This window comes from Mycobacterium sp. NGS49 (genome assembly GCF_059812565.1).
Window position 1 is genome coordinate 1 of the sequence record NZ_JCALCX010000002.1, and the last position, 57,671, is coordinate 57,671.

General features: G+C 66.7%; 47 protein-coding genes and 2 tRNA genes (1 of these 49 running past the window's edge). 10 read left to right on the top strand and 39 right to left on the bottom strand.

Translation table 11 applies throughout. The features are described from left to right. Positions 1–90: 90 nt before the first annotated feature. Positions 91–2,133, bottom strand: coding sequence for an NAD(+) synthase (locus AC5Y7D_RS02045; RefSeq protein ID WP_499920989.1), 2,043 nt, complete (start codon positions 2,131–2,133; stop codon positions 91–93). 83 nt (positions 2,134–2,216) lie between these two features. Here AC5Y7D_RS02045 and AC5Y7D_RS02050 point away from each other — a divergent pair, with 83 nt between their 5' ends. Together AC5Y7D_RS02050 and AC5Y7D_RS02055 are read left to right on the top strand one after the other, a co-directional pair. Continuing rightward, the gene (locus AC5Y7D_RS02050; protein WP_499920991.1) at positions 2,217–3,062 is read left to right on the top strand and encodes an NAD-dependent protein deacetylase; all 846 of its coding nucleotides are present in this window, start codon (positions 2,217–2,219) and stop codon (positions 3,060–3,062) included. A gap of 153 nt (positions 3,063–3,215) precedes the next feature. Next, a complete protein-coding gene (locus AC5Y7D_RS02055) occupies positions 3,216–5,012 on the top strand; it encodes a PE family protein (RefSeq protein WP_499920993.1) in 1,797 nt (598 codons plus the stop codon). Between the two features lie 4 nt (positions 5,013–5,016). Here the strand turns inward: AC5Y7D_RS02055 and AC5Y7D_RS02060 are convergent, their stop codons facing one another. Next, positions 5,017–5,181 carry a hypothetical protein gene (locus AC5Y7D_RS02060; RefSeq protein WP_499920995.1) on the bottom strand — a complete coding sequence of 55 codons (165 nt, stop codon included), beginning with the start codon at positions 5,179–5,181 and terminating at the stop codon, positions 5,017–5,019. 160 nt (positions 5,182–5,341) lie between these two features. Beyond that, entirely contained in the window at positions 5,342–6,601 is a 1,260-nt protein-coding gene (locus AC5Y7D_RS02065) for a cytochrome P450 (RefSeq protein ID WP_499920997.1), read from the bottom strand. 94 nt (positions 6,602–6,695) lie between these two features. Here AC5Y7D_RS02065 and AC5Y7D_RS02070 point away from each other — a divergent pair, with 94 nt between their 5' ends. Next, positions 6,696–7,340: a TetR/AcrR family transcriptional regulator gene (locus AC5Y7D_RS02070; RefSeq protein ID WP_499920999.1), complete on the top strand. Its 645-nt coding sequence runs from the start codon at positions 6,696–6,698 to the stop codon at positions 7,338–7,340. Here AC5Y7D_RS02070 and proB read toward each other — a convergent pair. From proB to AC5Y7D_RS02130, 12 genes are all read right to left on the bottom strand, one after another. Beyond that, positions 7,337–8,443, bottom strand: a complete 1,107-nt coding sequence (proB, locus tag AC5Y7D_RS02075) for a glutamate 5-kinase (protein ID WP_499921684.1) — start codon at positions 8,441–8,443, stop codon at positions 7,337–7,339. The genes AC5Y7D_RS02070 and proB overlap by 4 nt on opposite strands. Beyond that, a complete protein-coding gene (gene obgE, locus AC5Y7D_RS02080) occupies positions 8,443–9,882 on the bottom strand; it encodes a GTPase ObgE (protein WP_499921001.1) in 1,440 nt (479 codons plus the stop codon). The genes proB and obgE overlap by 1 nt, the downstream gene beginning before the upstream one ends. Positions 9,883–9,939: 57 nt before the next feature. Beyond that, a complete protein-coding gene (gene rpmA / locus AC5Y7D_RS02085; RefSeq protein ID WP_499921003.1) occupies positions 9,940–10,206 on the bottom strand; it encodes a 50S ribosomal protein L27 in 267 nt (88 codons plus the stop codon). Between the two features lie 15 nt (positions 10,207–10,221). Next, positions 10,222–10,533 carry a 50S ribosomal protein L21 gene (rplU, locus tag AC5Y7D_RS02090; protein ID WP_499921005.1) on the bottom strand — a complete coding sequence of 104 codons (312 nt, stop codon included), beginning with the start codon at positions 10,531–10,533 and terminating at the stop codon, positions 10,222–10,224. A gap of 194 nt (positions 10,534–10,727) precedes the next feature. Continuing rightward, on the bottom strand, positions 10,728–13,643 hold the full coding sequence (rne, locus tag AC5Y7D_RS02095) for a ribonuclease E (RefSeq protein WP_499921007.1): 2,916 nt from the start codon (positions 13,641–13,643) through the stop codon (positions 10,728–10,730). Between the two features lie 299 nt (positions 13,644–13,942). After that, entirely contained in the window at positions 13,943–14,353 is a 411-nt protein-coding gene (ndk, locus tag AC5Y7D_RS02100; RefSeq protein ID WP_499921009.1) for a nucleoside-diphosphate kinase, read from the bottom strand. A gap of 139 nt (positions 14,354–14,492) precedes the next feature. Next, positions 14,493–14,870, bottom strand: a complete 378-nt coding sequence (locus AC5Y7D_RS02105) for a DUF4233 domain-containing protein (RefSeq protein WP_499921011.1) — start codon at positions 14,868–14,870, stop codon at positions 14,493–14,495. Beyond that, positions 14,867–16,300 (bottom strand): bifunctional tetrahydrofolate synthase/dihydrofolate synthase, encoded by a 1,434-nt coding sequence (folC, locus tag AC5Y7D_RS02110; protein ID WP_499921013.1) that lies wholly within the window; start codon positions 16,298–16,300, stop codon positions 14,867–14,869. The genes AC5Y7D_RS02105 and folC overlap by 4 nt, the downstream gene beginning before the upstream one ends. Beyond that, positions 16,297–18,948 (bottom strand): valine--tRNA ligase, encoded by a 2,652-nt coding sequence (locus AC5Y7D_RS02115; RefSeq protein ID WP_499921015.1) that lies wholly within the window; start codon positions 18,946–18,948, stop codon positions 16,297–16,299. Before AC5Y7D_RS02115 ends, folC begins: the two co-directional genes overlap by 4 nt. 77 nt (positions 18,949–19,025) lie before the next feature. Continuing rightward, positions 19,026–19,667 carry a LysM peptidoglycan-binding domain-containing protein gene (locus tag AC5Y7D_RS02120; RefSeq protein WP_499921017.1) on the bottom strand — a complete coding sequence of 214 codons (642 nt, stop codon included), beginning with the start codon at positions 19,665–19,667 and terminating at the stop codon, positions 19,026–19,028. Positions 19,668–19,766: 99 nt separating this feature from the next. Continuing rightward, positions 19,767–20,351: a DUF937 domain-containing protein gene (locus tag AC5Y7D_RS02125; protein WP_499921019.1), complete on the bottom strand. Its 585-nt coding sequence runs from the start codon at positions 20,349–20,351 to the stop codon at positions 19,767–19,769. A gap of 101 nt (positions 20,352–20,452) precedes the next feature. Next, on the bottom strand, positions 20,453–21,709 hold the full coding sequence (locus AC5Y7D_RS02130) for a saccharopine dehydrogenase family protein (protein WP_499921021.1): 1,257 nt from the start codon (positions 21,707–21,709) through the stop codon (positions 20,453–20,455). 87 nt (positions 21,710–21,796) lie between these two features. Between AC5Y7D_RS02130 and AC5Y7D_RS02135 the strand changes: the two genes are divergently transcribed. Next, complete coding sequence (locus AC5Y7D_RS02135; RefSeq protein ID WP_499921023.1) at positions 21,797–22,963, top strand: FAD-dependent monooxygenase; 1,167 nt, start codon at positions 21,797–21,799, stop codon at positions 22,961–22,963. 67 nt (positions 22,964–23,030) lie between these two features. On the opposite strand, the gene AC5Y7D_RS02140 is transcribed toward AC5Y7D_RS02135, so the two are convergent. The 9 genes from AC5Y7D_RS02140 to AC5Y7D_RS02180 all read right to left on the bottom strand — a co-directional run bounded on the left by AC5Y7D_RS02140 (position 23,031) and on the right by AC5Y7D_RS02180 (position 32,953). Further along, positions 23,031–23,576 (bottom strand): transglycosylase family protein, encoded by a 546-nt coding sequence (locus tag AC5Y7D_RS02140; protein WP_499921025.1) that lies wholly within the window; start codon positions 23,574–23,576, stop codon positions 23,031–23,033. Positions 23,577–24,320: 744 nt separating this feature from the next. Further along, complete coding sequence (gene mobA, locus AC5Y7D_RS02145; RefSeq protein ID WP_499921027.1) at positions 24,321–24,926, bottom strand: molybdenum cofactor guanylyltransferase; 606 nt, start codon at positions 24,924–24,926, stop codon at positions 24,321–24,323. A 1-nt stretch (position 24,927) separates the two neighbouring features. Next, a complete protein-coding gene (locus AC5Y7D_RS02150; protein WP_499921029.1) occupies positions 24,928–26,025 on the bottom strand; it encodes a 2-oxoacid:ferredoxin oxidoreductase subunit beta in 1,098 nt (365 codons plus the stop codon). A gap of 40 nt (positions 26,026–26,065) precedes the next feature. After that, positions 26,066–28,012, bottom strand: a complete 1,947-nt coding sequence (locus tag AC5Y7D_RS02155) for a 2-oxoacid:acceptor oxidoreductase subunit alpha (RefSeq protein ID WP_499921031.1) — start codon at positions 28,010–28,012, stop codon at positions 26,066–26,068. 330 nt (positions 28,013–28,342) lie between these two features. Then, positions 28,343–29,623, bottom strand: coding sequence for an ATP-dependent Clp protease ATP-binding subunit ClpX (gene clpX / locus AC5Y7D_RS02160; RefSeq protein WP_120793456.1), 1,281 nt, complete (start codon positions 29,621–29,623; stop codon positions 28,343–28,345). Positions 29,624–30,013: 390 nt separating this feature from the next. After that, the gene (clpP2, locus tag AC5Y7D_RS02165; RefSeq protein ID WP_499921034.1) at positions 30,014–30,658 is read right to left on the bottom strand and encodes an ATP-dependent CLP protease proteolytic subunit ClpP2; all 645 of its coding nucleotides are present in this window, start codon (positions 30,656–30,658) and stop codon (positions 30,014–30,016) included. Next, positions 30,655–31,263: an ATP-dependent Clp protease proteolytic subunit gene (locus tag AC5Y7D_RS02170; protein WP_499921037.1), complete on the bottom strand. Its 609-nt coding sequence runs from the start codon at positions 31,261–31,263 to the stop codon at positions 30,655–30,657. Before AC5Y7D_RS02170 ends, clpP2 begins: the two co-directional genes overlap by 4 nt. 96 nt (positions 31,264–31,359) lie before the next feature. After that, positions 31,360–32,823 carry a trigger factor gene (gene tig, locus AC5Y7D_RS02175; RefSeq protein WP_499921040.1) on the bottom strand — a complete coding sequence of 488 codons (1,464 nt, stop codon included), beginning with the start codon at positions 32,821–32,823 and terminating at the stop codon, positions 31,360–31,362. Positions 32,824–32,876: 53 nt separating this feature from the next. Next, positions 32,877–32,953 (bottom strand) — tRNA-Pro (locus AC5Y7D_RS02180). A gap of 142 nt (positions 32,954–33,095) precedes the next feature. Between AC5Y7D_RS02180 and AC5Y7D_RS02185 the strand changes: the two genes are divergently transcribed. Then, a tRNA-Gly gene (locus AC5Y7D_RS02185) sits at positions 33,096–33,166 on the top strand. A gap of 33 nt (positions 33,167–33,199) precedes the next feature. Continuing rightward, positions 33,200–34,393 carry a serine hydrolase domain-containing protein gene (locus AC5Y7D_RS02190; protein ID WP_499921042.1) on the top strand — a complete coding sequence of 398 codons (1,194 nt, stop codon included), beginning with the start codon at positions 33,200–33,202 and terminating at the stop codon, positions 34,391–34,393. A gap of 85 nt (positions 34,394–34,478) precedes the next feature. On the opposite strand, the gene AC5Y7D_RS02195 is transcribed toward AC5Y7D_RS02190, so the two are convergent. The 3 genes from AC5Y7D_RS02195 to AC5Y7D_RS02205 all read right to left on the bottom strand — a co-directional run bounded on the left by AC5Y7D_RS02195 (position 34,479) and on the right by AC5Y7D_RS02205 (position 36,457). Then, positions 34,479–35,282, bottom strand: a complete 804-nt coding sequence (locus AC5Y7D_RS02195; protein ID WP_499921044.1) for an Fpg/Nei family DNA glycosylase — start codon at positions 35,280–35,282, stop codon at positions 34,479–34,481. Between the two features lie 6 nt (positions 35,283–35,288). Then, on the bottom strand, positions 35,289–35,768 hold the full coding sequence (locus tag AC5Y7D_RS02200) for a ribose-5-phosphate isomerase (protein WP_499921046.1): 480 nt from the start codon (positions 35,766–35,768) through the stop codon (positions 35,289–35,291). 65 nt (positions 35,769–35,833) lie between these two features. Beyond that, the gene (locus AC5Y7D_RS02205; protein WP_499921048.1) at positions 35,834–36,457 is read right to left on the bottom strand and encodes an Rv2466c family mycothiol-dependent reductase; all 624 of its coding nucleotides are present in this window, start codon (positions 36,455–36,457) and stop codon (positions 35,834–35,836) included. 120 nt (positions 36,458–36,577) lie between these two features. Between AC5Y7D_RS02205 and pepN the strand changes: the two genes are divergently transcribed. Beyond that, positions 36,578–39,154 (top strand): aminopeptidase N, encoded by a 2,577-nt coding sequence (pepN, locus tag AC5Y7D_RS02210; RefSeq protein ID WP_499921050.1) that lies wholly within the window; start codon positions 36,578–36,580, stop codon positions 39,152–39,154. Here pepN and AC5Y7D_RS02215 read toward each other — a convergent pair. From AC5Y7D_RS02215 to AC5Y7D_RS02230, 4 genes are all read right to left on the bottom strand, one after another. Continuing rightward, positions 39,145–39,873 (bottom strand): hypothetical protein, encoded by a 729-nt coding sequence (locus AC5Y7D_RS02215; protein ID WP_499921686.1) that lies wholly within the window; start codon positions 39,871–39,873, stop codon positions 39,145–39,147. The two genes, pepN and AC5Y7D_RS02215, sit on opposite strands and share 10 nt — an antisense overlap. Positions 39,874–40,048: 175 nt before the next feature. Then, the gene (locus tag AC5Y7D_RS02220; protein WP_499921053.1) at positions 40,049–40,516 is read right to left on the bottom strand and encodes a DUF5130 domain-containing protein; all 468 of its coding nucleotides are present in this window, start codon (positions 40,514–40,516) and stop codon (positions 40,049–40,051) included. Next, the gene (ctaJ, locus tag AC5Y7D_RS02225) at positions 40,503–40,727 is read right to left on the bottom strand and encodes an aa3-type cytochrome oxidase subunit CtaJ (protein ID WP_499921688.1); all 225 of its coding nucleotides are present in this window, start codon (positions 40,725–40,727) and stop codon (positions 40,503–40,505) included. The genes AC5Y7D_RS02220 and ctaJ overlap by 14 nt, the downstream gene beginning before the upstream one ends. 63 nt (positions 40,728–40,790) lie before the next feature. Then, positions 40,791–41,435, bottom strand: coding sequence for an HNH endonuclease (locus AC5Y7D_RS02230; RefSeq protein WP_499921057.1), 645 nt, complete (start codon positions 41,433–41,435; stop codon positions 40,791–40,793). Positions 41,436–41,566: 131 nt separating this feature from the next. On the opposite strand from AC5Y7D_RS02230, the gene AC5Y7D_RS02235 reads away from it, so the two are divergent. From AC5Y7D_RS02235 to AC5Y7D_RS02245, 3 genes are read left to right on the top strand one after another with little or no spacing between them, the layout of a single operon-like run. After that, the gene (locus AC5Y7D_RS02235) at positions 41,567–41,962 is read left to right on the top strand and encodes a globin (protein ID WP_499921059.1); all 396 of its coding nucleotides are present in this window, start codon (positions 41,567–41,569) and stop codon (positions 41,960–41,962) included. Beyond that, positions 41,962–43,530 carry a glycoside hydrolase family 13 protein gene (locus tag AC5Y7D_RS02240; protein ID WP_499921062.1) on the top strand — a complete coding sequence of 523 codons (1,569 nt, stop codon included), beginning with the start codon at positions 41,962–41,964 and terminating at the stop codon, positions 43,528–43,530. Before AC5Y7D_RS02235 ends, AC5Y7D_RS02240 begins: the two co-directional genes overlap by 1 nt. A gap of 44 nt (positions 43,531–43,574) precedes the next feature. After that, positions 43,575–44,612 (top strand): NAD(P)/FAD-dependent oxidoreductase, encoded by a 1,038-nt coding sequence (locus AC5Y7D_RS02245; RefSeq protein ID WP_499921067.1) that lies wholly within the window; start codon positions 43,575–43,577, stop codon positions 44,610–44,612. 35 nt (positions 44,613–44,647) lie between these two features. On the opposite strand, the gene AC5Y7D_RS02250 is transcribed toward AC5Y7D_RS02245, so the two are convergent. From AC5Y7D_RS02250 to AC5Y7D_RS02285, 8 genes are all read right to left on the bottom strand, one after another. Beyond that, positions 44,648–45,310, bottom strand: a complete 663-nt coding sequence (locus AC5Y7D_RS02250; protein WP_499921071.1) for a DUF8010 domain-containing protein — start codon at positions 45,308–45,310, stop codon at positions 44,648–44,650. Continuing rightward, positions 45,298–45,711 carry an acyl-CoA thioesterase gene (locus AC5Y7D_RS02255; RefSeq protein ID WP_499921073.1) on the bottom strand — a complete coding sequence of 138 codons (414 nt, stop codon included), beginning with the start codon at positions 45,709–45,711 and terminating at the stop codon, positions 45,298–45,300. The genes AC5Y7D_RS02250 and AC5Y7D_RS02255 overlap by 13 nt, the downstream gene beginning before the upstream one ends. Continuing rightward, positions 45,708–50,540, bottom strand: a complete 4,833-nt coding sequence (locus tag AC5Y7D_RS02260; protein WP_499921076.1) for an NAD-glutamate dehydrogenase — start codon at positions 50,538–50,540, stop codon at positions 45,708–45,710. The genes AC5Y7D_RS02255 and AC5Y7D_RS02260 overlap by 4 nt, the downstream gene beginning before the upstream one ends. A gap of 149 nt (positions 50,541–50,689) precedes the next feature. Then, positions 50,690–52,366 carry an energy-dependent translational throttle protein EttA gene (ettA, locus tag AC5Y7D_RS02265; RefSeq protein WP_499921078.1) on the bottom strand — a complete coding sequence of 559 codons (1,677 nt, stop codon included), beginning with the start codon at positions 52,364–52,366 and terminating at the stop codon, positions 50,690–50,692. 63 nt (positions 52,367–52,429) lie between these two features. Then, on the bottom strand, positions 52,430–52,918 hold the full coding sequence (locus AC5Y7D_RS02270) for a single-stranded DNA-binding protein (protein WP_499921082.1): 489 nt from the start codon (positions 52,916–52,918) through the stop codon (positions 52,430–52,432). A gap of 176 nt (positions 52,919–53,094) precedes the next feature. Continuing rightward, a complete protein-coding gene (locus tag AC5Y7D_RS02275; protein ID WP_499921087.1) occupies positions 53,095–55,443 on the bottom strand; it encodes a glycerol-3-phosphate 1-O-acyltransferase in 2,349 nt (782 codons plus the stop codon). 8 nt (positions 55,444–55,451) lie between these two features. Then, complete coding sequence (locus AC5Y7D_RS02280; RefSeq protein ID WP_499921690.1) at positions 55,452–57,173, bottom strand: HAD-IB family hydrolase; 1,722 nt, start codon at positions 57,171–57,173, stop codon at positions 55,452–55,454. Between the two features lie 77 nt (positions 57,174–57,250). Then, positions 57,251–57,671 carry the end of a WS/DGAT/MGAT family O-acyltransferase gene (locus AC5Y7D_RS02285; protein ID WP_499921090.1) on the bottom strand. Its footprint extends 1,043 nt past the window's final position, so the window shows 421 of its 1,464 coding nt (coding positions 1,044–1,464); its start codon lies off the right edge, out of view — the gene reads right to left on this strand; its stop codon occupies positions 57,251–57,253.

A 57,671-nucleotide genomic window follows, 5' to 3' on the forward strand; every position in this document is an offset into this window, starting at 1 on the left:
CCGCATCAACACCTTCCACCACCCGGAGAAACTGTTCGCACCCGACCCCAACGAAGATAAAGACGACCCCGATTGACTCCCGAATGCCACTCAGCCTTCGGGCACCTCACGCTCGATCTCATCGAGCCAGATTCGCGCGGACATATCCGACGGTGCACGCCAATCGCCGCGCGGCGAGAGCGAACCACCGTGAGAAACCTTGGGGCCGTTCGGCAGAGCCGAACGCTTGAACTGGCTGAATGAGTAGAAACGCTGCACGAAGACGCTTAGCCAATGCCGGATCTCGCCGAGCGAATAGGACGGCCGGTTGCCTTCGGGAAAGCCCGGCGGCCACTCGCCGCGGTCCGGGTCACTCCACGCATGCAGGGCAAGGAAGGCGATCTTGGACGGCCGGAACCCATGACGCAACACCTGAAACAGTGAAAAGTCTTGCAGCGCATACGGGCCGACCTTGGCCTCGCTGCTCTGCAGCTCCTCTTCCTCACCGGCGGGGACCAGCTCCGGGGTGATCTCGGTGTCCACCACCGACTGCAGCACATCGGTGACATTGCTCTCGAACTGGCCGGACGAGATGACCCACCTGATCAAGTGCTGAATGAGCGTTTTGGGCACACCGCCGTTGACGTTGTAGTGCGACATCTGGTCGCCGACACCGTACGTGGACCATCCCAGCGCAAGTTCGGACAAATCCCCCGTACCGAGCACGATGCCGCCGCGCTGGTTCGCCAGCCGGAAGAGGTAGTCGGTACGCAGGCCGGCCTGCACATTCTCGAAGGTGACGTCGTAGACCTTCTCGCCGCGGGCGAATGGATGCCCGATCTCCTCGAACATCCGCTTGGCGGTCTCGCGGATGTCGATCTCTTCGAAGGTGATGCCCAGTGCCTCACCCAACTTGATGGCGTTGTTCTTGGTGTGGTCGCCGGTGGCGAAACCCGGCAGGGTGAAACCGAGGATGTCGCTACGCGGCCGGCCCTCCCGGTCCATGGCCTTGGCCGCGACGATCAACGCGTGCGTCGAGTCCAGCCCACCAGACACGCCGATGATCACCTTCGGATAGTCCAGCGCCCGCAGCCGCTGCTCGAGGCCGGCGACCTGGATGTTGTAGGCCTCGTAGCAATCCTGTTCCAGCCGTTCGCGATTGGCCGGCACGAACGGGAACCGTTCGATATTGCGCAGCAGGCCGATATCACCCCCAGGGGGGTCGACGCGAAATTCGATGCGGCGGAAGGAGTCCGTTGCTGCCCGGTGGTGGCGGCGGTTGTCGTCGAACGTGCCCATCCGCAACCGCTCGGAACGCAGCAACCCGGTGTCGACGTCGGCTACCGAACGGCGCTCACCTTCGGGGAAGCGCTCCGAGCAGGCCAGTTGAGTGCCGTTCTCCCAGATCATCGTCTGGCCGTCCCAGGCCAGGTCGGTCGTCGACTCCCCCGGCCCCGCAGCGGCGTAAACGTAAGCGGCCAGACACCGTGCGGACGCCGAACGGGCCAGCAGGCAGCGGTCCTCGGCCCGACCGATGGTGATCGGGCTGCCGGAGAGGTTCGCCAGGACGGTCGCGCCCGCCAGGGCAGCCTCCGCGCTGGGCGGCACCGGCACGAACATGTCCTCGCAGATCTCGACGTGCAGCACGAAATCCGGCAGATCCGATGCGGTGAACAACAGGTCGGGGCCGAACGCAACGTCGCTGTCGCCGATCCGGATGGTGCCACGCTCGCCGTCTCCCGGCGCGATCTGGCGGTACTCGTAGAACTCCCGGTAAGTCGGCAGGTACGACTTGGGCACCACGCCGAGCACTGACCCGCGATGGATGACCACCGCGGTGTTGTAGATCCGGTGCAGATGCCGCAGCGGGGCGCCGACCACCAGCACCGGTAACAGGTCGGCGGACGCGGTCACCACCTCGTGCAGTGCCTCTTCCACCGCGTCGAGCAAGGCATCCTGCAGCAGGATGTCGTCGATCGAATATCCGCACAGGGTCAGTTCCGGAAAAACCGCCAGGGCCGCGCCGTCGTCGTGACACTGGCGTGCCAACCCCAGAACCGACGCCGCATTAGCGGCCGGGTCGCCGATCGAGGTGTGGTGCGTGCACGCGGCCACGCGCACGAACCCGTGCTGGTATGCGGAGTAGAAGCTCATCGTCCTCCATTCTCGCGTTACTTTCGCATTCCCGACCTCGAGGTCGCGTGACGGGGTGCGTACTAGTGCTTAGGCTCGGTGGAGTGGAATCCCCCGAGCTCATCGCGTTGCTATCCGGTCGCCGGGTAGCGGTGTTGACGGGCGCGGGTCTTTCCACGGACTCGGGCATACCCGATTACCGCGGACCTGACTCCCCGCCCAGCAACCCGATGACGATTCGCCAGTTCACCTCCGACGCGGAATTCCGGCAGCGTTACTGGGCGCGCAACCACCTCGGCTGGCGGCACATGGACAACACCCGGCCCAACGCGGGGCACCGGGCGCTGGCCACGCTGGAACGAGCCGGAGTGGTGAGTGGGGTGATCACCCAGAACGTCGACCTGCTGCACACCAAAGCCGGCAGCGCCAATGTCGTCAACCTGCACGGCACCTACGCCCAGGTGACCTGCCTGAATTGCGGCTACCGCATGAGTCGCGCCGCGCTGGCCGAACAACTCGAGGCGCTCAACCCGGGATTCATCGAGCGCTCCGAAGCCGTAGGCGGTCTTGCGGTGGCCCCGGACGCGGACGCCGTCGTCGACGATACCGCCTCGTTCCGCTACGTCGACTGCCCAAACTGCGCCGGCATGCTCAAGCCCGACATCGTCTACTTCGGCGAGACCGTTGCCAAAGATGTTGTGGATCAGGCATATGCACTGGTCGATCAGGCCGAGGCGCTGCTGGTGGCCGGCTCGTCGCTGACGGTTTTCTCCGGCTATCGCTTCGTGCGCCACGCCGCCTCCCACGGTCTGCCGGTAGCGATCGTCAACCGGGGCCGCACCCGCGGTGACGACCTGGCCACGGTGAAAGTCGACGGCGGTTGTTCGGAGATGCTGACGCTGCTGTCCGCCGAGTTGATCGGGCCTGTTCCGGCGTCGGCCACCGAGTGAGCCGCATCGCTTGGCACCCGTCGATCCAGAACGCGTCATGCAAAATTTGAAATCCAAATCACTTGCGCCACAGATCCTGTGCACACCCCCCATCCGCGCCCGGTCGAGGTTAAGATCAACCCCTCGCGGGGGGCTATCAACGCAAGGAGCGCGATGTCGTACATGGCGGCAGTTCCACAGCTATTGGCCTCAGCGGCAGCCAATTTGGAAGGTATCGGGACGGCCCTGGCGGTAGCCAATTCCGCCGCGGCGCCGACCACACGCGTGTTGGCGGCCGGCGCCGACGAGGTGTCCGCGGCGATATCGGCGCTGTTTTCCCAGCATGGGCGTTCCTATCAGGCGCTCGCCGGCCAGATGTCGGCATTTCACGCCGAATTTACTACCCTGCTGAGTCAGGCAGGCGCAACATATGCCAGTGCTGAAGCCGCCAACGCTTCGCCGTTGCAGGCTGTGGAACAGGGTGTGCTGCGGGTGGTGAATGCGCCCACCGAAGCGCTGTTGGGGCGCCCGCTGATCGGTAACGGCGCCAATGGCGGGCCAGGGCAGTCCGGCGGCGCCGGTGGGTTGCTGTTCGGCAATGGCGGCAACGGCGGAAACGGCGTCGCAGGCCAGGCGGGCGGGAACGGTGGCAGCGCCGGGTTGCTCGGCAGCGGCGGCAGCGGCGGCACGGGCGGCGCCGGAGCGGTTGGTGGAAACGGCGGCAACGGCGGCTTGCTGTTCGGCGATGGCGGCGCCGGCGGGATGGGCGGGACCGGCGCGACCGGCGGTAGCGGCGGCAATGCGTTGCTGTTCGGCAACGGTGGCGCCGGTGGCCAAGGTGGGACTGGGGTGGCCGGCGCCAACGGCGTCAACCCCCCGATCAACGGCCAGGCTGCCACCGGGACGCAGGGCGTCAGCGTGACGAGCGCCGGGGAAGCCATTGCCACCAGCGGGCAAGGCGGCGCGGACGGTGCCTTTGCCGCCGTTGGCGGCACCGGCGGCGCGGGCGGCAAGGCCTCCGCCGCGGGCACCGGGAACGCGACCGCCGGCAACGGCGGCAACGGCGGTGTCGGCGGCATCGGCGGGGCAGGCGGTGATGGTGGCGAAGCCGCCGCCGAGTTCGGTTCTGCCACCGCGGGTTCCGGCGGCGACGGGACAGTGGGGATCGCGTTCGGTGGATCCGGTGGCGCCGGCGGCCAGGGCGGATCGGCGATCACCAAAGCTGCTGCTCTGGTGTTGACCACCGGGGGTAACGGCGGTTCTGGCGGTGACGGCGGCTCTGGTGCGTCTGGTGGCGTAGGCGGCGTCGGAGGCGCCGGCGGCAACGGCGGTCGTGGCGGTTTCCTGATCGGCAACGGTGGTAGCGGTGGATCCGGCGGCACCGGCGGAATGGGAGGCACCGGCGCGGTCGGCGGCGCCGGTGCCGTTGCGGGCAGTGGCGGCGACGCCGCCGGTCCCGTTTTCGAGGCACGGGGTGGTGCCGGCGGCAGCGGTGGTGAAGGTGGCACCGGCGGTACGGGGGGCACCGGGGGCGCCGGAGGCGCGGGTGGAACGGGCGGCGCCGCCGGATTGATCGGCAACGGTGGTCACGGCGGTAACGCCGGTATGGGCGGGTCCGGAGGTACCGGCGGTGTCGGCGGCGCCGGCGGCGACGCGGGTGGCGGGGGTGACGGTAATGCCACCGGTACCGGCAACGGCGGCGACGGCGGCGACGGCGGCGACGGTGGCACGGGAGGTACCGGCGGCAACGGCGGACTCAGTGGTACCAGCGGCGTCGGTGGTTCGGGCGGGTTCCTGCTGGGTCAGGGCGGCGCCAGTGGCGGTCCCGCACAGGGCGGCGCCGGCGGAAGCGGCGGGGGCGGCGGAACCTTCGGCCTGGCGGGCGCCGGCGGGCTTGGCTCAACGACCGGGGGCAACCCGGGCTCCGACGGCACCGCCGGTGGCACCGGCGCCTCCGGCCAGAACGGCTGAAAGCTCAACGCGCCCTTCTGACCTCGGCGACGAACTGCCGTCCGCGGTTGTCCACCACCTGCCACGAGTACGGGCCGATGATGCGCGGGTGGCCCAGCATGTACACGGCCTGCCGGGCGTCCTGCTCTCGCTCGATGCCGTCGACCCGCATGCCGTGAGATGTTGTCAAAGCCCACATGATTGTCTCCGGTTCTGGCTACTTCGCTGATACGAAGAGCTTTTCGGAGGCGCCTGTGCGGATCCTCTGTCGATCCTCAACGATTTCTAAACACGACCGGCGCACAGTGCGCCACGAGCGTTCGCGACTGTAGTCCTTTTGACCCGGGCCGTCAGAAAGTGCAGGGCATGCTGCGGATCGCATGGATGAAATTGCCCGGCACGTACACCGGTTCACCCGCCTGAATGTCGGGCAGCTGGGCGAGCAGTTCGCCGAAAAGGGCGCGCAGCTGGGCCCGGGCGACGTGAGCGCCGAGGCAGAAGTGTACGCCCCCGCCGCCGAAGCCGAGGTGCGGATTCGGGCTGCGGCTCAGGTCGAAACGACCGGGTTCGTCGAACGCCTCGTGGTCCCGGTTGCCGGACGCGTAGAACATCACCACCTTGTCGCCTGCCTGAATGTGCTGGCCGCCAAGTTCGAAATCCGTTGCGGCGGTTCGACGGAAGGTCATCACCGGGGTCGCCCACCGAATGAACTCCTCGACCGAGGTTCCGATGCGATCATCGAAGGCCGCTTGCAACCAAACTCTTTCGTTGGGAAAGTCGGTGAGCGCCTTCAGCGCGTGACTGGCGGTCTGGCGGGTAGTGTCGTTGCCGGCCACGGCCAACAGCACGAAGAACGCCGCCACGTCCGCATCGGCGAGCCGGTCGCCGTCCACCTCGGCATTCACCAGGGCGCTGAACAGGTCCTCGCCCGGGTTCTCCCGGCGCTGGGCGGCCAGTTCGCCGGCAACCTGGTGCAGGTACACCTGGTTCTCGAACACCACCTGCAGCGGTTCGCGTCCGTCCAGGTACTCCGGATCCGCCCAGGAAACCAGCGCGTCGGCAGCGTGCGCCACCCGCTGCCGCTCGGATTCCGGAATCCCCACCATGTCCGACAGGGTCCGGATGGGCAGCTCCTTGGCGCAGTATTCGACGAAATCGGCACCGCTGCCGGCTTGCTGCAACTCCTGCACGACGGCCTTCGCATTGGCCTGGATGGATTGCTCGATGCGCCGGACCTGCCTGGGCGTGAACGCCGCGCTGACCAGTTTGCGCAGCTTGGTGTGCCGGGGTGGGTCCATCGCCAGGAACGACTGGGAAGCTTCGAGCAGTTCTTCGGGGATGCTGGCGAACATCACCCCCTTGCCGGACCGGAAGACGTCGTTGTTGCGACTCACCGTGACGATGTCGGAGCGGCGGGTGACCGCCCAGTACCCGGGGTCGTCGGGGTCGTCCATCAGGGTGTCTTTCACCGGAGAATGCCAGCTCACCGGTCGCTCGGCACGCAGCACCGCGAATGAGCGTTCCCGGTCCTGCGCGGTGGTCGACCAGAACTCCGGCGAGGACAGGTCGATCGCGTCGTAGGTACGGCCGCTCTCGCGCGTCGCTGTCATCTGATTCCTCCTCGGCACCCCGGCTGACCCACCTGACTCTATGGCTAGACATATTGTCTAGTCAAGATGTACTTACGTCGGTTATGCTCGGCGAATGCCGTCGGTCACCCGGAAACCGCAGGGCCGCCAAGGTCGCCAGCAGCGGCGGGAGCACATGGAGAGCCGCCTGCTCGATGCCACCGAGCGGTTGATGGGCGAGGGTGCCAGCTTCACCGAACTCAGCGTCGATCGTCTGGCCGGCGAGGCCGGGATCTCCCGGGCCAGCTTCTACATCTACTTTGAGGACAAAGGGCACCTGCTGCGCCGACTGGCCGCCGCGGTGTTCGACGATCTCGCCGCGGCCGGCGAACGTTGGTGGGGCGTGGCCGAACGGCGCGACCCCGACGACCTCAGGGCGGCCATCGCCGGCATCGTCGCCAGCTACCGCCGCCACCAACCGGTGCTGATCGCGCTGAGCGAGATGGCCGGCTACGACGCGGCGACGGCCCAGACCTATCGCGACCTGCTGACCGCGATCTCGCAGCGGGTCCACCGCGTCATCGACGGCGGCCAGGCCGACGGCTCCATCCGGGCCGCAATACCCGCGGCGGCCACCGCCAGTGCGCTGACCCTGATGGTGGAACGGGCCTGCCAGCTGAACCTGCCGATGCAACCGCCGGATTACGACGCTGCGCTCACCGACACACTGGTCGAAATAATCTGGGCCGCACTGTATCTCAAGTCGGCACAGGAATCCTAGACGGCCACCAGATCGTCGGCATGCACCGCAGGACGGCGTAGCTCCCCGGGCAGCTCCGAGGTGGAGCGACCCATGATCGCGGTCAGCTCGCTCGCGTCATAGGCGACGACGCCCCGGGCGACCACCGTTGCGTCCGGTCCGCACAGTTCCACCACGTCGCCGCCGAAGAACGTCCCGGACACCGCCGTGATGCCCGCTGGCAGCAGCGAGCGGCGCTGCTTGATGACGGCGCGAACCGCACCTGCGTCCAGCGCCAGGGAGCCGGTGGCCTCGGCGGCATAGCGGACCCAGAACCGGCGCGCCGACATGCGTTCGGCCCGGGGGGCGAATACCGTGCCCACCGAAGCGTCGGTGAGCGCGGTGGCGGCATCGGACGCCGGCGCCAGCAAGACCGGCACCCCGGCGTCGGCGGCCAGCAGCGCCGACGACATCTTCGAGGCCATGCCGCCGGTGCCCAGGTGACTGCTCTGACCGGCGACCACGCCGTCCAGATCCGCCGGCCCCGTGACCTCGGGAATGAATCTGGCGTCCTTGGATTTTCGCGGGTCGCAGTCGTAGAGGCCGTCGATGTCGGACAGCAGCACCAAGGCGTCCGCACCGACGAGGTGCGCCACCAATGCCGACAGCCGGTCATTGTCGCCGAACCGGATCTCGTTGGTGGCCACCGTGTCGTTCTCGTTCACGATCGCCACCGCACGCAGCGCCCGCAACCGGTGCAACGTGCGTTGGGCATTGTTGTGCTGCACCCGCATCGCGATGTCGTGCGCGGTCAGCAGCACCTGGCCCACCGTGCGGCCGTACCGGGCGAAAGCCGCACTCCACGAATTCACCAAGGCAACCTGCCCGACGCTGGCGGCGGCTTGTTTGGTGGCCAGATCCTTTGGCTTACGCGCTAATCCGAGGGGCTCCAGTCCCGCAGCGATGGCACCCGAAGAGACGATGACGACGTCCGATCCCGCCTTCATCCGCGCCTCGATAGCATCGGCCAAAGCGGCCAGCCGGCCGGCGTCGAACATGCCCGATTCGGTGGTGAGGGCGGTGGTGCCGACCTTGACGACGATGCTGCGCGCGGTCCGGATGCGCTCGCGGTACTGACTGGTCATCATTGGCCATCGCGTTCGCGGCGTTGTCGCCGGGAGGCCTTCCGCTCGGCGGCACCCACCCGGTCATTGCGCTCCAGCCGCGCGTCGGTGCCCCGGCCCGTCAACGGAACCTGGCCACCCGCGGGCGTTTGCGGCTCCCAGTCGAACGTCATGTCACCGATGGTGACCGCGCAACCCGCGTGAGCGCCCTGTCGCAGCAGTTCGTCCTCCACGCCAAGGCGGGCCAACCGGTCGGCGAGATAGCCGACCGCCTCGTCGTTGTCGAAGTTGGTCTGCCCCACCCATCGCTCGGGTCGCGTACCGGTGACCACGAAGCCGCCCTCCCCGTCGGGCTCCACGGTGAATCCGCTCTCGTCCACCGGCACCGGGCGAATCACCGGGCGGCGCGGCACCACCGGCGGGCGCGCGGCGTTGTACTCCGACACCATCCGCAAGAGGCCGAAGATCAACGGCTGCAACCCCTCCCGCGTCACCGTCGACACCAGGAACACCGGCCAGCCGCGCTCGGCGACCTCGTCGCGGACAAACTCGGCGAGCTCCCGCGCCTCCGGCACGTCGATCTTGTTGAGCACCACCGCCCGTGGCCGCTCGGCCAGGTCGCCCAGCACCGCATCACCCTGCAACGTGGGCGTGTAGGCCGCGAGTTCGGCTTCCAGCGCGTCGATGTCGGAGATCGGGTCGCGTCCGGGTTCGGCGGTGGCGCAGTCGACCACGTGGACCAGCACCGCGCAGCGCTCGATGTGCCGCAAGAAGTCCAGTCCCAGGCCCCGTCCTTCGGATGCCCCTGGGATCAGACCGGGCACGTCGGCGACGGTGAAGGCGTGCTCGCCGGCCGAGACCACACCCAGGTTGGGAACCAGCGTGGTGAACGGATAATCGGCGATTTTCGGTTTGGCCGCCGAGATGACCGACACCAGCGACGACTTTCCGGCCGACGGAAACCCGACCAGGCCGGCGTCGGCGACGGTCTTGAGTTCGAGCGTGAGGTCGCGCTCCTGTCCCGGCTCCCCGAGCAGCGCGAAGCCGGGAGCCTTGCGGGCACGCGAGGCCAGTGCGGCGTTGCCCAGCCCGCCACGGCCCCCGGCGGCGGCCTCGAAGCGGGTGCCGGCGCCGACCAGGTCGGCTAGGAGGCGACCATTCGCGTCGAGGACCACGGTACCGTCGGGCACCTTGACTTCCAGGTCTGCACCGGCAGCGCCATCGCGGTTGTTGCCCATCCCCTGCTTGCCGGACGGTGCGGTGACGTGCGGCCGGAAATGGAAGTCGAGCAGGGTGTGCACCTGCGGGTCGACGACGAAGATGATGCTGCCGCCGCGCCCGCCGTTACCGCCGTCGGGACCGCCCAGCGGCTTGAATTTCTCGCGGTGCACCGAGGCGCAGCCATTGCCGCCGGCGCCCGCTCGTGTGTGAATGACCACCCGATCGACGAATCGAGGCATCGGGCTTCCCCTTAATCGGTCAACGGGTGCGCGGCATCAGCCGCCCGCCCGTTACCGTCAGTCGGCGGTCTGCCCGGCTGCGACGATGTTGACGGTCTTGCGGCCGCCTTTGACACCGAACCGGACTGCACCGGCCGCCTTGGCGAACAGTGTGTCGTCGCCACCGCGACCGACGTTGACGCCCGGGTGGAATTTGGTGCCACGCTGACGGACCAGGATCTCGCCGGCCTGGACGACCTGACCGCCGAAGCGCTTGACGCCGAGCCGCTGCGCCGCGGAATCGCGACCGTTACGCGAGCTGGAAGCGCCCTTCTTGTGTGCCATGGTTGTCGCCTCCCGCTACTTGATTCCGGTGACCTTCAGGACCGTCAGCTGCTGACGGTGTCCCTGCCGCTTGTGGTAGCCGGTCTTGTTCTTGAACTTGTGGATCCGGATCTTCGGGCCCTTGGTGTGCTCGAGCACCTCGCCGGTGACGGCGACCTTGGCCAGCGCCTGAGCGTCGGTGGTGACCTTGGCCCCGTCGACTACGAGCGCGACCGGCAGCGACACGTTCGCGCCGGGCTCGGACTCCAGCTTCTCGACCTTGACCACGTCGCCGACGGCAACCTTGTACTGCTTACCGCCGGTCTTGACGATTGCGTAGGTCGCCATCGATGCTCCTGCCTCTTCATCCGTCGTCTGTCTGCGTGCACTCGCGCGCGTGGTAACCCCGGCGCGGGTGGTGGTCTGGGGTGCGGGCTCGTTACTGACCCGCTGTCGTCGGTCACATCAGCGAAAGAGCCCTGACGACAACTGTCCAAGGGTACGTGGCCAGCACCTAAAGGGTCAAACCGGCCCCTGGTGTCTCAGTCAGCATGGCTCGGCGGCCCGGCAGGCCGGCCGGCCGCGCGGCGGCGCCGTGGCGGGGCCGAAACCTCGGCGATCACCATGGCCGGGACCTCGATGACGGCATCCGCTTCATCGTCGCCGTCGTCCTCATCGTCGCCGTCGTCCTCGTCCTCGTCGTCGCTGTCGTCGAGTTCGTCGGTGTCGTCATCGTCTTCGTCGTCGAGGTCCTCGTCATCGTCGAGTTCATCCACGTCCTCGTCGTCGTCCTCGTCGTCGTCGTCGTCGTCGACAAGATCTTCGTCGTCGAGTTCGTCGGTGTCCTCGTCCTCGTCGGTTTCGTCTTCCTCTTCGTCGACGTCCTCGGTGTCTTCGGCGTCGAACTCGCCGGCGGCGTCATCGCTCTCCGGCGCAACCAGGGCTTCGGCCTCGTCGCCGTTTTCGGCGATCAATTCCTCATCGGTTTCGTCGTCGTCGCGCGACGAGGCGGCCATCGCCTTGAACATCGGGTGCTCGCCCGGGGCATGCGTGGGGACCTTCGCCACGACTGCTTTGTCGTTGGACTCCTCGGTTCGGGGCTTCTTCGAGCGCCGGTTGCGCCGTCCACCGGAGTCGGACTTGCGCCCGGCGGCCGGCGCCGAGTCCACGGGGTCGGCATGCATCAGGATTCCGCGACCCAGGCAGTGCGGACACGATGACGAGAACGCCTCGATCAGGCCGGTCCCCAGTCGCTTGCGCGTCAACTGCACCAGGCCCAGCGAGGTGACCTCGGACACCTGGTGGCGGGTGCGGTCGCGGGCCAGCGCCTCGGTGAGGCGGCGCAGCACCAGGTCACGGTTGGATTCGAGCACCATGTCGATGAAGTCGATGACCACGATGCCGCCGATGTCACGCAACCGTAGTTGACGCACGATCTCCTCGGCCGCCTCGAGATTGTTCTTGGTGACGGTCTGCTCCAGGTTGCCGCCCGAGCCGGTGAACTTGCCGGTGTTGACGTCGACCACCGTCATCGCTTCGGTCCGGTCGATGACCAGCGTCCCGCCCGACGGCAGCCATACCTTGCGGTCCATGGCCTTGGCCAGTTGCTCGTCGATGCGGTGCACCGCGAACACATCGGGGCCGGGCTGACCCTCCTGGCCGGGGGGCTCGTACTTGGTGAGCTTCGAAACCAGATCGGGCGCAACGGAATTCACGTACTCGTTGATCGTGGTCCAGGCGTCGTCACCGGACACGATCAGCCCGGAGAAGTCCTCGTTGAACAGGTCCCGGATCACCTTGACCAGCACGTCGGGCTCTTCGTACAGCGCCACCGCGGCGCCGGCGGCCTTCCGCTTCGTCTCGGCGGCTTTGGCGTCGATCTGGTTCCAGCGTTCCTGCAGTCGGGTGACATCGCCACGGATGTCTTCCTCTTTGACGCCTTCGGATGCGGTCCGGATGATGACGCCCGCGTCCGAGGGCACCACCTCGCGAAGGATCTCTTTGAGCCGCTGGCGTTCGGTGTCGGGCAGTTTGCGGCTGATGCCGGTCGACGACGCACCGGGCACGTAAACCAGGTACCGGCCGGCCAGCGACACCTGCGTGGTCAGCCGGGCACCCTTGTGGCCGACTGGATCCTTGCTCACCTGCACGACGACGTAGTCGCCGGGTTTGAGCGCCTGCTCGATCTTGCGGTCGGCGCCGCCCAGGCCGGCGGCCTCCCAATTCACCTCACCGGCGTAGAGAACGCCGTTGCGGCCACGGCCGATATCGACGAACGCGGCCTCCATGGACGGCAGCACGTTCTGCACGATGCCGAGGTAGACGTTGCCGACCAGCGACGCCGACGCCGCCGAGGTCACGAAGTGTTCGACCACGATGCCGTCTTCCAGCACCGCGATCTGGGTGTAGCGGGCGCCGGGGTGCGGGGGCTCGGTGCGCACCCGGTCGCGCACCACCATCACCCGCTCGACGGCCTCCCGCCGCGCCAGGAATTCGGCCTCGGTGAGGACCGGTGGGCGGCGTCGGCCGGCGTCACGCCCGTCCCGGCGGCGCTGGCGTTTGGCTTCCAGCCGCGTAGAGCCGTCGATTCCCTTGATCTCGCCGGGACCGGAGTCGTCGTCGGATTTCCCGCCACTGCGCGGCGCGCGTTCGTGCACGACCGTGTTGGGCGGATCGTCGGGTGCCGGGCTGTCGTCGTTATCCTCTGCCGCGCCGGACTTGCGTCGTCTGCGGCGGCGGCGCCGGCGGGTGGCACCTTCACCGGAACCGTTGTCCTCGTCGCCATTGTCGCTGTCGTCGAGGTCGTCGGAATCCTGGCCGTCGTCCGAATCCTCGGCACCGCCCTGGTCGCCTGGGGTGTCGCCGGCCTGGTTCTCGCCCTCGGCCCCGTTCTGTTCACCGCGGCCGCGACCACGACCACGACGCCCTCGGCGACGCCGCTTGTTGGCCGGCCGGTCCGACTGGTCATCGTCGTCGTCTGCGCCGGCGCCCTGACCATCAGGGCCATCGCCGTAGTCGGAATCGTCGGCGGCACGATCACCATCAAGCTCGTCGTCGGCTTCGACCCGCTCGGGCAGCTGGGGCGCGACGAACAGCGGCATGTAATGGGGGCGCTCAACCCGCGTCTCCTGGGTCTCGCGGATCTCCGCCGTCTCCAGCATCAGCCGGGACTCGGGCTCAGCCGGCGCTTCCTCTTCGACCGCCACCGGGTTGTCCGAGGCGATGTCCGACGTCTCCGGCTCACCGGCCAGCAGGTCGCGTACCCGGACCGCGTCGACGTGATCGACGCTGGAGTGTGCGCTGCGAATGCGGCCGTCGAGTGCGGCCAGCGCGTCCAGCACCCGCCTGCTGGTGGTTCCGAGCGTCCGGGCCAGCGAATGGACTCTCAGGCGCTCGGGCAGGTCCTCACGCTCGTTCGGCTCGTTTGCTGCGTCTGAAGATGGGGCACCGTCTACCACGTATTCTCCTCAAGCCCCCGGGCGCGTCGTCCTATCGACGCGGCCACGCGAGGGCTTCGCTATGGGTCCGGGTCACTTACTCCCGGACTTGTGATGGTCTCGCCCCGAGCAGCCCATGGTGAACCCACTCGGTGCCGTACTGAATGACGGCTCGACATGCTGCGCCGCACCGCGTACTGGCGATGGTCGCGCTTGTCCAAGTCTTCATTCGGGTGTCCGACGTCAGTTCGGCGACGTTCACCCGCAGCCAGTATCCCACATCACTTCCGCGGGTCACGCTCCCCTTCGGCGCGGCCCGGTCAGATGCCGGGAAACCAGAGTTCGATCTCGCGCTGGGCCGATTCGGGGGAATCGGATCCGTGCACCAGGTTGAACTGCGTCTCGAGGCCGAAATCGCCGCGAATGGTGCCGGGCGTGGCCTTCTCCACCGGGTCGGTACCGCCGGCGAGTTGCCGGAACGCGGCAATCGCGCGCGGTCCCACCACGACGGCCGCCACCACCGGTCCGGAGGTGATGAACTCCAGCAGCGAACCGAAGAAGGGCTTGCCGTCGTGTTCGGCGTAATGGCGCCGAGCCAGCTCCTCACCGACAGTCCTGAGCTCCAGCGCCGCGATGGTGAGGCCTTTGCGCTCGATGCGGCCGAGAATCTCGCCAATCAATTGGCGCTCCACACCGTCGGGCTTGATCAATACCAGGGTCCGTTCGGTCACGGTGCACAAGAGTAGAGGGCCGGGGAGCTATACCCAAGCCGGGATCACTCAGGTGAGCCTGCGATGGGGGCATCGATACTGCAGCCACGGCTGCGCCCGGCGCGTTTCACCAGCCCTGGCCGCAGGCTCGGCGAGCACCTCAGGACGACGGCGGTTGCCAGCGTTCCTGGCGCCGGCGAACCTCGGCGCGCAGATAGGCGATCAGCCCCCACACCGCGGCGAAAATCAGACCCATGAAACCCACGGCCGGATACACCAGGAAGCCGGCGATGAGCAGCAGTTGCGCGCCGAGGTTGACCCAGATGGCCCACGGCCGGCGCTGCAACCCGGTCAGCATGACCAACAGCACGGCGAACCCGATCAGATATCCGAGCGATAAGGCGCTGAAGCCGCCCCCGACGACCCCCACCACCGGTATCGCCAGCAGCACCACGATCACCTCGAGGATCAGCGTGCCGGCCATCACCCCGGCGAAGCTCTTCCACGGGTCGGGCGGCGGCTGTGCGTCGTCCGTCATTGCGGATCACGCCCGAACAAAGTCCGCGCGGCACCGGCGGTGACGACCGAGCCGGTGATGACAATGCCTGTACCGGAGAACATTTCACCTTCCTGATCGGCCGCGTCGACCAGGGCGGTCGCGGCGTCGATGGCGTCACGCAGGTTATCGGCGGGGATCACCCGGTCGGGCCCGAACCGCTCCTGCGCCGCCATGGCCAACGTTTCGACGTCCAGCGCGCGGGGCGACCCGTTGTGGGTGACGACCACGTGATCGAACACCGGTTCCAGTGCGGCGAGGATGCCGTCGACATCCTTGTCGGCCAACACCGCGACCACCCCCACCAGCCGCCGGAAGTCGAACTCGTCGGCCAGGGTGCGGGCCAGCGCGGCCGCACCTGCGGGATTGTGCGCGGCGTCGATGAACACCGTGGGTGCGCTGCGCATCCGCTCCAACCGCCCGGGACTGGTCACGGCGGCGAAACCGGCCCGGACCGCGTCCGCATCCAACTGACGCTGCGCCCCGGCACCGAAGAAAGCCTCCACCGCCGCCAGTGCCAGCGCCGCGTTGTGCGCCTGATGTTCGCCGTGCAGCGGTAGGTAGATGTCCGAATACACGCCACCGAGGCCCTGCAGCTGCAGCAGCTGTCCGCCAATTGCCACCTGCCGGTCGATCACCGCGAACTCCGAGTCCTGCCGGGCGACCGCGGCGTCGGCGCGCACCGCCTGGGCGAGCAGCACGTCCATCGCCTCGGGAACCTGACGCCCGATCACCGCGACGGTGTCCGGCGCGCCCTCGGGGGCCCGGGTGATGATGCCGGCCTTCTCGCCGGCGATGCTCGCTATGTCACCACCGAGATATTCGACATGGTCGAGGCTTACCGGGGTGATGACGGCCACCGGCGCGTTGAGCACGTTGGTGGCGTCCCAACTGCCGCCCATGCCGACCTCGACGACCGCGACGTCGACCGGCGCATCCGCGAACGCCGCGAACGCCATCGCGGTGAGGACTTCGAACTTGCTCATCGCCGGTCCCCCGTCGGCCTGCGACCGCTGGTCGACCATGTGGACGAAGGGCTCGATCTCCCGGTAGACGTCCACATACCGCGCCGGCGTGATCGGCTCGCCGTCGATGGAGATGCGCTCGACCGCCGACTGCAGGTGCGGGCTGGTGGTTCGGCCGGTGCGCTGCTGCAACGCGGTGATCAGCGCGTCGACCATCCGCGCCACCGACGTCTTGCCGTTGGTGCCGGCGATATGGATCGACGGATAGCTCAGTTGCGGGGAGCCCAGCAGATCCATCAGTGCGCTGATCCGGGTCAGACTCGGCTCGATTCGGGTCTCCGGCCAGCGCTGGTCCAGGAGGTGTTCGACCTGCAGCAGGGCCGCGATCTCGTCCGGCGTGGGAGCCAGGCGGGTACCCGACTGCCAGTCCTGCGATTCGAAAGTCATTGCAGCGCAGCTAATTTAGCGGCGATCCGGTCGGTCTCCTGCTGTGCGACCTGCCGGCGGGCGCGGATCTTGTCGACGACGGCTGCCGGCGCCTTGGCCAGGAAATCGGCGTTGCCGAGCTTGGCTGCGGTGGATGCCAGTTCCTTTTGCGCTGCGGCCAGGTCCTTCTCCAGGCGCCGTCGTTCGGCGGCCACATCGATGGTGCCCGAGGTGTCGAGCTCCACGGTGACCGTGGCCGTGCTCAACCGGACCTCGACCGAGGCCGACGCGCGGAAATCGTCGCCGGGGGCGGTCAGCCACGCCAGCGAAGTCACCGCATGCACCTGGTTGGCCAGATCGGCATCGCCGACACCGACCAGCCGGGCCGGCACCTTCTGCCGGTCGGCCAGGCCCTGATCGCTGCGGAACCTGCGCACCTCGGTGACCAGCTTCTGCATGTCGGCGATCCGTTGTGCGGCAACCGGGTCGGGCGCGATACCGGAGGGCTTCGGCCACTCGGCGACCACCAGGGATTCTTGCCCGGTGAGCGCCTGCCACAGTGCTTCGGTGATGAACGGGATCACCGGGTGCAACAGGCGCAGCAGCGTGTCCAGGCTGGCGGCCAGGACCGCGGTGGTGTCCGAAATACCCTGCGCAAGTTGGGTCTTCGCGACTTCCACATACCAGTCGCAGAACTCGTCCCAGGCGAAGTGGTAGAGCGCTTCGCAGGCGCGGCTGAACTCGTAGCTGTCCAGGGCCGCGTCCACCTCGGCGCGAACCTCTTCCAGCCGGCCGAGTATCCACCGGTCCGCATCGGTCAGCTGCTGCAACGGAGGCAGCGGGGCCAAGGCGGCGCCGTTCATGAGCGCGTACCGGGTGGCGTTGAACAGCTTGGTGCCGAAGTTGCGCGATGCCCGCACGGCGTCCTCGCCGATGGCCAGGTCACCCCCGGGACTGGCACCGCGGGCCAGGGTGAATCGCAGAGCATCGGCCCCGAAAGTGTCCATCCACTCCAGTGGGTCGATGACGTTGCCCTTGGACTTGCTCATCTTGCGGCCGAATTCGTCGCGGATCAGCCCGTGCAGGAACACGTCGGTGAACGGCACCTGCGGGCCGCGGCGGCCGTCGAGGGTGATGGCGTCGTCACCTCCGACGTAGGTGCCGAACATCATCATCCGGGCCACCCAGAAGAACAGGATGTCGTAGCCGGTGACCAGAACGCTTGTCGGATAGAACTTTTCCAGCGCCGAGGTCTTGGACGGCCAGCCCAGGGTGGAGAACGGCCACAACGCCGAGGAGAACCAGGTGTCCAGCACGTCGCTGTCCTGCACCCAACCCTCCGGCGGCGTGTCATCGGGACCGACGCACACCATCTCACCGTTGGGCCCGTACCAGATCGGAATGCGGTGACCCCACCACAGCTGGCGTGAGATGCACCAGTCGTGCATGTCGTCCACCCAGGCGAACCAGCGCGGCTCCAGGCTGGCCGGGTGGATCACGGTGTCGCCGTTGCGGACCGCGTCACCGGCGGCCTTGGCCATCGACTCCACCCGGACCCACCACTGCAGGGACAGCCGCGGCTCGATGGGCTCCCCGCTTCGTTCGGAGTGCCCGACGCTGTGCAGATAGGGTCGCTTCTCTTCGACGATCCGGCCCTGTGCGGCAAGCGCTTCACGCACCTTGACGCGCGCCTCGAACCGGTCCATGCCGTCGAATTGCGTTCCGGTACCGGCGATCCGGCCCTTGGTGTCCATGATCGAGGGCATCGGCAGCTGGTGGCGCATCCCGATCTCGAAGTCGTTCGGATCGTGCGCGGGTGTGACTTTGACTGCGCCGGTGCCGAATTCGGGGTCGACGTGCTCGTCTGCGACGACGATCATCTCGCGGTCCACGAACGGATGCGGCAACCAGTTGCCGACCAGGTGGCGGTAGCGGTCGTCGTCGGGGTGGACCGCGATGGCGGTGTCGCCCAGCATGGTCTCCACCCGGGTGGTCGCGACCACGATGTGGGGTTGTGAGTCGTCGAGTGATCCGTACCGGAACGAGACCAGCTCGCCTTCGGTGTCCTGGTAGTTCACCTCGAGGTCGGAGATCGCCGTCTCGAGCACCGGTGACCAGTTGACCAACCGCTCGGCCTGGTAGATCAATCCGTCGTCGTAGAGGCGCTTGAAAATCGTTCTTACGGCCCGCGACAGGCCCTCGTCCATGGTGAAGCGGTCGCGGCTCCAATCAACTCCGTCGCCCAGGCGGCGCATCTGGCCACCGATGGCGCCGCCGGACTCACGCTTCCAGTCCCAGACCTTGTCGACAAACAGCTCTCGGCCGAAGTCCTCTTTGGTCTTGCCGTCGACCGCCAGCTGCTTCTCCACCACACTCTGCGTGGCGATGCCGGCGTGATCCATCCCCGGCTGCCACAGCACCTCATAGCCCTGCATGCGCTTACGCCGGGTCAGCGCGTCCATCATGGTGTGTTCCAGCGCATGACCCATGTGCAGGCTGCCGGTCACATTGGGCGGCGGAAGCACGATGCAGTAGGCCGGCCTGGTGCTGTCAGGGTCCGCGGTGAAGTAACCGGCATCCAGCCACTTCTGATAGATCGCGCCCTCCATCGCGGCCGGATCCCAGGACTTGGGCAGCTGGTCATCGGCGGGGCGGGGGCTGGCGGTCACCGGTCAATTCTAGGAACCGCCGCCCGCGCCCCGCGTCAGGGCCTGAATCCGCAGGTCAGCGGATTGGCCGGCCGCGATTACGGAATGGTGAGCACCTGGCCGGGATAGATCAGGTCGGGATTCGGAATCCCGCTGGCATCGGCGATGACCTGATACTTGCTGCCGTCGCCGTAGAACCGCTCCGAGATGGCCCACAGGGTGTCCCCGGACTCGACGGTGTAGGTGCGCGCGGCGGGTTCGGGCGCGGCCGGCGGGGCTTCGGCTGCCGGCTCGGCCGACGGTTCGGCAACGGCGTTCTCCGCCGGCGCCGGTTCACCCTGCGAGATCCCCTTGTCGTCAAGGTCGTCTGCGGCGGCTTCAGCCTGGGGGTTGGGTGGCGGCGGGGCGTCGGTTTCGGTCTTGGTGGACCAGGCCGGCCCGTCTGCGGCGTACAGCACCAGGTTGCGGTCGTCCTGCAGGACGAGCTGGACCTGCTTCTTGCCCTTGGTGTCGCTGTGCCACACCGGCTTGTCGGCGGTGTACAGCACAAAGTTGCCGTCGGTCTGAACCTCGGCGCGCACCACGTCCTGGCCGTTGGTGGCGCTGGCCCAGATCGGCTTACCCCAGACGGCCAGCACGAGGTTGCCGTCGTCCTGCAGGGTCAAGGAGTACGCGCCGTTGTTGGACACCAGCGATTCTCCCCGTACCAGCTTCTGACCTTCGGTGAGCCTGTCGGACATGAGTTTTCCTCTCCATACCTGTCGTTTACCGGACCTTGAAATCCATCGCGATGCGGCCCGACCAGCCTCGCGCTCAGCGCAATCTTGTTGTGGCGGCGGTTATTTCTTGCCGCCCAGCAGCCCGCCGAGAATGTCGCCGAGGCCACCGCCCTTACCACCCAGCACACTGCCGAGAATGCCGCCGAGGGACTTGTCGTTGCCACCGCCCAGGATGCTGCCCAGGATGTCGCCGAGTCCGCCGCCGGAGCTGCGTTGCTGCGATTCGGGGGTCTGGGCGGAACCGGGATTGAGCTGTTTTCCGATGTACGCCAACACAATCGGCAGCACGATAGGCAACAACTGCTTGAGCAGGTCGCTGTTGCCGGCACCGCCGCCGGCCAGTGCGGCGGCGACTTCATTGGTGTCCTTGCCGCCGAAGAGCGTCGCGACCGCCTGGTGCCCGTCCTCCTCGTTGACGTGGTCCACGCCGCCGCCGGCGTCCAGCAGCCCACGCGCGGCGTGACCGCTGGCGGCATCCTCGATCTTGCTGGCGTGCTCAGGATCCTGCGAATTGTGCTGCAAGCCGCTGAGCAGCACCGGCACCAGGGTGTGCACCGCTTTGTCGACTTCGCCCTGGTCCGCCCCCAGCTTCGACGCGATGTCCGAGGTGGGAATCTGCGCATAAAGATCGTTGAGATCGGCCATCGTGATCCACCTTCGTTGCCGGGAGCAGACGAGCAGTTACGACACTAGACGCAGCTGATCTGGTGCGACACCCTACGGTCAGCCGGATTTCAACTAGCGCGTCAATTTAACCGCTCAGTCCGCAACTCGATACCTGCGTGTGGGAATCGCGCCAGCAACGCGTCACCCATCGCCGCCGCCGGGGTCAACACACCGTGCAGGCCGGAGAGCTTGTCGCGGTCTTTCGCCAGGGCAAGACCGCACTCCCCGAGGATCACCGAGGTGGCCTTGTAACCGGGGTCGCCGCGCTGTTCCATCCGCGCGCGGTAACGGGCGCCCGAGGTGGTGGTGGTGTACGTCTCCACCTTGTAGTAACCCCGCTCGCGGGTTTTCTCGCTGGGACCGCTGCCCGATTTGGGCAGGACGCGTTCCACCGCGTTGCGTGGCAATCGATTCATGACGCGACTGCCGGCGGCGAAGAAGGCATTGGAGAACCCGGTCATCACCGCCGACGCGACCGGCGCCAGCGGCGACGAGCCCACGCTCATGGTTTCGGTGTAACGGAAGTTGCGCCCGTAGGCCCAGTTCAGTAGGGCATTGCTACGTCGCACAATTCTGGTGTTGGCCGGCGCCATCGGAAAAGCCGCCGTCCACGAGCCGGCGAGTTCGGGGGCGATCCGCCCACCGCTACGCAAGGTGAGGTCGGGTTGCGCGCCCAATTCGGGCTCCGCGCCGCGGTCGGTGCTCAGCGAGTACGGATCGGCCAGCTGGCGGCGTACGTCGGGGTCACTCGAGGCGGTGCGCATGATCTCCACCACCGAGGCGATTGTGCCTCCGGATGCGCCGCCCCGCATCGACCGCACCACAAAATTGGTCTCACCCAGCTCGCCCGCCCCGTCCTCGAGCGCAGCGCGGAACAGCGCATAGACGGTCAGGTCCGAGGGGACGGAGTCAAAGCCGCAGGAGTGCACGATCCGGGCGCCGTTGTCCGCGGCCTGCTTGTGATAGAGGTCGATGCTGTCGCGCACGAAGTTCACCTCGCCGGTCAGGTCGGCGTAGTCGGTGCCGGCGGCCGCGCACGCGGCCACCAGAGGCAACCCGTAGCGGGTGTACGGACCCACCGTGGTCACGACGACCCGGGCACGGGCGGCCATCTCGTGCAGCGACGACTCGGAGGTGGCGTCGGCGGCGATCAGCGGCCACGCCTGTGCGGCAGGCGCCAACGTCTTGCGGACCGCCTCCAGGCGATCGGTGGATCGGCCGGCCAACGCAATCCGCGCGTCTCCCCCGGCCCGGGCCAGGTATTCGGCGGTCAGCTTGCCCACAAAGCCAGTTGCCCCATAGAGGATGATGTCGAATTCGCGTGGCGTCTCGGTCACCCGCCCGACGCTACCCTGGACTTCCCAGCGCCTCGTGAGGCAGCCGGACCTTGAACGGTCTGCGTCGCCCGGGGTAACTTTCGCGGGATGACGCAACGAATCGTTGTCGTCGGAGCGGGCATCGCCGGGCTGGCCTGTGCAGGGGCGTTGCGGCGGGATCACGACGTGAGCGTCATCGAGGAGCGCACCGACACTACGCCCGGTGCGGCCATCAGCATCTGGCCCAACGCACTGGCCGCCCTGGACGAGCTGGGGCAGGGCGATGAGGTGCGCGCCGCGGGGGCCCGCGTCGCCGCCGTCGCGTTGCGCTGGCGCGACGGGTCCTGGTTGCGCCGTCCGGCAACCGAGTCTTTGATCGGTGCCCTCGGGGAGCCGCTGGTGGCAGTGCGACGCGCGGCCCTGCGCGACATCCTGGCCGCCGCGGTAGGCGACACCGCGATCGAATACGGTGTGGCGGCGGTGAAGCTGGCCGTCGACGGTGACGGAGTCCGGATCACGCTGTCGGACGGGACCATGCGGTACGCCGACGCCGTGATCGGCGCCGACGGCATCGGTTCGATGTTGACCCGCCACCTCAACGGTCCGTTGCGCTATCGCTATGCCGGCTATACCGCGTGGCGTGGGATAGCCGGTTGTGCGATGGATCCCGAACTTGCGGGCGCGACGCTGGGTCCCGGGGTGGAGACCGGCCACATCCCGTGCGGGCCCGGCCTTACGTATTGGTACACCGCTGAACGCGCACCGGAGGGCGGCTCGGAGACCGGCGCTGATCTGCCCTACCTGCGGAACAAGCTGGGCAACTGGCCGGAACCGATTCCCGACATGCTGGCCGCGACGGCCCCCGACGACGTCTTGCGCAACGACCTCTACGACCGCGAGCCGGGCCGTTGTTGGGCCCGGGGGCCCGTGGTCGTCGTCGGTGACGCGGCCCACCCGATGCGTCCGCACCTCGGCCAGGGCGGCTGCCAGGGCCTGGAGGATGCTGCGATCTTGCGGGCGTTCGTCGAACGCTGCCCAGATCTGCCGACGGCCTTCGCCAGGTTCGCCGAGTTCCGCCGGTCACGAACCTCAGCGGTGGTTCGTGAATCGGCGATGCTCGGCCGTTTCATCAACCTGCGTCCGGCATTCTTCAGCGCCGCTCTAAGTCGCGCGAGCGCGCTGATCCCTGACGCCGTGTTCACCCGGCACGTGGGGTCGGTGGCGGGGCGGGCGGCGTTCGTACTGCCGGGCGCCGGAGACACCGACCGCGCTTGAGACGACGAATGCCGGGCCCGAAGGCCCGGCATTCGCTTCACGTTACCGTTATCTGGTTCTCAGCCGATCAGCCGCGGCGGCCGCAAACCGGCCACGCGCCGATGCCCTGCGAATGCAGCACGTTCTCGGCGACGCGGATCTGCTCCTCACGGCTGGCGCCGGCTGCCGAGCCCGAGCCGCCGTTTGCACGCCAGGTGCTGGCGGTGAACTGCAGGCCACCGGAGTAGCCGTTGCCGGTGCTGATCCCCCAGTTGCCACCGGACTCGCACTGCGCGATCGCGTCCCAGTTCACGCTGTAGGTCTTGACCGGCGCGGGTGCGGGAGCAACGTCGACCGGCGGGGCGTCAGGGGCCGGCGGGTTGGGGTCGAAGCCGGCGGGCTCCGCAACCGGCGGCGCGTCGACAGGCGGGGCGTCAGGGGCCGGCAGGCCCGGGTCGAAGCCCACGAACTCCGGGGCCGGCGGCGCGTCAGGAGCCGGCAGGCCCGGGTCGAAGCCTGGGGCGACATTGGGGTCCACGCCAGCGACATCCGCATGAGCGATGCCGGTGGTCGGCACCGTCACGAGGGTCCCGGTGATCGCGGCGACAATGAGCGTCTTGCGGACGTTCTTCAAAAGTCTTCCTTTCGTTGCGCGCGCGCTGAAGACAGCCCACCGAGGCGGGTTGGGGTGTTGCTTGCTGCGTCAAGGACGCTGAGAACGCTTCAGGGCGTGCCGTCTCGTTTCGGCACGACAGCGGAGGCCATGATCTGCCCGGCGCGGCTGCTTGCCGACGCCTGCGGGGCGGCTGCCATATCGGAGGCCGTCTCCCACTCCGCTCACACGCGGGTCCGTTTTTATTCAATTTTTCTTGTTACTTTTTGCTGCCCATTTTCGGGCTAGAAGGACCGTACGATAACGATTTGGATTCGTCACCTTGGCCGAACGGGTATACCGGGCAGATAACGAGCCGATCACGACGCGGCTAAGGAATGGTCGGCGCAGGTCAAACGACTATTGCAGCCGTGCCAGAATATGTTGCCCCTGCGACGTTTTCGTGAGCCGAATCACTCACAAATTGTGAGTTGGACCACCGAATTCTGCTATACGACGCACGACCAACAACACGGAAAGATAACGTCGAAAGGTGATTTGGCACACAATCCGCAATTCTTTGCGTGGCGACGCTTTGCACCGCAGCAGTGCTTGCGGGCGCCTCTGCCGGGCCGCGCAATCGCGTTGATGTGAGATTTCTTATTGCGGGACACCAGGCCACAGCCGCAATGCCCGACGTGTCGGTTTGAGCCCGCCGCCACGGAAACGGCGGGTGCCGACCTCAGCTACGGGTCGAACAGCTTGCCGCGCAAGCAGATGGGCCGATCAGCGGCCCGGGCGCACCGGCGTCCGCAGGTCAGCCACCGTATTGACGTTGGTCAGCGCTTCAGAGTCGGTCAGCACGATCTGCTGGGAGTCCGACGCGTCGATCAGGTCGCTCATTCTGCGCGCGCCCCCGGCCACCAAGGCGTCGATGCGGTCGGCGAGATCGGTGCGGTAGACCGCGGCCAGGTAATGACTGCGGCCGTCCCACGGCATTACCACCTCGGCGTTGGTCTCGACGGCGAGGCGAACCAGCTCGTCGATCAAATCGACTGTCAGGGAAGGCATGTCGACGGCGGCGACGAACGCGTAACGCGCCCCGGCCGCGGCGGCGGCCCGCAGTCCGCGCCCGGTAGCCGGCAGCGGCCCCAGCCCGCGCTCCTCGTCGCGCAGGACCGGCACCGGCAGCACAGGCAACGGTTGTCCGGGCGCAGCCATCACATACACCGGCGAACAACGTTGTGAGACAACGTCAACCACGCGCTCCACCATCGTGCCCGTTCCACCGGGTAGCGGCAGGGTCGCCTTGTCACGGCCCATCCGGCGCGATTCGCCGCCGGCGACGATTACGCCTGCCAGTGAAACTTCTTCTGCCACTTGAGATGTCACCTCAGTCCACGGTCCAGGTATCGCGTCCACGGAGCAATGATTGCAGCGCGGCTTCGTCCGACGGAGCCGACTCCTGAGCGGCCTCGACCTGCGAGCGGGCCGCGTCGTCGTAGGTGGGCCGGCGAATATCGCGGAAGATACCCATCACCATGTGCTCGAGGTTCTGGTCCGACAACCGCGATAAGGCGAAGGCGTACGCGGAATCGTCGGCGTGGGCGTCGTGCACCACGATCTCTTCTTGAGCCACATCGGCGGTCTTGGCCACGTCGAGACCGAATCCGGACTTCACCACGCAGTATTCGCCGTTGACGCCGAACACGATGGGTTCCCCGTGGCGGACGTTGATCACCCGCTCCTCGGAGCCCTCCTTCCGCAGCACGTCGAACGAGCCGTCGTTGAAAATCGGGCAGTCCTGCATGATCTCGACCAGTGCGGCACCACGATGTTGCGCCGCGGCCCGTAGCACCTCGCTCAGTCCGGCACGGTCGGAATCCAACGCGCGGCCGACGAAGGTCGCCTCGGCGCCCAGCGCCAGCGACACCGGGTTGAACGGGTGGTCCAAAGACCCCATCGGCGTCGACTTGGTGACCTTACCGACCTCTGACGTCGGCGAGTACTGGCCCTTGGTGAGGCCGTAGATCCGGTTGTTGAACAACAAGATGGTGATGTTGACGTTGCGCCGCAGAGCGTGGATGAGGTGATTGCCACCGATCGACAATGCGTCGCCGTCGCCGGTCACCACCCAGACCGACAGGTCCTCGCGCGCCAGCGCCAGGCCGGTGGCGATGGCCGGCGCGCGTCCGTGGATCGAGTGGAAGCCGTAGGTCTCCAGGTAGTACGGAAACCGGCTCGAACAACCGATACCGCTGATGAACACGATGTTCTCGCGGCGCAGCCCCAGTTCAGGCAGGAAGTTGCGGATGGTGTTGAGAATGACGTAGTCGCCACAGCCCGGGCACCAGCGCACCTCCTGGTCGCTGGTGAAGTCCTTGCCCTTCTGTGGGTGATCCGTCGTGGGCACCCCGTCGTTCTTGGTCAGCCGTTGCTTGTTGTTCAACCCCGGGGTCAGACCAAGGTCGGTGCCGATCACGCCAGTCACAAGCGCCGCTCCTCCTCATCGCTCGAATCGACGGTGCGCATCATGCACTGACCCCCGCTTCGACGGTGGCCGCCGACAATCTGGCCACCATGGTCTTGTCCTGCTCCAGCTCGTTGAGTCGCCCGGCCAGCGCTGCCCGGATGAACCGTCCGATCTCGTCGGCCAGGAAAGAAACACCCTTGACCTTGGTGACCGACTTGACGTCGACCAGGTACTTGGCCCGCAACAACATCGCCAGCTGTCCCATGTTCATCTCCGGGCACACCACGCTGGGGTAACGATGCAGAATCTCACCCAGGTTCGCCGGGAACGGGTTCAGGTAGCGCAGGTGGGCGTGCGCCACCTTGGTACCTCTGCGGCGCGCACGCCGACATGCCTCACCGATCGGGCCGTAGGAACTTCCCCATCCGAGCAGCAGCAGCTCCGCGTCGCCGGTGGGGTCGTCGACTTCGAGGTCGGGGACGCTGATGCCGTCGATCTTGGCCTTGCGGATCCGGACCATCAGGTCGTGGTTGGTGGGGTCATAGGAGATGGCGCCGGAACCGTTGGCCGCTTCCAGCCCGCCGATGCGGTGCTCGAGACCGGGAGTGCCCGGGACGGCGAACTGGCGCGCGAGGGTGTCCTTGTGGCGGGCGTACGGCTCGAAGGGCTCACCGGGTTTGGCGAAGATGTGCTTGATCGGGTTGAGCGTACTCACATCCGGGATGCGCCACGGCTCGGAGCCATTGGCGATGGCGCCGTCGGACAGCACGATCACCGGGGTGTGATACGAGACCGCGATCCGCACCGCCTCCAGCGCCGTGTCGAAGCAATCCGAGGGAGACCGCGGGGCCACGACCGCCACTGGCGATTCGCCGTTTCGGCCGAACAGCGCCTGCAGCAGGTCCGCCTGCTCGGTCTTGGTGGGCAGACCGGTGGACGGTCCGCCGCGCTGGACGTCGATGACGATCAGCGGCAACTCGGTCATCACCGCCAGACCCAGCGCTTCGGACTTCAGCGAGATGCCCGGGCCGGAGGTGCTGGTGACCCCGAGCGCCCCGCCGTAGGATGCGCCGATCGCGGCGCAGATGCCACCGATCTCGTCTTCCGCCTGGAATGTGATGACGTTGAAGTTCTTGTGCTTGGACAGCTCGTGCAAGATATCCGACGCCGGGGTGATCGGGTAGCTGCCGAGGACCACCTGCTTGTCGGCGAGTTTGCCCGCCGCGACGATGCCGTAGGCGAGGGCCGTGTTACCGGAGACCTGCCGGTACTCGCCGGCCGGCAACGAGGCCTTGGACACCTCGTAGGTGGTGCCGAACGCCTCGGTGGTCTCGCCGTAGTTCCAGCCCGCTTTCAGCGCCAGCACATTGGCCTCGGCGATATCGGGCTTGCGGGCGAACTTCTCCCGGATAAAGGTCTCGCTGGTCTGCACCGGCCGCCCGTACATCCAGGACAGCAAGCCGAGCGCGAACATGTTCTTGGCGCGTTGACCGTCCTTTTTCGTGGCACCGATCGCTTCCACGGCACCGAGGGTCAGCGTGGTCATCGGCACCGCGTGCACGACGTACTCTTCGAGCTCGTCGGACTCCAGCGGGTTGGTCACATAGCCCACTTTGGTCAGATTGCGCTTGGTGAATTCGTCTGAATTCGCGATCACCATTCCGCCGCGCGGCAGGTCACCGATATTCGATTTCAGCGCGGCGGGGTTCATGGCGACCAGCACATCGGGCCGGTCGCCGGCGGTCAGGATGTCGTAGTCGGCAATCTGGATCTGAAAAGACGAGACGCCGGGCAAAGTTCCTGCCGGAGCGCGGATCTCGGCCGGATAATTGGGCTGGGTGGCCAGGTCGTTGCCGAAAAGTGCGGCGTCCGAAGTGAATCGGTCACCGGTCAGCTGCATGCCGTCGCCGGAGTCTCCTGCGAATCGGATGACGACATTCTCCAGGCGCTGCCGACTGGACCCGTTCTGAGACTCGTCCCCGGCGTCATTGCCGTTCGGATTCACGTCTCTGCCTCCAACTTGGTATCCGGACAGGCATTCCGGTGCAACTCAAGATTACGCGCGCCAAAGTGCCGTCGCCGCTGTCACGATTTATGTCACTGGCGGTACCGATTATGACACTTCTCTAAGGGTGTATGGCCGTCCTCTTAAGCTTGTTACCGGCGAGTATGCAGGTAAAAGCCGATGTCAGGGTGGCACCGGACGGGGGTGGGACCAAAACTGTGGTATTGGTCACTTTATCGTCGCCCAAGCGGTCCGCCGGCAATTTCCGTAGATGGAGACGGCGCACGGCATCGACCGGCTGCCGCTGACGCGGGGCTGAGCCGGCGCCGGTCAGGCGCTCTTGTCGCGACGCTCGGAGCGGGACGGCTTGCGGGGCACGATCGTCGGGAGCACGTTGTCCTGCACGGTCTCCTTGGTGACGACCACCTTGGCGACGTCGTCGCGGCTCGGGATGTCATACATCACCGGCAGCAGTACTTCCTCCATGATGGCGCGCAATCCGCGGGCGCCCGTGCCGCGGTGGATGGCCTGGTCGGCAATCGCGTCGAGGGCGTCTTCGGCGAACTCCAGCTCCACGCCGTCCATCTCGAACAGCCGGGTGTACTGCTTGACCAGAGCGTTCTTCGGCTCCGACAGGATCTTGACCAGCGATTCCTTGTCGAGGTTGGTGACCGAGGCAACCACCGGGAGACGCCCGATGAACTCCGGGATCAGGCCGAACTTGATCAGGTCCTCGGGCATCACTTCGGCGAAGTGGTCGGTGGTGTCGATTTCGGCCTTGGAACGCACCTCGGCGCCGAAGCCCAGACCGCGCTTACCGACGCGCTCGTAGATGATCTTCTCCAGGCCCGCGAAAGCACCCGCCACGATGAACAACACGTTGGTGGTGTCGATCTGGATGAATTCCTGGTGCGGGTGCTTGCGACCACCCTGCGGGGGGACCGATGCCTGAGTGCCTTCCAGGATCTTCAGCAGGGCCTGCTGCACGCCCTCGCCGGAAACGTCGCGGGTGATCGACGGGTTCTCGCTCTTGCGGGCGATCTTGTCGACCTCGTCGATGTAAATGATGCCGGTCTCGGCGCGCTTGACGTCGTAGTCGGCGGCCTGGATGAGCTTGAGCAGGATGTTCTCGACGTCCTCGCCGACGTAGCCGGCTTCGGTCAGCGCGGTGGCATCGGCGATCGCGAACGGCACGTTGAGCATCTTGGCCAGCGTCTGGGCCAGGTAGGTCTTGCCGCAGCCGGTCGGTCCGAGCATCAGGATGTTGGACTTGGTCAGTTCGACGGGTTCGTAGCGCGAGTCGCGGCCCTTCTCGCCCGCCTGGATGCGCTTGTAGTGGTTGTAGACCGCGACGGCGAGCGTGCGCTTGGCGGTGTCCTGCCCGATGACGTAGCCCTCGAGGAAGTCCCGGATCTCGATGGGCTTGGGCAGCTCGTCGAGTTTCACATCGTCGGCGTCGGCGAGTTCCTCTTCGATGATCTCGTTGCAGAGGTCGATGCACTCATCGCAGATGTACACACCGGGACCCGCAATAAGTTTCTTGACCTGCTTTTGGCTCTTCCCGCAGAACGAGCACTTCAGCAAGTCACCGCCGTCTCCGATGCGCGCCATGATGCCTCAGGGCCTACTTCCTGTATCGCCGTTCGTCTTGGTTGCCGCGTGTATGCCACGACGCTACCCGCTTGTTCCGGCCTGTCGCGACCGTTAACGCCGAATAGCTTCCTTGGTATTTGCTGGTGTTGGTGCTTCTGGTGTCTCGACGAACATATCGCCCGAGGGCGCCCACCACTCGCCGAGACGCGCATTGCGTGTCTTGGCGTGTCGCGGTCGTTACGCCAACGACACTGGCGGGTCGGCTGGCCGGCCGGCCACCAGACATCAACCCTACCGTGGCCCCAGCCCGCAAGCAGGCGCAATAGCACCCGAATTCTGGTCAAACCGGGTGCAATTTGCGTCCCCGCAAGCGGGAGGTGCCCCGGCTCGGCGGGGGGCGGCGCTGCGTCAGGCGTTCTGCGCGGAAAGCTTCCGGTACTCCAGAACGGTGTCGATGATGCCGTAGTCCTTGGCCTCTTGGGCGGTCAGGATCTTGTCCCGGTCGGTGTCCTTGCGGATCGTCGCAGCGTCCTTGCCGGTGTGGCGCGCCAGCGTGGTCTCCATCAAGGTGCGCATTCGCTCGATCTCGGCGGCCTGGATCTCCAGGTCGGAGAACTGCCCCTGAATGACACCGGACAGCGACGGCTGGTGGATCAGCACCCGCGCGTTGGGCAACGCCATCCGCTTACCCGGCGTTCCGGCGGCCAGCAGCACCGCGGCGGCCGAGGCGGCCTGACCCAGGCACACGGTCTGGATGTCGGCCCGGACGTATTGCATGGTGTCGTAGATGGCCATCAGCGAGGTGAAGCCGCCGCCCGGCGAGTTGATGTACATGGTGATGTCGCGGTCGGGGTCGAGCGACTCCAGCACCAGCAGCTGCGCCATGATGTCGTTCGCCGACGCGTCGTCGACCTGGACACCGAGGAAGATGATGCGTTCCTCGAACAGTTTGTTGTAAGGGTTGGATTCTTTGACGCCGAAGCTGGAGTGCTCGATGAACGACGGCAGGATGTAGCGCGCCTGCGGTTGGGTCTGAGAATGCAGAGGATTCATCGGGCTTCTCCGTTGGTGATGTGGGCGGCGCGCGTAATGATGTGGTCGACGAAGCCGTATTCCAGGGCCTCCTGTGCGGTGAACCAGCGGTCGCGATCCGAGTCAGCCTCGATGCGTTCGATCGACTGGCCGGTGAACTCGGCGTTGAGCCGGAACATCTCCTTCTTGATGACCGCGAACTGCTCGGCCTGGATGGCGATGTCGGCCGCGCTACCGGTCACCCCGCCCAACGGCTGGTGCATCAGGATGCGCGCGTGCGGGAGCGCGAAGCGCTTGCCTTTGGTACCGGCCGCCAACAGGAACTCCCCCATCGAGGCGGCCATGCCCATGGCATAGGTGGCGATGTCGCAGGGCGCCAGCACCATGGTGTCGTAAATCGCCATCCCGGCGCTGATGGATCCGCCCGGCGAGTTGATGTAGAGGTTGATGTCCTTGTCGGAGTCCTCGGCGGCGAGCAGCAGGATCTGCGCACACAACCGGTTGGCGACCTCGTCGTTCACCTCCGAACCCAGGAAGATGATGCGCTCCGCGAGCAAGCGCTCATATACGGAGTCGGTGAGGTTGAGACCCAACGAGTTCGAACGCATGTCAGTCACCCTGCTCACAGTGGGGACACCTACTTTCTGTTTCCTTGTTGCACCGACACTAACCAACCGGACCCGCCCTTTGGCCCCCGGAAGCGGACGCGTTCGCTCACAGCGTCATGCGGTGGGTTCGTCGGCCGTGTCAGCCTCGTCGGTCTGAGTGTCCGTTTCGGCCACCTCATCGACCTCGTCGTCGGCCTCGTGGTCGTGATCATGGTCGTGCTCGTGCTCGTGCTCGTGGTCGTGGTCATGCTCGTGCTGCCGCTTGCCGAAGAACGCGCTGGTGTCGATGGTGTTGCCGTCGGTATCGGTGACGGTGGCCTTCTCGATTACCGCGGCGACGGCCAGGCCGCGCCGCACGTCGGCGAACATGGCGGCGAGCTGGTTGTTCTCCTGCAAGTAGGCGAACAGCTGTTGCGGTTCGATGCCGTACTGCCGCGAGGTCAGCACCAGTCGCTCGGTCAGGTCTTCCTGACCGACCTGGACGTCCAGCTGGTCGGCGATGGCGTCGAGCAACAGCTGGCGCTTGACATTGGTCTCGGCGGCTGCGCGTGCTTCGGCGTCGAACTCCGCGCGCGAGGAGCCCTGCTGTTCGAGCACCTCGTTGAACTTGGCCTGGTCCTGGTTGAGTCCACTCATCGCGGCCTGCAGTGTCTCGTCGACCTGTGAGCGCACGATCGCGTCCGGCACCGGAACCTCGACCTGCTCGAGCAGGGCGTCCAGGGCAGCGTTGCGGATCTGGTCGGCCTGTTGGGCGCGTTTGGTGTTGGTCACCTGCTCGCGGAGGCTGTCGCGCAGCTCGTCGATCGTGTCGAACTCGCTGGCCAGCTGGGCGAACTCGTCATCGGGTTCGGGCAGTTCCCGTTCCTTGATCGACCTGACGGTTACCGTGACCTCGGCTTCCTGGCCGGCGTGCTCACCGGTCGCCAGCTTGGCGGTGAAGACCTTCGACTCGTCGACGGCCAGCCCGACGAGCGCGTCGTCGAGGCCTGCAATCAGCCGCCCGGAACCCACCTCGTGCGAGAGACCCTCGGCAGCAGCGTTCGGTACGTCCTCGCCGTCGACCGTTGCCGAGAGGTCGATGGAGACGAAGTCACCGGTTTGCACCGGCCGGTCCGCCCCGGTCAGCGTGCCGAACCGGGCGCGCAACGACTCGAGTTCGGCATCCACTTCCTCGTCGGTGACCTCGATCGGGTCCACGGAGACGGTCAGCGCGTCGAGGTCCGGAATCTCCAGCTTGGGGCGGACATCGACCTCGGCGAAGAACTGCAGCTCCTCGCCGTACTCCTTGTGGGTGACCTGGATGTTCGGCCGGCCGATCGGCTGCACGTCGGACTCGGTGAGAGCCTGGCCGTAACGGCTGGGCACGGCGTCCTCGATGACCTGGTCGAGCAGTGCCTCGCGGCCGAAACGTGCCTCGAGCAACTTGGCCGGTGCCTTGCCGGGCCGGAATCCGGGCAGCCGAACCTGCTTGGCAAGCTCCTTGTAAGCGCGCTGAAAGTCGGGTTCGAGCTCAGGAAACGGCACCTCCACGTTGATGCGAACCCGGGTGGGGCTCAACTGCGTCACGGTGCTCTTCACGGCGGTGCTCCTCGGTGTGTCGTTACGGCGTGCGGCGGGTGCGCGCGGCGGGCTGGTCGGGGTGACAGGATTTGAACCTGCGGCCTTCCGCTCCCAAAGCGGATGCGCTACCAAGCTGCGCTACACCCCGCGCTGACCACGCGATCCTACGGCCCGGCGGCGCGTGGTCCGCACCGACCTCCGGGGATCTGAGAACTCACGGAGCGGTCACATGACTGCATCGATTAGATTTGATTGCCACCACCACGTACAGTCTCGCTCGACTAATACTTGCGGGCGTAGCTCAATGGTAGAGCCCTAGTCTTCCAAACTAGCTACGCGGGTTCGATTCCCGTCGCCCGCTCTGATCCGATCTCCCGCTCGACAGAAAGGCGCCATGAGCGACGTCAAAAGCGTCAGCATTTCCGGCTCATGCGCGTCGGACTTCCTCGGAGTGCGCGAAGCGTTCGAGCGCAACTTCGCGCTCCGTCACGAGGTGGGTGCGGCGGTCGCTGTCTGGGTGGACGGGCATCTCGTCGTCAATCTCTGGGGTGGCCACGCCGACGCCGCCCGCACCCGTCCGTGGCAGGAAGACACCCTGACCACGGTGCTGTCCGGCACCAAGGGACTGACGTCCACCTGCGTCCACCAGCTCGCCGACCGCGGTGAGCTGGACCTGCACGCCCCGATCTCGCGGTACTGGCCCGAGTTCGGGCAAGCCGGCAAGGAAGCCATCACGCTGGCCATGGTGATGAGTCACCGGTCCGGCGTGATAGGCCCGCGCACCCGGCTGACCACCGAGCAACTCTGCGACTGGGACTACGTCTGCGAACAACTGGCCGTCGCCGAGCCGTGGTGGGAACCGGGCACCGCGCAGGGCTACCACATGACCACCTTCGGCTTCATCCTCGGCGAGGTGTTTCGGCGCGTCACCGGCCGGACGGTCGGGCAGTATCTGCGCACCGAGATCGCGGGGCCGATCGGCGCCGAGATCCACATCGGCATGCCTGTGGCCGCGCAGGCGCGCTGCGCCGAGCGGGTGAACAAGCCCACCGGTCGGCAACTGCTCGCCGAGTTGCAGGCCCCGAGTGACCCGACGTCGCTGGCCGACCACCCCAAAGCGGGAATGGCCGTCTCCATGGGGTTCCTGGCCGACGACGACCTCGACACCGAGGACCTGCAGCGGTGGCGCCAGTTGGAGTTTCCGGGCACCAACGCGCAGGTGTCCGCCCTGGGAATGGCGACGTTCTACAACGCACTGGCCCAGGAGAAGCTGCTGAGCCGCGAACACATGGACCTGATCCGGGTGTGCCAGGGCGGTTTCGAGCCGGACCTGGTGCTGGGACCCCGCGTCGCCGATCACGGGTGGGGCCTTGGCTACATGCTCAATCAGCGCTGCATCAACGGGCCCAACCCGCGGATGTTCGGCCACGGTGGCTTAGGCGGGTCCTTCGCGTTCGTCGACCTCGAGCACCGGATCGGCTACGGCTACGTGTCCAACCGCTTCGATGCCAGCAAGGCCAACGCCGACCCGCGCAGTGTCGACCTGAGTAACGAGGTGTACCGCGCGCTCGGGGTCACGCTCGACTGAGCTACCTCACGCCGACAGTGAATATGCCGACGCCGCCGCGGCGTGTCCCGTCGTGGAACTCACACTCGGCGTCAGGTGCGCGGGGTCACGTCTGACAGGTCGGGCACCAGAACACATTGCGGCCCTCGAGCACCGCCGTGCGCACCGTTTCGCCGCATACCCGGCAGGGGTCGCCGGCGCGGCGGTACACGTAGGTGCGCGGGCGCCCGGACGCGTATGACGGCGCGCCGTGGTCGTGTTCGGGTCGGACCACGACGATCTTGCCGCGCCGCAAACCGACCTTCATCAACGCCACCAAATCGGTCCAGGCGGCTGCGAACTCCGCTTCGGAGATCTTCTGCCCGGGCCGGTACGGGTCGATCCGGTGGCGGAACAGCAGCTCGCTGCGGTAGACGTTGCCGACCCCGGCCATCACCGTCTGGTCCATCAATAACGCGCCAATCGGCCTGCGCGACTTCGCTATTCGCGCCCATGGCCACGCCGGGTCGGCGTCGGCGCGCAACGGGTCCGGACCCAGCCGGGCGATCACGTCGTCGACCTGACCGGCGTCGAGCAGTTCGCACACCGTCGCGCCACGAAGGTCGGTGCCGTACGCGGCGCCGACCATGCGCATCCGCACCTGGCCGACCGGTTCCGGAACCGGCCCGTCGCCCGGTCGTTCCCATTCGGTGAAGGTGCCGTAGAGCCCGAGATGCACGTGCACCACCGGGCCGTGGGCGTAGTGGTGAAAGAGATGCTTACCCCAGGCGCTGGCGCGGCGCAGCACCGCTCCGTCCACGGCCGAGGCGTCGGTGAAGCGGCCCTGGGGGCTGGACACCGACACCGGGCCACCCGCGAAGCGCTTCTGATGTAACCGGGCCAGCCGGTGCAGCGTGTGGCCTTCGGGCACGGGCTCTCAGTTCTGCGCGCCGGGCACCGGCGGCGCCTCGTGGGTGCGCTCGTATTCGGCGAGGATGTCGATACGACGTTGGTGGCGTTCGACTTTCGACCACGGTGTGGCCAGGAAGGCGTCGACGATCGCCAGTGCCTCGTCGAGAGTGTGCATGCGCCCGCCGATACCGATCAACTGCGCATTGTTGTGTTCGCGGGCCAGCGAAGCGGTCTGCACGCTCCACGCCAGCGCACACCGGGCGCCGGGCACCTTGTTCGCCGCGATCTGCTCGCCGTTGCCCGAACCGCCCAGGACGATGCCCAGGCTGTCCGGGTCGGCGACGGTGCGCAGGGCCGCGGCGATGCAGAACGCAGGATAATCGTCCTCGGCGTCGTAGCCGAAAGCGCCACAGTCGATCGGCTCGTGTCCGGTCTTCTTCAGATGCTCGATGATCTGCTGCTTGAGCTCATAGCCGGCGTGATCGGCACCCAGGTAGACGCGCATGGGAGGACATTCTGCATGAGAGCGGTCAGCCTCCCGGCACTGCCCGGTGCCGAACGCGGCCCTGGCTAGTCGAACTGGGGCGGCTCGGTGCGAGTCCGCTTGAGCTCGTAGAAATGCGGGTAGGACGCGAACGTCACCGAGGCGTCCCACAACTTGCCGGCTTCCTCGCCGCGCGGAATCTTCGAGATCACCGGCCCGAAGAACGCCACGCCGTTGACGTGGATGGTCGGTGTGCCGACGTCAGGACCCACCGCGTCCATGCCGGCGTGGTGGCTCTTGCGCAGCGCTTCGTCGTACTCCGTGCTGGTGGCGGCCTCGGCGAGTTCGGCGGGTAAGCCGGCGTCGGCCAGCGCCAGTTTGATTACCTCGTCGACATCCTTGTTGCCCTCGTTGTGGATCCGGGTGCCCATCGCGGTGTAGAGGGGGTCGAGCACCTTGGCGCCGTGGGCCTGCTCGGCGGCGATCGCCACCCGCACCGGCCCCCAGGCCCTGGCCATCATCTCCTTGTACTGCTCGGGCAGTCCGTCCCGGTTCTCGTTGAGCACCGCCAGGCTCATCACATGGAAGTTGACCTCGATGTCGCGGACCTTCTCCACTTCGAGAATCCAGCGGGAAGTGATCCAGCACCACGGACACAGCGGGTCGAACCAGAAGTCGGCTCTGTTTTTCGAGGGGGCGTTCTCCGGCATTTCTGCGGTCCTCTCCTAGATGGTGGGACGGGACGATCCGCTCACACACAACCGTAGTCGCGCTGTGACTGTTCCCGGCGCGCTGAGCGTCCTGAGGTGCCGGCCGATATGTTGGAGCGCGTGGCCCTTCCCAACCTCACCCGGGATCAGGCGGTCGAACGCGCCGCACTGATCACCGTGCACAGCTACCAGATCAACCTCGACATCACCGACGGGTCGGGTGCGCCGGGCGAGCGCACCTTCCGCTCCACCACCACTGTGGTGTTCGACGCCCTCGCCGGCGCCGACACTGTCATCGACATCGCCGCCGACACCGTCCACAGCGCCAGCCTCAACGGCCAGGAGCTCGACGTCTCGGGCTACGACGAGTCGACCGGGATCTCGCTGCGCGGGCTGGCCGACCGCAACGTCGTGGTGGTCGACGCGGACTGCCGCTACTCCAACACTGGCGAAGGCCTACACCGCTTCGTCGACCCGGTCGACGACGAGACATACCTGTACTCACAATTCGAAACCGCGGACGCCAAGCGGATGTTCGCGTGCTTCGACCAACCCGACCTCAAGGCCACGTTCGATCTCACGGTGACCGCGCCCGCGCACTGGAAGGTGGTGTCCAACGGCGCCCCGCTGTCCGTCGAGAACGGGGTACACACCTTCGCCACCACGCCGCGGATGAGCACGTACCTGGTGGCACTGATCGCCGGCCCCTACGCGGTCTGGACCGACACCTACAGCGACGAACACGGCGAGATCCCGCTGGGCATCTACTGCCGTAATTCACTGGCTCCCTATATGGACGCCGAGCGCCTGTTCACCGAAACCAAGCAGGGATTCGGCTTCTACCACAACAACTTCGGCATGCCCTATGCGTTCGGGAAGTACGACCAGCTGTTCGTGCCCGAATTCAATGCCGGCGCAATGGAAAACGCCGGTGCGGTGACGTTCCTGGAAGACTATGTCTTCCGCAGCAAGGTCACCCGCGCCTCCTACGAGCGGCGCGCCGAGACGGTGCTGCACGAGATGGCGCACATGTGGTTCGGCGACCTGGTCACCATGACGTGGTGGGATGACCTGTGGCTCAACGAATCCTTTGCCACGTTCGCCTCGGTGCTGTGCCAGGCGGAGTCCACCGAGTACACCGACGCGTGGACGACGTTCGCGACCGTGGAGAAGTCGTGGGCCTACCGGCAGGACCAGATGCCCTCGACCCACCCGATCGCCGCGGACATCCCCGACCTGCACGCGGTCGAGGTGAACTTCGACGGAATCACCTACGCCAAGGGCGCTTCCGTGCTCAAGCAGCTGGTCGCCTATGTGGGCCTGGAGCACTTCCTGGCCGGTCTGCGGGACTACTTCCGCCGCCATGCATTCGGTAATGCCACGTTCAGCGATCTGCTGTCCGCGCTGGAGAAGGCGTCCGGGCGCGACCTGTCGAACTGGGGCCAGCAGTGGCTGAAAACCACCGGGCTCAACACTTTACGCGCGGATTTCGACGTCGATGACGACGGCAAATTCACCCGTTTTGCGGTGACGCAGAGCGGTGCGAAACCCGGCGCCGGGGAGACCAGGGTGCACCGGATCGCCGTCGGTATCTACGATGACGATGAGTCCGGCAAGCTGGTCCGGGTCCACCGCGAGGAGCTGGACGTCGATGGCCCGAACACCGAAGTTCATGAGCTGGTTGGTGTTTCGCGCGGCAAGTTGATTCTGGTCAACGACGATGACCTGACGTACTGCTCGCTGCGACTGGACCCGGACTCGCTGCGGACCGTGCTCGACCGCATCGCCGACATCGCCGAGCCGCTGCCACGCTCGCTGGCGTGGTCGGCAGCCTGGGAGATGACGCGCGAAGCCGAACTGCGCGCCCGCGACTTCGTGTCGCTGGTATCGGGCGGCATCCACGCCGAAACCGCCGTCACCGTATTGCAGCGACTGCTGATGCAGGCGCAGACGGCCGTCGGGTCCTACGCCGAGCCGGGGTGGGCGCGTGAACAGGGCTGGCCGCAGTTCGCCGACCGGCTGCTGGAATTGGCGCGTGGCGCCGAGCCCGGGTCCGACCACCAGCTCGCCTTCGTCAACGCGCTGTGCACGTCGGTGTTGTCGCCGCGGCACGTCGAGATGTTGGCGGCGCTGCTCGACGGGGATCCGGCCGAGCAGGGACTACCGGGTCTGGACATCGACACCGACCTGCGCTGGCGGGTGGTGATCGCGTTGGCGACCGCCGGCGCGATCGACGCCGACGGGCCGGAATCGCCGTGGATTGACGCAGAGGTGCAGAGCGACCCGACGGCCGCCGGCAAGCGGCACGGCGCTCAGGCGTCCGCGGCCCGGCCGCAGCTGGAGGTCAAGGAAAAGGCGTTCACTACGGTCGTCGAGGACGACACCCTGGCCAATGCCATGGGGCGCGCCATCATCGCGGGTATCGGGGCGCCGGGGCAAGGCGAGCTGCTCAAGCCGTTCACCGCGCGGTACTTCGAGGCGATCCCGGGCGTCTGGGAGCGACGGTCCAGCGAAGTCGCCCAGTCGGTGGTGATCGGCTTATACCCCTACTGGGACATCAGCGAAGAGGCCATCAAGTCCGCCGACTCGTTCCTGGCCGACCCCGAGGTGCCGCCGTCGTTGCGTCGACTCGTGCTGGAGGGGCAGGCCGCCGTCAAACGGTCGCTGCGCGCCCGCACCTTCGACGGTCAGCAGTAGCCGCCGTCACGCAGGCCGGCCGCCAGCTCCAGCCGATTGGTCTTGCGAAAGATCAACTCGCGCAACAACTCCCAGCCGTAGGCCCGGAGCATGCCGAAATAACCGAGCGCGGCCCATTGCGCGCTGTGCAGCTCCTCGTGGTGCAGCAGCCGGTCCAGGTCGAGCGTCCCGCGCGACTCGATGATGTTTCGTAACACGCGGGCGGGATCGTCGACGCGGGGGGTGTTGACCATGAAGATGTCACCCCAGGTGGTGCCGCCCCGTTGGCTGAACAGGCGCTGCAGCCAGTTGCCGCCCAGGCCCATCAGGATGCCGTGCGGGGTAGCGGTCAAGCGGCCGCCATTGCGGTGGACGAAATCAACGTCGCGGGCATAGCTCCAGCCGTTGGCGCGCTGACGGTCCACGATGCGCATGACCTCGGTGGCCGAATACGGCGTTTCCGGGAAGTCACAGCCACCGGCCGTGCCGTAGTCGGTGCCCGCGTTCACGACGTAGGCCAGCAGCACTGCCATCCGAGCGTCGGCCCCGCTGGCTCCCGCCGGGATCAGAAAGTACGACTTGCCGTGCCGGTCGGTGATCTCCTCACACCGCTGCAGCAGATGCAGGGAGAAGACGAGACCCGTTCGGGTGACGTCGACAACGACGCGCGGATCGATCGACCGGCGCGCGGCATTGTCCAGCCACCTGCTGACGTAGCCCGTCGGCGGCGGGCCGGTCAGCAGATCCGCCTGCCGCAGGGCGCGCTCGTAACGACCCGTCGTCACCTAGCACGCAATCCCCAGGCCGCGGCGAGTGCGAACTCAGGGCGAGAACCCGCGCGAAATCTCGCCGTGGCGTCACATTCGGCGCGCGGATGTTCGGCGCGCGGCGAGTCGGCGCGTCGATCGGCTCCCACTAGGCCGGCGAGATCCCCGCGCTGAGCACTCGGATCGCGCTGACCAGGCCGTCGATCAGGTTGCCCTGCTCGAACGCAGACGAGGCGGCAGCGACACCCAGCGGAGCCGCCGACTCGGCGCCGCGACCCCGTACCTCCGAGCCGTAGACCACCTCGATGGCGCTCTGGTCGGGCGAGACGGCCAGCAGCACGGCGTTGTTGGGCGTCGGCACCTTGGCCAGTATCTCGCGGGCACGCGCGGCGGTGTCGCTGCCCAGGTCGCCCAGGTAGATGGCGAACCGGGCCTTCGATGCGCGGGACGCGTACTTCAGTGCGTCGTCCACGGCGACCAGGTCGTTGATCGGGAACGGGTAATGCACGGAAAGCTCACCGGGCTCGGTGACTCCCGAGATCCGGCCACTCGTCGTGAGAACCCAGCCCCGCGGCAGGTCCGTGGGTTCCAGCGTTGCGACTTCACCATGTGCCACTTGCGCCACCTCCAACCGTGAACTCCGATCCGTGCCCGCCGTGGTGACCGCCGACCGCCTCATCGGTGGCCGCCCACAGGATGGGCGCGTGCGTCCATTTCTGCGAGAGGTCGTAGGTCGCGGGGTGCCGGCCCTTGCGGGTCAAGAACCACAGCCCCAGGACGATCGCCAACCCCAGCGGGATGCCGACAAAGAAGAGGTGAATCTCCATCATGCTCACGACGCAAACCGTATCCCACCGCAGGTGCGACCGCCGCGCTTAGACCCCACTAACTCAGGCCGCGCCCTCACCGAGATATCGCGCCCAGGACGGGTCGAGCTCCTTGACCGTGGAGAGCAGCCGCCAATGTTGTCCGGTCGGCGGCAACGGTGCCCGGCGCAACGCCCAGCCGAGCTCAGTGAGCAGCTTGTCGCCCTTGCGGTGGTTGCAGGTCGAGCAGCACGCGACACAGTTCTCCCACGAGTGGTCACCGCCGCGGCTGCGTGGCACGACATGGTCGACGGTGTCGGCCTTGGCGCCGCAGTAGGCGCAGCAGAAACGGTCACGGTGCATCAGCGCGGCCCGTGTCATCGGGACACGCGCCCGATAGGGTACCCGCACGTAGGTCCGCAGCTGGATCACCGACGGTACCGCGATCGACCGGGTGGCGGAGTGGATGACGGTGCCGGTGGGATCGTCGTGCACCACGTCGGCCTTGCCGCAGATCACCATCACGATGGCGCGTCGCATCGGCAACGCCGTGAGCGGCTCATAGGTGGAGTTCAGCAGCAGAACCCGGCGACGGCTGAAGATGGACGCGGTTTCGGAGCGGTTGGGGGGGTGTGTGTCAACGCTGTGCAGACACGACGCGGTCGCAGGCCCGGTTCCGTTCGCCGCGGCACCGGAACTTCGGTGGCGGCGCTTGTTGCGCTGCGCCATAAATCCTCCGCCGACAGTCCACCACGATTTGCTGCAGATCGCACGCCAAATTGTCGCAGCCGCGCCGTGTCGGCCCGGTGAACACCTGGAGCGATCGCAGCCCGGACGGCGGTAGCCCACAATGGAGCACGATGGAGCAAACACCTGAATCTTTCTACGCCGCCGTCGGCGGCGCCAAGACCTTCGAGGCGATCGTCGCCCGCTTCTACGAGCAGGTCGCCGAGGACGAGATCCTGCGTCCCCTGTATCCCGAGGAGGATCTCAGTGGCGCCGAGGAGCGGCTGCGGATGTTCCTCGAGCAGTACTGGGGCGGCCCGCGGACCTATTCGGACCGCCGCGGGCATCCGCGCCTGCGGATGCGGCACATGCCCTTCCGGATCACCCCCATCGAGCGGGACGCCTGGTTGCGGTGCATGCACACCGCGGTCGCCTCGGTCGACTCCCGGACGCTGGACGACGACCACCGCCGCCAGCTGCTGCAGTACCTGGAGATGGCCGCCCACTCCCTCGTCAACTCGGCCTTGTGATGAGCGAGCCGGATCCTTGGTGGCGCTCAGCGGTGTTCTACCAGGTGTACCCGCGCTCGTTCGCCGACAGCGACGGCGACGGCGTCGGCGACCTCGACGGCCTGACCGACCGGCTTGATCACCTGGAACAGCTTGGCGTGGACGGGATCTGGCTCAACCCGGTCACCGTCTCGCCGATGGCCGACCACGGGTATGACGTCGCGGATCCGCGAGACATCGACCCGCTGTTCGGCGGAACCGCCGCCTTCGAGCGGCTCATCGCCGCAGCGCACGCGCGGGGCATCAAAGTAACCATGGACGTGGTGCCCAACCACACCAGTTCGCAGCACCCCTGGTTCCGGGACGCGCTGGGAGCCGGCCGGGGTAGCGCGGAGCGCGACCGCTACTTCTTCCGGGACGGCCGCGGACCCGACGGATCGCTGGCGCCGAACAACTGGGAGTCGGTATTCGGCGGGCCGGCCTGGACCCGGGTCATCGAGCCCGACGGCAAGCCCGGCCAGTGGTATCTGCACTTGTTCGACACCGAGCAACCCGACCTCAACTGGGATAACCCGGAGGTCTTCGACGACTTCGAGAAGACGCTGCGGTTCTGGCTGGAAAGGGGTGTCGACGGGTTCCGCATCGACGTCGCGCACGGCATGGCCAAGCCGCCCGGCCTGCCGGATGCACCCGAAGCCAACGCCGAGATATTGCGTCACCGCGACGACGACCCGCGGTTCAACCGGCCCCACGTGCACGCGATTCACCGCGATATCCGCGCGGTCATGGACGACTACCCCGCGGCCGTCACCGTCGGCGAAGTCTGGGTCCACGACAACGCCCAATGGGCCGAGTATGTGCGCCCCGACGAGTTGCACCTCGGCTTCAACTTCCGGCTGACCCGCACCGAGTTCGACGCCGCGGACATCCGCGAGGCGGTGCAGAACTCACTGCACGCCGCGGCGTTGGAGAACGCCACCCCGACCTGGACGCTGGCCAACCACGATGTCGGCCGTGAGGTCACCCGGTACGGCGGAGGCCCGATCGGTCTGCGCCGGGCAAAGGCAATGCTGATGCTGATGCTCGCCCTGCCCGGGGCGGTCTTCATCTACAACGGCCAGGAACTGGGGCTACCCGACGTGGATCTGCCCGACGAGGTGCTGCAGGACCCGACCTGGGAACGCTCGGGACATACCGAGCGAGGCCGCGATCGGTGCCGGGTCCCACTGCCCTGGTCGGGCCAGACTCCCCCGTTCGGTTTTTCCACCACTCCCGACACCTGGCTCCCGATGCCGGCGGACTGGGCGGGGCTGACGGTGGAGAAGCAGCGCGCCGATCCCGATTCGACGTTGTCGTTCTTCAAAGCGGCACTCGCACTGAGCCGCACCCGTGCCGAATTCGACGGCAACGAGATCGACTGGCTGCCAGCCCCGGACCATGCGCTGGCGTTCCGGCGCCGCGGTGGCCTGGTGTGTGTCCTCAACGCCGGCGAGCACCCGATGGAGCTGCCACCGGGTGAGGTGCTTCTTCTCAGCGCGCCGCTGGCGGGTGACGAGTTGGCGCCGGACGGTGCCGCCTGGCTTGTGTAGCCGACCCGTTCGCATTTCGTCACTCGCTGCTCTATATGTGATGCATGACGCCGTACGCATGGACAGTGATCGGGGCGGGACCGGCAGGCATCGCCGCCGTGGGGCGACTGCTCGATCACGGGATCCCGGGCGAACAGATCGCCTGGATCGATCCGGCCTTCGCCGCCGGAGATCTGGGCCGCAGGTGGCGGGCGGTATCCAGTAACACCATCGCCGGGACATTTCTGGAATACCTTTACGGTTCCAAGGCATTTCGGTTTTCCGAAGCGCCGCCGTGGCCATTGACGGAAGTCGATCCCGCCGAGACGTGCGCCCTGGCCCTGGTGGCCGATCCGCTGCAGTGGGTCACCGGCGTGCTGCGGGAACAGGTCCGCGTCTGCCAGACCACGGCGACCACATTGACGTTGGCGCAACGACGATGGCGGATCGAGACCGAACTCGGCGATGTGGACTCGCAGAACGTTGTTATCGCGGTGGGTGCAGTTCCGCGGAGTCTGTCCTACCCGCATCTCGAGGAGATACCGGTCGAGGTGGCGCTCGACCCCGAACAGCTCGCGCGCCAGCAACTCGAGGGGGCGACCGTCGCCGTCTTCGGCTCCTCGCATTCAACGATGATCGTGTTACCGCATCTGTTGCGGCTACCGGTGGCCAAGGTCCTGAACTTTTACCGCAGCCCCCTCAAATATGCTGTCTATCTTGATAATTGGATACTCTTCGACGACACCGGACTCAAGGGCCGGGCCGCCGAGTGGGCCAGGGAAAACATCGACGGCGTGCTACCGGACCGGCTGGAGCGGTGCTGGGTGTCCAGTCCCGAATTCGAAGAGAAGCTGCAGGAGTGCGACCGCGCCGTCTACACCGTCGGCTTCGAGCCCCGAAAGTTGCCCACGACGCCGCAATGGGGGCCGCTGCGCTACAACCCCCAGAACGGCATCATCGCCCCCGGCCTGTTCGGGCTGGGCATCGCGTTCCCGGAATACGCCGAAGACCCCTACGGCTACGGCCAGCACCGTGTCGGCCTGAAGAAATTCATGGATTACCTGAACTCCGTGCTGCCGCTGTGGATGGTCTACGGCACCTGAGCGCCGGGAAAAACTCGGGCTGATTCCAGCGGCAGTCAATGCACCAACAGAGCCGCGTGCGGGCGGCGCCGGTACACCGAACCGAACCGGGCGTCGATGCGCAACCATGCCGGCAGCATCCGGACCCGGATCATCTCGTCGTCGTCTACCGTTTGCGGCAGGAAACCCATTGCGGTCAAAGCGAATACACAGCGCATCGGCAACCCGACAACCACACCGCCGGAACTGACCTCGACGACCTCCTGGTCGAGCAGCGAGACCGGCGGTCCATGGGCACTACCGTGCTCTTTGGCCAGTTGGGCGCCCTGTTGAGCCAGGTCAAGGACCAACTTCGCGGGTATGTCGTCAAGGTGGGAAAAGCCGGACTCGGGAGGCAACCCACCCCGCCATGCCGAGTCCATCGCGAAACCGGGATCCACGTAACCCGATGCGTCGGCCGCCGTCAGCCCGCGGGCCAACGCGTCCGCGGCGACCGACATGTCGTCGGGTTTGACTCTGCCGACTACCACGCGACTGGCCAGCACGTCGAAACCCGTTGCCACCCATACCGTCAACAGTCCCGAGGAGCGGGCCCGAATTCGGATGACGGCGGCGTCGTCGAGCCGCATCGCGTGATCGACGAAAGCGGCCAGGTCCGCCCGGTGCGCCGCGTAGTCATCTGGGCCCAGCCACAGGCCCCTCTCGGCTAGCGAATCCATCGGTGCAGGTACTCCCTATGTTGAGGAGACAGGCGCACTAAACGCTGCTCCTCGATATGTACCGCCGCCAGCTGCGACTCCGCGATGACGGCCGGCCTGGAACCCGGATCGGCGTTGACCGACCGCACTTCGTAGCCCAGCGTGAAGTCGACCGCACGCAACCGTTTGGTCCAAATGGTCACTTGCAGCGGCGAATCGACAAGGCGCAGCTGATCTTTGTAGGTGACCCGGACATCGGCGATCAGCAGGCCGATGGTGGTGATGTCGGCGCCGAACGGCTCCCTGAGGAAAGGTACCCGCGATTCTTCGAGGATGGTGACCATGGTGGCATGGTTGACGTGCTGATACATGTCGATGTCCGACCAGCGCACCGGCACCGCCGCGACGTAACCGATGCTCATCCCGAAGACGCCCGTCCGCTGGTGCGTGTCATGCGGCGGATCTGCCGGGCGGCCACCGACAGTGTCGCGAGATCTGTTGCCCCGCTCTCCCGGATCTCGTTGAGCGTCCGGCGTGCCCGCTCCACCCGGGATGCGCTGATGTGTTCCCATTCGGCGATCTTCTGCTCACCGCTTTCGTCCGGCTCCCCCGCGGCCAGAACGTCGAAACACAGCGACCGCACCGAGGCGTAGATGTCGTCACGAATCGCCAACCGCGCCAGCGAATGCCAGCGATCGGTGCGCGGCAGCTCCGACACCGCCGTCAGCAGGGAGTCGGTGCCCAGGCGATCCATCAACGCGAAATAGGTGTCGGCGACTTCGGCCGTCTCGATCTCGGTGATGTCGGCGATGTCGATGATGTCGAGCAGGCTGTAGCGGTACAACCCGGCGGCGACCCGGTAAGCCAGGTCCGGTGGTGCGCCCTGGGCGGTGAACTCCGCGGCTTCCTTCTCGACGATGGCCTTGTCGTCCCCGCGTAGCCACTCCGACATCCGCGGTGTCAGGGCTTTGACCTTGGCGGCGAATCGGTTGATCTCGGCACCGACGGCCAACGGCTGCGGACGGTAGTTGAGTAGCCAGCGGCCGGCGCGGTCGATGAGTCGACGGGTGTCCAGCGTCAACCGGTCGGACAGGGCCACCGGAAGATTGGCGGCTCGAATGCGGTGCCAGATGTGGTCGATACCGAAGATGGCGTCCGTGGCGGCAAACGTCCGCACGGCGTGCACCTGGGGGACGCCGACGTCTTCGGCGATCCGGAACGCGTAGCTGATGCCGGCCGTGTCGACCATGTCGTTGATCAGCATGGTGGTGACGATCTCGCGGCGCAGTTGGTGCGTCCGGATCTCCGGTGTGAAACGTTCCCGCAGCGGCTTGGGGAAATAGGTCGGCAGCCGGGAAGCGAACACGTCCTGATCGGGCAGCTCGGTGTTCAACAGGTCTTCTTTGAGCGCCAGCTTGACGTGTGCCATCAATGTCGCCAGCTCGGGTGAGGTGAGTCCAAGGCCCGCCTCCATGCGTCTGGCGATCTCCTTCTCCGACGGCAGGGCTTCCAGTTCGCGGCTCACGCCGCGCTCGGCGACCAGGTACTTGATCTGGTCGGCGTGCACCGGGAGGAGGCTGGGCGCGTTGGCACGGCTGGTGCCCATCAGGTCGTTCTGGTCTTGATTGTCGTTGAGCACCAACCTGCCGACCTCGTCGGTCATCGACTCGAGCAGCTGCTTGCGCTCCCCGGGCTTGACCTTGCCGGCGGTGACCAGCGAATCGATCAGGATCTTGATGTTCACCTCGTGGTCCGAGCAGTCCACCCCGGCGGAGTTGTCCATTGCGTCGGTGTTGATCCGGCCGCCCGACAAATCGAACTCCACCCTGCCCCGAGCCGTCACGCCCAGATTCCCGCCTTCACCGATCACCTTGGCGCGCACCTGGTGCCCGTTGACCCGCACCGCGTCGTTGGCGCGGTCACCCACGTCGGCGTCGGACTCGGATTCGGCTTTGATGTAGGTGCCGATGCCGCCGTTGAACAACAGGTCCACCGGCGCCTGCAGGATCGCCCGCATCAGGTTGGGCGGGGCCATCTCGGTGATGTCGCCGTCCCCCGAACTGGCAAGGCCGAGAGCGTCGCGGACCTGCGCGCTGACCGGGATGGCCTTCTGGTCGCGGCTGTAGACTCCGCCACCGGCACTGATAAGGGACTTGTCGTAGTCGTCCCAGCTGGAGCGGGGCAGGTCGAACATCCGTTGCCGCTCCACCCAGGACGTCGCCGAGTCGGGGTTGGGATCCAGGAAGATGTGCCGGTGATCGAAGGCGGCAAGCAGCCTGATGTGCTTGCTCAGCAGCATGCCGTTGCCGAACACGTCCCCACTCATGTCACCGACGCCCACGACGGTGAAGTCCTCGCTCTGGGTGTCGACGCCGATCTCCCGGAAGTGCCGCTTGACCGCTTCCCAGGCTCCTTTGGCGGTGATGCCCATCGCCTTGTGGTCGTAGCCGACGGATCCCCCGGAGGCGAACGCGTCGCCGAGCCAGAAGCCGTAGGACTGGGCGACCTCGTTGGCGATGTCGGAGAATGTGGCGGTGCCCTTGTCCGCCGCCACCACCAGGTAGGCGTCGTCGCCGTCGCGGCGCACTACCTGGGGTGGCGGGTGGACGGCCTTGGTGGCGTGGTCGACGTTGTCGGTGACGTCGAGCAGGCCCGAGATGAACAGCTGGTAGCAGGCGACACCTTCGGCGCGGGCGGCGTCGCGGTCTGCGGCGCCATCACCGGTGGGCAGTGGCGGCCGCTTCACGACGAAGCCGCCCTTCGCCCCGACCGGGACGATGACGGCGTTCTTCACCGCCTGCGCCTTGACCAGGCCCAGGATCTCGGTGCGGAAGTCGTCGCGGCGGTCCGACCAGCGCAGGCCGCCACGAGCGACCGGACCGAACCGCAGGTGCACACCTTCGACCCGCGGCGAGTAGATGAAGATCTCGAACTTGGGACGCGGCAGCGGCAGCTCGTCGATCAACTGCGCATTGAGTTTGACCGACAGCACATCGCGGCTGCGAGCCGAACCTTCGCGCGTCACAAAGTAATTGGTGCGCAGCGTGGCCTGCACCAACGAGGCGAAGGCCCGCAGGATGCGGTCGGTGTCCAGGCTGACCAGCGCGTCGATGTCCGCGGCCACTGCGGCCGCAGCGGCTTGCGCGTCGCGGCCGCTGCCCCCCGATCCCGGGTGGAATAGCGCCTCGAACAGGGCGACCAGTGACCGGGCGGTCGACGGGTGCTCGTTGAGCACCGACTCGATGTAGGACTGGCTGTAGGGGAAATTCGCCTGCCGCAGGTATTTCGCGTAAGCGCGCAGAAGCACGACCTGCTGCCAGGTCAGCCCGGCGCGCATGACCAGTTCGTTGAAGCGGTCGATCTCGACGCGGCCCTGCCAGATCGCGGTGACGGCGTCGGCGAAGCGTTGCGCACCCGCCTCGCGTTCCTCGTCGGAAGACGCCGAGGGGATGGTGGGGTGCGGTTGAATCTTGAACTGGTAGATCCACACCGGCAATCCGTCGGGCCGGATCACGGTGAACGGTCGCTCTTCGAGCACGACGACGCCCATGCTCTGCAGCATCGGGAGCAGCTGGCTCAGCGACGCGGTGCGACCGCCGAGGAACCACGTCAGCTGGGCAAGGCCGTGCTCGTCGCCCTGCGAGAACACCAGCTTGACCGAGTCGTCGCTGAGTTCCTTGATGACGGCGATGTCGTTGATGGCCTCGGTGGGCGTGACGGCCTGCTTGTATGCCTCAGACAGGGCTGCCGCATAGTGCTCGGCGTCGGCATGACTGACGGCATTGGTCGGGGCTGCGGCCATCAGCCGGTCGACCCAGGTGCGGGCCGCTTCGCTCAGCAACGCCTGAATGCGGGTGCGGTTGGTTTCGGAGATGTCGACCGAGCCCGGCGCCGAATCCTCCGGTAGCCGGACCATGAAATGCATGAGGGCCCAGGGTGATTCGCTGACCCGCGCGGTGAATTCCAGCCGCGTCCCACCGAATTCGCGGACCAGGATGTCCTCGATCTGCAAACGCACCTGGGTGGTGTAGCGGTCGCGGGGAAGATACACCAGGCACGAGACGAAGAACTGCAGCCGGTCGGCGCGCAAGAACAACAATGCACGCCGCTGCGAGCCCATATCCACCACGGCTTTCGCCATGGCCAACAGCCGCTCGGCCGTGAGGGTGAACAACTCCGGGCGTGGCACGGTCTGGATGACGTCGAGCAGCAACTGACCCGGGTGGCTCGGGTCGCTGCCGGCCAGGGTGAGCGCGTCGCGCACCCGGTGCGAGATGCTCGGGATCTCCAACACGTCGGCATTCATCGCCGCGACGGTGAACAGCCCCACGAAGCGGTGCTCGTAGACCTCTCCCGCCTCACCGTCCGCGTATTCGCGGATCGCGATGGCGTACGGGTAGGCGCCGTAGCGCAGATAACTGCCCACGGCGGCCTGCGCCAGCACCAGCAGTTTGGAGTCGTCGGTCAAGCGGGGGCGGGTGCCCGAACGGGCCCGCAGCACACCGAGGCCGCTGGAGCCGTCGCCGACCACCAGGCCGTCCTGCACCAGGGTCCGTTGGTATCCCAGCAACAGGAAGTTCCCCTTGTTCAGCCAGCGCAGCAGCGCCGCGACCTCCTGCCGGTCGGGTGCTTCGTACCGGCCTTGCGGGTCGTCGTCGATGGCGGCGGCCACCTCGCTCAGCGTGTCGATCATCGCGCTCGCGTCTTTGGCGACGCGTTGTACATCGGCGAGGACCCTTGGCAGCAGCCGTTCGACCTCGGCAAGGACCTTACGGTCGACCGAGGGCGATAGCTGGACGTGAATCCAGGCTTCGCCGACGTAGGGCGACGTGTCGTCGGCTTTGGGTTCGACGCGCCGCAACTCCCCTGCCGGGTCGCGGCGCACCTCGAACACCGGAGTCATGATCGCCGTATAGGACAGGCTGAGACGGTGCAGCAGCACCGTGACCGAATCCATCAGCATGCTGCCCTGGTCGGTGACCACCTGCAGGGCGGGTCCGAAGCCGGCCGGGTCGTCGGCCAGGTATACGGCGACCGCGCTTTCGCCGGCCGGGCGATGTTGAGCGAGTCGGCTGTGTGCCGCCACCACGGTGGCTGTGACTACGTGGTCGGCTGAGCTGCGCGGCCTGTCGTCGTCCGGCCCGCGGTAGCTGGCCAAGTAGGCGTTCAGCACCCAATCGGGAATCTCTGCGCCTGGTGTGAACGTGGTCCACGCCGCAACGTCTTCTTTGGCCCCGGGATCGATCGTCATTCCGATTGCTCCCCACTCACGACGGATACCGCTCGGTTAATGCCCCACTCCTCAGCGGTTGCTCCGGCCGCATCGTCGCGGGTGATGCTCCACTCCCCCCACTCCTGCGCGGCCGTTTCCGCCCGCGTTGTGGTGTGGCGAGACTGACATTAGTCCCGTGTCAGCTTGCGGTGGGTGACCCTGTGCGGACGCGCGGCTTCGGCACCGAGTCGTTCGACCTTGTTCTCCTCGTATGCGCCGAAATTGCCTTCGAACCAGAACCATTTGGCTTCGTTGTCGGTGTCGCCCTCCCACGCCAGGATGTGGGTGCAGGTGCGGTCCAGGAACCAGCGGTCGTGCGAGATCACCACGGCGCAGCCGGGGAAGTTGACCAGCGCGTTCTCCAGCGAGCTCAGGGTCTCGACATCCAGGTCGTTGGTCGGCTCGTCCAGCAGGATCAGGTTTCCGCCCTGCTTGAGTGTCAGCGCGAGGTTGAGTCTGTTGCGCTCGCCGCCGGACAGCACTCCCGCAGGCTTCTGCTGATCGGGCCCCTTGAACCCGAACGCCGACACGTAGGCTCGTGACGGCACTTCGGATTGGCCGACCTGGATGTAGTCCAGGCCGTCCGAGACGACCTGCCACACCGTCTTCTTCGGGTCAATGCCGGAACGGGCCTGGTCCACGTAGCTGAGCTTGACGGTTTCGCCGACCTTGACGGTGCCACTGTCGGGTTGTTCGAGCCCGACGATGGTCTTGAACAGGGTCGTCTTCCCGACGCCGTTGGGGCCTATGACGCCGACGATGCCGTTGCGAGGCAGGGTGAAGGAGAGGTCCTTGATCAGCGTCCGGCCCTCGAAGCCCTTGTCGAGATGTTCTACCTCGACGACCACCGAGCCCAGCCGGGGCCCGACCGGGATCTGGATCTCCTCGAAGTCGAGCTTGCGGGTCTTCTCGGCCTCGGCCGCCATCTCCTCGTAGCGCTGCAACCGTGCCTTGCTCTTGGCCTGACGGGCCTTGGCGCCCGAGCGCACCCAGGCCAGCTCATCCTGCAGGCGCTTCTGCAGCTTGGCGTCCTTGCGGCCCTGTACCGAGATCCGCTCGGCCTTCTTCTCCAGGTAGGTCGAGTAATTGCCTTCGTACGGATAGGCGCGGCCGCGGTCGAGCTCGAGGATCCACTCGGCCACGTTGTCCAGGAAGTAGCGGTCGTGGGTGACCGCCAGGATCGCGCCCGCGTAGCTGGCCAGGTGCTGCTCGAGCCATTGCACGCTCTCGGCATCCAGGTGGTTGGTCGGCTCGTCGAGCAGCAGCAGGTCGGGCTTCGACAACAGCAGCTTGCACAACGCCACCCGGCGACGCTCGCCGCCGGAGAGGTTGGTGACCGCTTCGTCCGGTGGCGGGCAGCGCAGCGCGTCCATGGCCTGCTCCAGCTGCGAATCCAGGTCCCACGCGTCCGCGTGGTCCAGGTCCTCCTGTAGCCGGCCCATCTCCTCCATCAACTCGTCGGAGTAGTCGGTGGCCATCAGTTCGGCGACCTCGTTGAACCGGTCGAGCTTGACCTTGATCTCGCCCAGGCCCTCCTCCACGTTGCCGCGGACGGTCTTTTCCTCGTTGAGTGGTGGCTCCTGCTGCAGGATGCCGACCGTTGCGCCGGTAGCCAGGAAGGCGTCACCGTTGTTCGGCTTGTCCAATCCGGCCATGATCCGCAAGACGCTCGACTTCCCGGCCCCGTTGGGACCGACGACGCCGATCTTGGCGCCCGGGTAGAAGCTCAACGTGACGTCGTCGAGAATCACCTTGTCGCCGTGCGCCTTGCGGACCTTCTTCATCGTGTAGATGAACTCAGCCATGCCGCGGTGTTGCCTTTCTGGTCTTTGGTTGTCCGCGGACCATCCTATGCACCGCCCCGACCACTAGGCCGACAGCGGGAGGGCGCCGGGGCCCGCGGCGCCGTCATCGGCGCCGCCGACGACCGCGGATTGCGTCCCTGCACCGGACGTACCGGCCCCGTCGGCGGCCGCTGCCTCGACGGGTTGCGGCCCCGTGTAGATGGGCTTTTCGATGCGCACGATCGCGCGGGCCAGGTCCGGGCCGACCGCCGTGGCCCGCATCTCCGTCGATGAGCGGCGGTTGCCGTCGCGGTCCTCGTACTCGCTGGTGTAAACGTGACCCACCGCGATCACCGGCGCACCTTTCGCCAGCGCGGCGCCCACCCCGGTGACCAAACGCCCCCAGCAGTTGACCGTGATGAACAGCGAGTTGCCCGGCTCCCAGCCGCCGTCACCGGTCCGGCGGCGGGAGTTGCTCGCCATCCGGAACTTGATCAGTTCTTCGTTGCCGACGCGGCGGCGCTGGGGCTCGGTGACGATGTGGCCGACGACGGTCATCCATGTTTCGAACATTGGCTCAACTTTCTCGTGGGTCGTGCTGGTGTTGCAGCCCATTGAGCCCGCCGACACCGACGAACCATGCCGGAGTCGGCTTGGCGCCCGCTGCGCCTGTGGACGAAGTCGCGATTGTGGACAACAGCAGTGGTGCTGGCGCGCGACACCAGTGGGATCCCGGCGTCGCGGTCAGCTCACCGGTCTTCGGAGCGACGCCGGCGCATCTCGAACTCGCGCGCGACGAACTGGTTGCGGGCAACCTGCTCGACGTAGCTGAAGTCGCGCAGAATGTTGCGCAGTTCCCGGCGGAAGGCGACCCGGCGGTCCGCCAGGTCGGGCGCCGCGGCAATGAGATCCTGGTCGGCGACGACTTGCCACGCGGTCGCGAACAACAGCGTCGACACCGATTCGCTGCTGCGGACCCGACCCTGCGCCACATACTGCCGACCCACGCCGAGTGCCAGTTCCGTCAACTCCTTTTGACTGATGTCCGGCTTGGTATCGCGCAGCACATCGGCAACGATCTCGTAGGCCTCGAAGAACACGCGCAGCATGGCGTCGGACATCAACGGCCGCTTGGCATACAGCATCTTCTCGATGTGCTCGGCCCCGGCGGCGAGTTGGGCCTCCCAGTCCTGGTGCCAGGCCATCTCTTCGGCGATGTTGGTGCGGAAGGAAGCCGAGTCGGCGAAATAGAAATCGAACTTCAGCAGATCGCGCAGCCGCATCGCCTGGGCCCAGAACGCTTCGACACGGTCACCCGTGGCGGTGCGGGCGTGCGCCAGTGCCAGTTCTACGATCGAGGTCTCCAGGAACGCGTGGATCACCGAGTTCCGGTAGAAGGCCGCGGCGTGCTCGTCGGCCGGGGCGATGTACCAGACCGGCTGCCGTCCGCTGTCGACACGGGTCACCGGGTGTCCGTTGGAGAGGGCGTCAACCGCCGCGCGCACACCCTCGCGCGAGCGCAACCGCAACGCGCTGGTCGACACCGGCGTGTGCTTTCGGTCGAGGTAGTCCAGCGAATCCTGCAACGTGTGGTGCAACTGATCGAGTGTCAAAGCCAACCCGCGGGTGGTGAGCAGCAACGCCGACACCAGACCGGTTGCGGTCACCGGCGTGGCCTGCAGTATCCGCCAGGCCACCTCGAACGACATCTTCTGCAGCGCGAGTCGTTTCGCGGCCTGATCGGTGGCCAATGGACCGTTGGGCGGGCCGAGATACTGACGCATGGACACCGCTTCGGGAAAGCGGACGTAGATCTTGCCGTAGTTGCGCTCACCCTGGGCCTTGATGAAGTTGTAGAGCCAACTGAAGCCCTCTGGCGTCTTCTCGGCACCCTGCGCATACGCCGCATACTCGGCGATCTCGTGCAACTGGTCGAAACAGATGGAAACCCCTTGCAGCAGAATGTCTTCGCTGCGACCGTCCAGGTAGGCGTCGGCGACGTAACTCATCAGCCCGAGCTTGGGCGGCAACATCTTTCCGGTCCGCGAGCGGGTGCCTTCGATGGACCAGCTCAGGTTGAACCGCTTCTCCACGATGTAACCCACGTACTCCTTGAGTAGGTACTTGTACAGCGCGTTGTCGCCGATGTTGCGGCGGATGAATATCGTCCCGGAGCGGCGCATGAGAGGACCCATGACGCCGAAGGACAGGTTGATTCCGCCGAACATGTGCACCGGCGGTAACCGGTTGTCCTGCATCGCAACCGGCACCACCGCCCCGTCGATGTAAGACCGGTGCGAGAACAGCAAAACGGCGGGATGGGCTTCCAGAGCCGCGCGCATGGCCGCTACCTGATATTCGTCGTAGTCGAATTCCGGGTCGAACCCGCGGCTCAGCATCCTGCCGAGGACCGAGATCACGTCGACCGATGCCTGGCTCCATCCGGTCGCCAGCTCGTCGAGCATGCGGCCGGCTTCCTCGGCGGTGGCGCCGGGAATCTGCTCCAGCCCGGCCCGGAATCGTGCCGAGGCCAGCATTTCGGGCTTGACCAGCCGGGGCGACTTGTATTGCGGTCCAAGGATTCTGTACTCCGCACGGGCCAGCGCCAGCAGCGCCCGGCGGGTGACGAACTGTGCGAATTCCAGACTGTTCGCGCCACCGGTGGTGTCACGCCACTGCCGGCGGAGTTCAGACACGCTGGCCGATTCACCGGCCACCACGCGTGCACGCCAAGGCTCGGTGCGCAGAATGCGTCGTTGCTGACGTTGGTTGGGGTGGTAGGGATCCCGGCCCGGGAGCAGGGCGGCCACCTTGGCGACCTTGCTCCGGTCGGCGGGGGGCAGCCAGAACACCCGGACCGGCACGATGGACCGGTCCTGATCGGATTCGAGTTGCTCGACAAGGGCGGTCAGCGCTCCGGGCGCCGCGTCCTGCGGCGGCAGCTTCAACACGTCGAAGCTGTTCTGCGGCATACGGGCACGCTGCTGACCCAGCCAATCCATCACCAGCTCCATCTCGACCGCGGTGTCCATCGACGCAAGCACCAGCGAATCGTGTGCGGTCAGGACTGCGCTGGTGTCAGCGGCCGGTTTGGTCACGGCATGCCTCAGAGCTGAGTTGTCGACGAATCGGCCCGGTCCTGGTCGGCCTCCGCCGCCGCGTCTCTGGGTGTCAGATCAACGCTGGATTCATGCGGGGTGAGATCGGGTGTCGCCTCCGGAACCTGTGTGGCGGCAGCTTTCTCGGCGGCCTTCCTGGCGGGAGCTTTCTTCGCGGCGGCCTTCTTTGCCGCGGCCTTCCTGGCGGGAGCCTTCTTCGCGGCGGTCTTCTTCGCCGCGGCCTTCTTGGCGGGAGCCCTCTTCGCCGGCGCCTTCTTGGCAGCCGGAGCCTGCGGCTTCGCCTTGCGCAGCTCGACCTCGGGCAGCCCGTCATACGGCCAGTCCGCCAACGTGTCCAGGTAGAGCTGCCGTACCTCGGCGATGCGTTCGGCCAGGGTGTCCACGGTCCAGCCGTCGACCGGGATCGGCGGGAACACCGCCACGTCGACGGTGCCCGGGTTCAAGGTGGTGGAGTTACGGGACGCGACGATCTCGGCATTGCGAATCACGATGGGGACGATCGGAATTCCCACGGCCATCGCGATCCGGAACGGCCCCTTCTTGAACGGACCGACCTCGGTGGTGTCCAACCGGGTGCCCTCCGGGGCAATCACGATGGACAGCCCGTTGCGGGCGCGGTCCTCCACAGTGTGGAGCATCTCGACCGCGGAGTTGGGATCGTCTCGGTCGATGAAGACGCCGTCGAGCAGTCTGCCCATCGTCCCCATGATCGGGTCGCGTTGCAGTTCCTTCTTGCCGACGCCGACCCAGTTGTCCTTCACCAGCGCACCGGCGATGATCGGGTCAACCTGATTGCGGTGATTGAAGATAAAGACGGCGGGCCGCTGCGCGGTCAGATTTTCTTTCCCGATGACGTTGAGGTGCACGCCGCAGGTGGCCAGCAGCAGTGCGGAGAAGTTCGAGGTGAAGAAGTTCACGCCGCGCCGCCGATTACGGGTCAGCAGGCCGAGACTCACCGCGCCGGCGGCTACCGGCACCATCGAACCGAAACCGGCCAGCGTGCGTATCTGGCGGCGCAGGCCCACCCCGCCGCGGCTGTCGAACTTCAGGATGGGCCAGCCGCGGCGCTTGGCGACGGCGGCCATCTTGCCCTCCGGGTTGGTCGGGCGCGGGTTGCCGACCAGATACATCAGCGCGACGTCCTCGTCGCCGTCGGCGTAAAAGTAGCTGTCCTTCAAGTCGATGTCGTGTTCGGCCGCAAAGCGTTGCACCGCAGCGGCTTTGCCCGGCCCCCACAGGATCGGCTTGACCACGCCGCCGGTGAGCAATCCGTCTTCGTTGGTCTCGAACTTGTTCGTGAGCGTGTTCGCGATGCCCAGAAAGCGCGCCACCGGGTTGACCTGGATGGTCAGCGCCGACGAGCTCAGCACCACGGTGTGGCCGCGAGCCACGTGCGCCCGCACCAACTCCCGCATCTCCGGATAGATCCGGGACTCGATCCGCTGGTTGAACAGGCGCTCGCCGATCTCGTCCAGGTCGGTCAACAAGCGCCCGGCCAGCGCCATGGACGCCTTGCTGATGAGTTCCTCGAACTCGATGCGCCCCAAGGTGTGGTTGAGCGCACCCTGGATCATGCTCAGCAGTTCCCCTACACCCATGTCACGGCGACGCAGGCGCTCCTGGGTCAGGATGACAGCGGTGAAGCCGGCCACCAGGGTTCCGTCGAGGTCGAAGAACGCGCCGATCTTCGGGCCCGGTGGACTGGCCATGATCTCGGCCACCGAACCGGGCAGCCGCAGATCCTTGGTCTGCGGCTGCTCCCCCGCGTCCTTGTCGTCGGCGGAGCTCACGAGCCCGACCCCGATCGCGCGGACGCAACCTGCTCGGCTTCGAACGAAGCCGCCACCGCGTGCGGCGGCGGGTCACCGGCCAGCGCCAGGATCTCGTCGAAGGCCTCCAGCAGGCACCGGGCGAACAGTTCGTCGTGGCGCACCGACGCCTTGTCGTAGCGACAGGTAATGGTGCACCATCCGCCGCGGGAGATCAGCACGACCATCATCGCCACGCCGGGCAACGGACCAATGCCGTACTGGCGCATGATTTTCGCCCCGGCGATGTAGGTGTCGCCGGGGTAGACCGGAACGTTGCTCGCCTGCACGTCGTTGCCGATGACCGAACTGCTGATGCCTTCGAGCACGGCGGTCGGCAACACACTGAGCACCGGCGCCATCGACCCGATGATGTTCATCGCGGGTTCTTCCCGACGC

What these genes read in the sequence shown, in the direction of transcription:
- AC5Y7D_RS02240 (WP_499921062.1), top strand. Translation starts at nt 41,962, where the DNA reads ATGAGCGAGCCGGATCCTTGGTGGCGCTCAGCGGTGTTCTACCAGGTG.
- clpX (WP_120793456.1), bottom strand. Translation starts at nt 29,623, where the DNA reads ATGGCGCGCATCGGAGACGGCGGTGACTTGCTGAAGTGCTCGTTCTGC.
- AC5Y7D_RS02055 (WP_499920993.1), top strand. Translation starts at nt 3,216, where the DNA reads ATGTCGTACATGGCGGCAGTTCCACAGCTATTGGCCTCAGCGGCAGCC.
- AC5Y7D_RS02200 (WP_499921046.1), bottom strand. Translation starts at nt 35,768, where the DNA reads ATGCGCGTCTACCTGGGTGCCGATCACGCCGGCTATGAGCTCAAGCAG.
- AC5Y7D_RS02230 (WP_499921057.1), bottom strand. Translation starts at nt 41,435, where the DNA reads ATGGCGCAGCGCAACAAGCGCCGCCACCGAAGTTCCGGTGCCGCGGCG.
- AC5Y7D_RS02065 (WP_499920997.1), bottom strand. Translation starts at nt 6,601, where the DNA reads ATGACAGCGACGCGCGAGAGCGGCCGTACCTACGACGCGATCGACCTG.
- AC5Y7D_RS02120 (WP_499921017.1), bottom strand. Translation starts at nt 19,667, where the DNA reads ATGTCCGACAGGCTCACCGAAGGTCAGAAGCTGGTACGGGGAGAATCG.
- ettA (WP_499921078.1), bottom strand. Translation starts at nt 52,366, where the DNA reads ATGGCTGAGTTCATCTACACGATGAAGAAGGTCCGCAAGGCGCACGGC.
- AC5Y7D_RS02255 (WP_499921073.1), bottom strand. Translation starts at nt 45,711, where the DNA reads ATGAGCATCGGTTACGTCGCGGCGGTGCCGGTGCGCTGGTCGGACATC.
- proB (WP_499921684.1), bottom strand. Translation starts at nt 8,443, where the DNA reads ATGACCAGTCAGTACCGCGAGCGCATCCGGACCGCGCGCAGCATCGTC.
- clpP2 (WP_499921034.1), bottom strand. Translation starts at nt 30,658, where the DNA reads ATGAATCCTCTGCATTCTCAGACCCAACCGCAGGCGCGCTACATCCTG.
- AC5Y7D_RS02135 (WP_499921023.1), top strand. Translation starts at nt 21,797, where the DNA reads ATGACGCAACGAATCGTTGTCGTCGGAGCGGGCATCGCCGGGCTGGCC.
- AC5Y7D_RS02235 (WP_499921059.1), top strand. Translation starts at nt 41,567, where the DNA reads ATGGAGCAAACACCTGAATCTTTCTACGCCGCCGTCGGCGGCGCCAAG.
- AC5Y7D_RS02205 (WP_499921048.1), bottom strand. Translation starts at nt 36,457, where the DNA reads ATGCCGGAGAACGCCCCCTCGAAAAACAGAGCCGACTTCTGGTTCGAC.
- ctaJ (WP_499921688.1), bottom strand. Translation starts at nt 40,727, where the DNA reads ATGGAGATTCACCTCTTCTTTGTCGGCATCCCGCTGGGGTTGGCGATC.
- rpmA (WP_499921003.1), bottom strand. Translation starts at nt 10,206, where the DNA reads ATGGCACACAAGAAGGGCGCTTCCAGCTCGCGTAACGGTCGCGATTCC.
- rplU (WP_499921005.1), bottom strand. Translation starts at nt 10,533, where the DNA reads ATGGCGACCTACGCAATCGTCAAGACCGGCGGTAAGCAGTACAAGGTT.
- AC5Y7D_RS02260 (WP_499921076.1), bottom strand. Translation starts at nt 50,540, where the DNA reads ATGACGATCGATCCCGGGGCCAAAGAAGACGTTGCGGCGTGGACCACG.
- AC5Y7D_RS02270 (WP_499921082.1), bottom strand. Translation starts at nt 52,918, where the DNA reads ATGTTCGAAACATGGATGACCGTCGTCGGCCACATCGTCACCGAGCCC.
- AC5Y7D_RS02280 (WP_499921690.1), bottom strand. Translation starts at nt 57,173, where the DNA reads ATGGCCAGTCCACCGGGCCCGAAGATCGGCGCGTTCTTCGACCTCGAC.
- AC5Y7D_RS02070 (WP_499920999.1), top strand. Translation starts at nt 6,696, where the DNA reads ATGCCGTCGGTCACCCGGAAACCGCAGGGCCGCCAAGGTCGCCAGCAG.
- AC5Y7D_RS02105 (WP_499921011.1), bottom strand. Translation starts at nt 14,870, where the DNA reads ATGACGGACGACGCACAGCCGCCGCCCGACCCGTGGAAGAGCTTCGCC.
- AC5Y7D_RS02190 (WP_499921042.1), top strand. Translation starts at nt 33,200, where the DNA reads ATGAGCGACGTCAAAAGCGTCAGCATTTCCGGCTCATGCGCGTCGGAC.
- AC5Y7D_RS02245 (WP_499921067.1), top strand. Translation starts at nt 43,575, where the DNA reads ATGACGCCGTACGCATGGACAGTGATCGGGGCGGGACCGGCAGGCATC.
- AC5Y7D_RS02045 (WP_499920989.1), bottom strand. Translation starts at nt 2,133, where the DNA reads ATGAGCTTCTACTCCGCATACCAGCACGGGTTCGTGCGCGTGGCCGCG.
- folC (WP_499921013.1), bottom strand. Translation starts at nt 16,300, where the DNA reads ATGACTTTCGAATCGCAGGACTGGCAGTCGGGTACCCGCCTGGCTCCC.
- AC5Y7D_RS02250 (WP_499921071.1), bottom strand. Translation starts at nt 45,310, where the DNA reads ATGGATTCGCTAGCCGAGAGGGGCCTGTGGCTGGGCCCAGATGACTAC.
- obgE (WP_499921001.1), bottom strand. Translation starts at nt 9,882, where the DNA reads ATGCCTCGATTCGTCGATCGGGTGGTCATTCACACACGAGCGGGCGCC.
- AC5Y7D_RS02125 (WP_499921019.1), bottom strand. Translation starts at nt 20,351, where the DNA reads ATGGCCGATCTCAACGATCTTTATGCGCAGATTCCCACCTCGGACATC.